52 protein-coding genes and 1 tRNA gene (2 of these 53 only partly in view) are annotated in these 55,933 nt (G+C 65.9%); 19 read left to right on the top strand and 34 right to left on the bottom strand.

Features of this window, described 5'->3' with window-relative positions:
• The 3 genes from hrpA to AABM56_RS09120 form a co-directional block, all read right to left on the bottom strand.
• On the bottom strand, positions 1-1,855 hold the beginning of the coding sequence (hrpA, locus tag AABM56_RS09130) for an ATP-dependent RNA helicase HrpA (protein ID WP_347884021.1). Its footprint begins 2,171 nt before the window's first position; 1,855 of the gene's 4,026 nt are visible here — the first part of the coding sequence; it begins with the start codon at positions 1,853-1,855; the stop codon falls past the left edge of the window.
• 143 nt (positions 1,856-1,998) lie between these two features.
• Positions 1,999-2,778 carry an SGNH/GDSL hydrolase family protein gene (locus AABM56_RS09125; protein ID WP_133859368.1) on the bottom strand — a complete coding sequence of 260 codons (780 nt, stop codon included), beginning with the start codon at positions 2,776-2,778 and terminating at the stop codon, positions 1,999-2,001.
• Positions 2,779-2,930: 152 nt separating this feature from the next.
• Entirely contained in the window at positions 2,931-4,610 is a 1,680-nt protein-coding gene (locus AABM56_RS09120; protein ID WP_133859369.1) for a long-chain fatty acid--CoA ligase, read from the bottom strand.
• 259 nt (positions 4,611-4,869) lie between these two features.
• Between AABM56_RS09120 and AABM56_RS09115 the strand changes: the two genes are divergently transcribed.
• Positions 4,870-5,340, top strand: coding sequence for a MaoC family dehydratase (locus tag AABM56_RS09115; RefSeq protein WP_133859370.1), 471 nt, complete (start codon positions 4,870-4,872; stop codon positions 5,338-5,340).
• 16 nt (positions 5,341-5,356) lie between these two features.
• Here AABM56_RS09115 and AABM56_RS09110 read toward each other — a convergent pair whose 3' ends face one another.
• The 14 genes from AABM56_RS09110 to AABM56_RS09045 form a co-directional block, all read right to left on the bottom strand.
• Positions 5,357-5,932: a DUF1349 domain-containing protein gene (locus AABM56_RS09110; RefSeq protein WP_133859371.1), complete on the bottom strand. Its 576-nt coding sequence runs from the start codon at positions 5,930-5,932 to the stop codon at positions 5,357-5,359.
• 77 nt (positions 5,933-6,009) lie between these two features.
• Entirely contained in the window at positions 6,010-7,080 is a 1,071-nt protein-coding gene (locus AABM56_RS09105) for a chemotaxis response regulator protein-glutamate methylesterase (RefSeq protein ID WP_133859372.1), read from the bottom strand.
• Positions 7,077-7,586, bottom strand: coding sequence for a chemotaxis protein CheD (locus tag AABM56_RS09100; protein ID WP_133859373.1), 510 nt, complete (start codon positions 7,584-7,586; stop codon positions 7,077-7,079). The genes AABM56_RS09105 and AABM56_RS09100 overlap by 4 nt, the downstream gene beginning before the upstream one ends.
• A gap of 2 nt (positions 7,587-7,588) precedes the next feature.
• Positions 7,589-8,392, bottom strand: coding sequence for a protein-glutamate O-methyltransferase CheR (locus AABM56_RS09095; protein ID WP_133859374.1), 804 nt, complete (start codon positions 8,390-8,392; stop codon positions 7,589-7,591).
• 10 nt (positions 8,393-8,402) lie between these two features.
• Complete coding sequence (locus tag AABM56_RS09090) at positions 8,403-8,873, bottom strand: chemotaxis protein CheW (RefSeq protein WP_133859375.1); 471 nt, start codon at positions 8,871-8,873, stop codon at positions 8,403-8,405.
• A complete protein-coding gene (locus AABM56_RS09085) occupies positions 8,873-10,528 on the bottom strand; it encodes a methyl-accepting chemotaxis protein (RefSeq protein ID WP_263258690.1) in 1,656 nt (551 codons plus the stop codon). The genes AABM56_RS09090 and AABM56_RS09085 overlap by 1 nt, the downstream gene beginning before the upstream one ends.
• Before the next feature lie 83 nt (positions 10,529-10,611).
• Entirely contained in the window at positions 10,612-11,115 is a 504-nt protein-coding gene (locus AABM56_RS09080) for a chemotaxis protein CheW (protein WP_133859377.1), read from the bottom strand.
• A 7-nt stretch (positions 11,116-11,122) separates the two neighbouring features.
• Entirely contained in the window at positions 11,123-13,297 is a 2,175-nt protein-coding gene (locus tag AABM56_RS09075; RefSeq protein ID WP_347884020.1) for a methyl-accepting chemotaxis protein, read from the bottom strand.
• A gap of 47 nt (positions 13,298-13,344) precedes the next feature.
• Positions 13,345-15,780, bottom strand: coding sequence for a methyl-accepting chemotaxis protein (locus AABM56_RS09070; RefSeq protein WP_347884019.1), 2,436 nt, complete (start codon positions 15,778-15,780; stop codon positions 13,345-13,347).
• Positions 15,781-15,801: 21 nt separating this feature from the next.
• Positions 15,802-17,973: a chemotaxis protein CheA gene (locus tag AABM56_RS09065; RefSeq protein WP_133859380.1), complete on the bottom strand. Its 2,172-nt coding sequence runs from the start codon at positions 17,971-17,973 to the stop codon at positions 15,802-15,804.
• Positions 17,970-18,275, bottom strand: coding sequence for a lipid asymmetry maintenance protein MlaB (locus AABM56_RS09060; RefSeq protein ID WP_058792877.1), 306 nt, complete (start codon positions 18,273-18,275; stop codon positions 17,970-17,972). The genes AABM56_RS09065 and AABM56_RS09060 overlap by 4 nt, the downstream gene beginning before the upstream one ends.
• Before the next feature lie 20 nt (positions 18,276-18,295).
• Complete coding sequence (locus tag AABM56_RS09055) at positions 18,296-18,667, bottom strand: response regulator (protein ID WP_133859381.1); 372 nt, start codon at positions 18,665-18,667, stop codon at positions 18,296-18,298.
• A gap of 11 nt (positions 18,668-18,678) precedes the next feature.
• Positions 18,679-19,854 (bottom strand): methyl-accepting chemotaxis protein, encoded by a 1,176-nt coding sequence (locus AABM56_RS09050; protein WP_282283956.1) that lies wholly within the window; start codon positions 19,852-19,854, stop codon positions 18,679-18,681.
• Between the two features lie 139 nt (positions 19,855-19,993).
• Positions 19,994-20,761: an FCD domain-containing protein gene (locus AABM56_RS09045; protein WP_133859382.1), complete on the bottom strand. Its 768-nt coding sequence runs from the start codon at positions 20,759-20,761 to the stop codon at positions 19,994-19,996.
• A gap of 221 nt (positions 20,762-20,982) precedes the next feature.
• Here AABM56_RS09045 and AABM56_RS09040 point away from each other — a divergent pair, with 221 nt between their 5' ends.
• The 4 genes from AABM56_RS09040 to AABM56_RS09025 all read left to right on the top strand — a co-directional run bounded on the left by AABM56_RS09040 (position 20,983) and on the right by AABM56_RS09025 (position 25,849).
• Positions 20,983-22,677: a lactate permease LctP family transporter gene (locus AABM56_RS09040; RefSeq protein ID WP_133859383.1), complete on the top strand. Its 1,695-nt coding sequence runs from the start codon at positions 20,983-20,985 to the stop codon at positions 22,675-22,677.
• A 231-nt stretch (positions 22,678-22,908) separates the two neighbouring features.
• Positions 22,909-23,733: a (Fe-S)-binding protein gene (locus AABM56_RS09035; protein WP_133859384.1), complete on the top strand. Its 825-nt coding sequence runs from the start codon at positions 22,909-22,911 to the stop codon at positions 23,731-23,733.
• A 5-nt stretch (positions 23,734-23,738) separates the two neighbouring features.
• Positions 23,739-25,184 (top strand): LutB/LldF family L-lactate oxidation iron-sulfur protein, encoded by a 1,446-nt coding sequence (locus AABM56_RS09030; RefSeq protein ID WP_133859980.1) that lies wholly within the window; start codon positions 23,739-23,741, stop codon positions 25,182-25,184.
• Positions 25,181-25,849 carry a lactate utilization protein C gene (locus AABM56_RS09025; protein WP_133859385.1) on the top strand — a complete coding sequence of 223 codons (669 nt, stop codon included), beginning with the start codon at positions 25,181-25,183 and terminating at the stop codon, positions 25,847-25,849. Before AABM56_RS09030 ends, AABM56_RS09025 begins: the two co-directional genes overlap by 4 nt.
• Positions 25,850-25,960: 111 nt before the next feature.
• Here AABM56_RS09025 and AABM56_RS09020 read toward each other — a convergent pair whose 3' ends face one another.
• The 4 genes from AABM56_RS09020 to AABM56_RS09005 form a co-directional block, all read right to left on the bottom strand.
• Positions 25,961-26,929 carry an IS110 family transposase gene (locus AABM56_RS09020; protein ID WP_347883270.1) on the bottom strand — a complete coding sequence of 323 codons (969 nt, stop codon included), beginning with the start codon at positions 26,927-26,929 and terminating at the stop codon, positions 25,961-25,963.
• 299 nt (positions 26,930-27,228) lie between these two features.
• Positions 27,229-27,699: an MEKHLA domain-containing protein gene (locus tag AABM56_RS09015; protein WP_263258691.1), complete on the bottom strand. Its 471-nt coding sequence runs from the start codon at positions 27,697-27,699 to the stop codon at positions 27,229-27,231.
• Positions 27,700-27,807: 108 nt separating this feature from the next.
• The gene (locus AABM56_RS09010; RefSeq protein WP_133859387.1) at positions 27,808-28,929 is read right to left on the bottom strand and encodes a YncE family protein; all 1,122 of its coding nucleotides are present in this window, start codon (positions 28,927-28,929) and stop codon (positions 27,808-27,810) included.
• A gap of 102 nt (positions 28,930-29,031) precedes the next feature.
• The gene (locus AABM56_RS09005) at positions 29,032-30,036 is read right to left on the bottom strand and encodes a ribonuclease Z (protein ID WP_133859388.1); all 1,005 of its coding nucleotides are present in this window, start codon (positions 30,034-30,036) and stop codon (positions 29,032-29,034) included.
• Between the two features lie 186 nt (positions 30,037-30,222).
• Between AABM56_RS09005 and AABM56_RS09000 the strand changes: the two genes are divergently transcribed.
• On the top strand, positions 30,223-31,467 hold the full coding sequence (locus AABM56_RS09000; protein WP_347884018.1) for an acyl-CoA dehydrogenase family protein: 1,245 nt from the start codon (positions 30,223-30,225) through the stop codon (positions 31,465-31,467).
• Positions 31,468-31,524: 57 nt separating this feature from the next.
• On the opposite strand, the gene AABM56_RS08995 is transcribed toward AABM56_RS09000, so the two are convergent.
• Positions 31,525-32,841 (bottom strand): PAS domain-containing methyl-accepting chemotaxis protein, encoded by a 1,317-nt coding sequence (locus AABM56_RS08995; RefSeq protein WP_133859390.1) that lies wholly within the window; start codon positions 32,839-32,841, stop codon positions 31,525-31,527.
• A 211-nt stretch (positions 32,842-33,052) separates the two neighbouring features.
• Between AABM56_RS08995 and AABM56_RS08990 the strand changes: the two genes are divergently transcribed.
• The 4 genes from AABM56_RS08990 to AABM56_RS08975 all read left to right on the top strand — a co-directional run bounded on the left by AABM56_RS08990 (position 33,053) and on the right by AABM56_RS08975 (position 36,649).
• The gene (locus tag AABM56_RS08990; RefSeq protein ID WP_133859391.1) at positions 33,053-34,219 is read left to right on the top strand and encodes an acyl-CoA dehydrogenase family protein; all 1,167 of its coding nucleotides are present in this window, start codon (positions 33,053-33,055) and stop codon (positions 34,217-34,219) included.
• Between the two features lie 10 nt (positions 34,220-34,229).
• Complete coding sequence (locus tag AABM56_RS08985; RefSeq protein ID WP_133859392.1) at positions 34,230-35,315, top strand: sigma-54-dependent Fis family transcriptional regulator; 1,086 nt, start codon at positions 34,230-34,232, stop codon at positions 35,313-35,315.
• Positions 35,316-35,391: 76 nt separating this feature from the next.
• Complete coding sequence (locus tag AABM56_RS08980; RefSeq protein ID WP_208694781.1) at positions 35,392-36,252, top strand: pirin family protein; 861 nt, start codon at positions 35,392-35,394, stop codon at positions 36,250-36,252.
• A 55-nt stretch (positions 36,253-36,307) separates the two neighbouring features.
• Positions 36,308-36,649, top strand: a complete 342-nt coding sequence (locus tag AABM56_RS08975) for an FKBP-type peptidyl-prolyl cis-trans isomerase (protein ID WP_133859394.1) — start codon at positions 36,308-36,310, stop codon at positions 36,647-36,649.
• A 13-nt stretch (positions 36,650-36,662) separates the two neighbouring features.
• Here AABM56_RS08975 and AABM56_RS08970 read toward each other — a convergent pair whose 3' ends face one another.
• Positions 36,663-36,857 carry a hypothetical protein gene (locus AABM56_RS08970; protein WP_133859395.1) on the bottom strand — a complete coding sequence of 65 codons (195 nt, stop codon included), beginning with the start codon at positions 36,855-36,857 and terminating at the stop codon, positions 36,663-36,665.
• 224 nt (positions 36,858-37,081) lie between these two features.
• Positions 37,082-39,772 (bottom strand): cellulase family glycosylhydrolase, encoded by a 2,691-nt coding sequence (locus tag AABM56_RS08965; RefSeq protein ID WP_347884017.1) that lies wholly within the window; start codon positions 39,770-39,772, stop codon positions 37,082-37,084.
• Between the two features lie 442 nt (positions 39,773-40,214).
• Here AABM56_RS08965 and xth point away from each other — a divergent pair, with 442 nt between their 5' ends.
• Complete coding sequence (gene xth, locus AABM56_RS08960) at positions 40,215-41,003, top strand: exodeoxyribonuclease III (protein WP_347884016.1); 789 nt, start codon at positions 40,215-40,217, stop codon at positions 41,001-41,003.
• Between the two features lie 4 nt (positions 41,004-41,007).
• On the opposite strand, the gene AABM56_RS08955 is transcribed toward xth, so the two are convergent.
• Complete coding sequence (locus tag AABM56_RS08955; protein WP_133859398.1) at positions 41,008-41,400, bottom strand: hypothetical protein; 393 nt, start codon at positions 41,398-41,400, stop codon at positions 41,008-41,010.
• A 245-nt stretch (positions 41,401-41,645) separates the two neighbouring features.
• On the opposite strand from AABM56_RS08955, the gene AABM56_RS08950 reads away from it, so the two are divergent.
• The 4 genes from AABM56_RS08950 to AABM56_RS08935 all read left to right on the top strand — a co-directional run bounded on the left by AABM56_RS08950 (position 41,646) and on the right by AABM56_RS08935 (position 44,601).
• Entirely contained in the window at positions 41,646-42,470 is an 825-nt protein-coding gene (locus AABM56_RS08950; RefSeq protein ID WP_347884015.1) for a sigma 54-interacting transcriptional regulator, read from the top strand.
• 253 nt (positions 42,471-42,723) lie between these two features.
• Positions 42,724-43,608, top strand: coding sequence for a dTDP-4-dehydrorhamnose reductase (gene rfbD / locus AABM56_RS08945; RefSeq protein WP_347884014.1), 885 nt, complete (start codon positions 42,724-42,726; stop codon positions 43,606-43,608).
• Between the two features lie 437 nt (positions 43,609-44,045).
• Positions 44,046-44,282: a hypothetical protein gene (locus AABM56_RS08940; RefSeq protein WP_347884013.1), complete on the top strand. Its 237-nt coding sequence runs from the start codon at positions 44,046-44,048 to the stop codon at positions 44,280-44,282.
• Between the two features lie 112 nt (positions 44,283-44,394).
• The gene (locus AABM56_RS08935) at positions 44,395-44,601 is read left to right on the top strand and encodes a carbon storage regulator (RefSeq protein WP_178083868.1); all 207 of its coding nucleotides are present in this window, start codon (positions 44,395-44,397) and stop codon (positions 44,599-44,601) included.
• A 22-nt stretch (positions 44,602-44,623) separates the two neighbouring features.
• Here AABM56_RS08935 and AABM56_RS08930 read toward each other — a convergent pair whose 3' ends face one another.
• From AABM56_RS08930 to dapA, 6 genes are all read right to left on the bottom strand, one after another.
• A complete protein-coding gene (locus tag AABM56_RS08930) occupies positions 44,624-45,094 on the bottom strand; it encodes a hypothetical protein (RefSeq protein ID WP_208694772.1) in 471 nt (156 codons plus the stop codon).
• A gap of 356 nt (positions 45,095-45,450) precedes the next feature.
• Positions 45,451-45,540, bottom strand: a tRNA-Ser gene (locus AABM56_RS08925).
• A gap of 80 nt (positions 45,541-45,620) precedes the next feature.
• Complete coding sequence (purC, locus tag AABM56_RS08920; protein ID WP_288406772.1) at positions 45,621-46,331, bottom strand: phosphoribosylaminoimidazolesuccinocarboxamide synthase; 711 nt, start codon at positions 46,329-46,331, stop codon at positions 45,621-45,623.
• 158 nt (positions 46,332-46,489) lie between these two features.
• Positions 46,490-47,248: an MBL fold metallo-hydrolase gene (locus AABM56_RS08915; protein WP_347884012.1), complete on the bottom strand. Its 759-nt coding sequence runs from the start codon at positions 47,246-47,248 to the stop codon at positions 46,490-46,492.
• Complete coding sequence (bamC, locus tag AABM56_RS08910; protein WP_133859405.1) at positions 47,187-48,371, bottom strand: outer membrane protein assembly factor BamC; 1,185 nt, start codon at positions 48,369-48,371, stop codon at positions 47,187-47,189. Before bamC ends, AABM56_RS08915 begins: the two co-directional genes overlap by 62 nt.
• A 14-nt stretch (positions 48,372-48,385) precedes the next feature.
• Positions 48,386-49,264 carry a 4-hydroxy-tetrahydrodipicolinate synthase gene (dapA, locus tag AABM56_RS08905; protein WP_133859406.1) on the bottom strand — a complete coding sequence of 293 codons (879 nt, stop codon included), beginning with the start codon at positions 49,262-49,264 and terminating at the stop codon, positions 48,386-48,388.
• A gap of 152 nt (positions 49,265-49,416) precedes the next feature.
• Here dapA and AABM56_RS08900 point away from each other — a divergent pair, with 152 nt between their 5' ends.
• Positions 49,417-49,977 (top strand): glycine cleavage system protein R, encoded by a 561-nt coding sequence (locus AABM56_RS08900; protein ID WP_007162770.1) that lies wholly within the window; start codon positions 49,417-49,419, stop codon positions 49,975-49,977.
• 22 nt (positions 49,978-49,999) lie between these two features.
• Positions 50,000-50,473 (top strand): peroxiredoxin, encoded by a 474-nt coding sequence (locus AABM56_RS08895; protein ID WP_133859407.1) that lies wholly within the window; start codon positions 50,000-50,002, stop codon positions 50,471-50,473.
• Here the strand turns inward: AABM56_RS08895 and AABM56_RS08890 are convergent, their stop codons facing one another.
• Positions 50,474-50,728: a sulfurtransferase TusA family protein gene (locus AABM56_RS08890; protein ID WP_007162768.1), complete on the bottom strand. Its 255-nt coding sequence runs from the start codon at positions 50,726-50,728 to the stop codon at positions 50,474-50,476.
• Positions 50,729-50,824: 96 nt separating this feature from the next.
• On the opposite strand from AABM56_RS08890, the gene AABM56_RS08885 reads away from it, so the two are divergent.
• Entirely contained in the window at positions 50,825-52,264 is a 1,440-nt protein-coding gene (locus AABM56_RS08885) for a M48 family metalloprotease (RefSeq protein WP_133859408.1), read from the top strand.
• A 16-nt stretch (positions 52,265-52,280) separates the two neighbouring features.
• Here AABM56_RS08885 and nadA read toward each other — a convergent pair whose 3' ends face one another.
• A complete protein-coding gene (gene nadA, locus AABM56_RS08880; protein WP_007162766.1) occupies positions 52,281-53,339 on the bottom strand; it encodes a quinolinate synthase NadA in 1,059 nt (352 codons plus the stop codon).
• A gap of 212 nt (positions 53,340-53,551) precedes the next feature.
• Here nadA and AABM56_RS08875 point away from each other — a divergent pair, with 212 nt between their 5' ends.
• On the top strand, positions 53,552-55,405 hold the full coding sequence (locus tag AABM56_RS08875) for a pyruvate kinase (RefSeq protein WP_347884011.1): 1,854 nt from the start codon (positions 53,552-53,554) through the stop codon (positions 55,403-55,405).
• 15 nt (positions 55,406-55,420) lie between these two features.
• Here AABM56_RS08875 and AABM56_RS08870 read toward each other — a convergent pair whose 3' ends face one another.
• Positions 55,421-55,933 carry the 3' portion of an LD-carboxypeptidase gene (locus AABM56_RS08870; protein ID WP_133859410.1) on the bottom strand. It continues 384 nt past the right edge of the window, so 513 of the gene's 897 nt are visible here — the last part of the coding sequence; the start codon falls outside the window, past its right edge; the stop codon is at positions 55,421-55,423.

Raw genomic sequence — 55,933 nt, 5'->3', positions numbered from 1 at the left:
GACTGTCGGCCTTGCGTACCTGCAGGCCCAGTTCGCGGCACAACAGGGTCAGCTGGCGATGGGCATCGCGCCATTCGCGCAGCCGCAGGTAATTGAGGAAGTGCTTGCGGCACCAGCTGCGCAGGGCATTGGAACCCAGCGCCTGGCGCTGCTCTTCGAAGCCGTGCCAGAGATTGACCAGGGCGGCGAAGTCCGAATCCGGGTCCTTCCACTGGGCGTGGGCCTGATCGGCCTGGGTCTGGCGATCGGCCGGGCGCTCGCGCGGGTCCTGTACCGACAGCGCGCTGGTGACGATCAGCACCTCGGCGAGACTGCCCTGCTCGGTCGCCTCCAGCAGCATGCGCCCCAGCCGCGGATCGACGGGCAGGCGCGCCAGTTGCCGACCCAGGGGCAGCAGGCGGCCTTCGACATCGACCGCCGAGAGTTCCTGCAACAGGGTGAAGCCGTCCTTGATCGCCTTGCCATCCGGCGGCTCGATGAAGGGGAAATCTTCGATGCGACCGAGGCGCAGATGCAGCATCTGCAGGATCACCGCCGCCAGGTTGGTGCGCAGGATTTCCGGATCGGTGAAGGTCGGACGACCGAGGAAGTCCTCTTCGCTGAAGAGGCGGATGCAGATGCCCGGCTCGACCCGGCCGCAACGACCCTTGCGCTGGTTGGCGCTGGCCTGGGAGATGGCTTCGATGGGCAGTCGCTGGACCTTGGCGCGGTAGCTGTAGCGACTGATGCGCGCGGTACCGCTGTCGATCACGTAGCGGATGCCCGGCACGGTCAGCGAGGTCTCGGCGACGTTGGTGGCCAGCACGATCTTGCGCCCGGGGCGCGGCTGGAAGATCTTCTGCTGCTCGGCCGGGGTCAGCCGCGCATAGAGCGGCAGCACCTCGGTGAATTTCAGCTGGGCCTTGCGCAGGACCTCGGCGCAATCGCGGATCTCGCGCTCGCCGGGCAGGAACACCAGCACATCGCCGGGGCGCTGACCGACGCTGCGCTCATGCGCCTCGATCTCGTCCAGCGCCTGGAGGATGCCCTGGTCCACCGAGAGATCGTCCACCAGCCGTTCGCCGTCTTCATCCACCTCGGCGCTGAGCGGGCGGTACCACGTCTCGACGGGATAGGTCCGCCCGGACACCTCGACGATGGGCGCGCCGTCGAAATGCTGGGAGAAGCGCTCCAGATCGATGGTGGCCGAGGTGATGATCAACTTGAGATCGGGGCGACGCGGCAGCAGGGTCTTGAGAAAGCCCAGCAGGAAGTCGATGTTGAGACTGCGCTCGTGGGCCTCGTCGACGATGATCGTGTCGTAGCGCTCGAGAAAGCGGTCGTGCTGGGTTTCGGCCAGCAGGATGCCGTCGGTCATCAACTTGATCAGGGTGGCATCGGTGCTCTGATCCTCGAACCGCACCTGATAGCCCACAAGTTCGCCCAGCGGCGAACCCAGTTCCTCCGCCACCCGGGCGCCCACGCTACGCGCCGCCAGGCGGCGCGGCTGGGTGTGGCCGATCAGCCCCTGCACCCCCCTGCCCAGTTCCAGACAGATCTTGGGCAGCTGGGTGGTCTTCCCCGAACCGGTCTCGCCGGCGATCACCACCACCTGATGGCCGGCGATGGCACGCTTGATCTCCTCGCGCTTGGCGGCGATCGGCAGGGCGTCGTCGTAACGGATGCGCGGCACGCTGGCACGCCGTGCCTCGACCTTGGCACAGGACGCCTGGAAACGCTCCAGCCACTGGGCTTCGCGGACCGCATCGGGTTGTTTCTGCAGGGCCTGGAGCTGGCGCCGCAGGCGATGGCGATCGGCGTTGAAGGCCTGATCCAGGTTGGCGGTGAGACGGGCAACGGAGGGGGTATCGGTCATGAAACTCTTTCGACGGCGGTCGTTTGGACCGGTAAGTGTAAAAGAGTTGGGGGGTGCGGCGGGGCTTTACAAGAACGGCGGGTGGAAAACCGCCGGGTTGCCTGCCCTTGCGCGACGCCTGGTCGCGCAAGGGCGGTAGCGCATTAGCGCTTGGCCTGGACGCTGGCTACGTTCAGCTTGGCCGGCGGCGTGCGCAGGGCCATGTCCAGGGACTGCAGGGCCTTCCAGGCGTCCTGTTGCAGATCGGCGGGATCGGCGTGATCGAACTTGATCTTTTCGCCGGCGGCCGGCAGCGGCGGACGGGTGCCGTAGATCAGCGCATAGAAGACCGAGGCGGTCAGGTAGGTGCCGGTAAAGGACGGATGGCTGCCGTCGGGCAGGAACAGCCCGGGCTGCGGCTGATCGGCCAGGGCCTTCTGCCAGGCCTGGCCCACCGGGGCCAGCAGCGCGCCGGTCTCCTTGGCCAGGGGGGTGTAGACGCTGTCCAGCTGCGCCTGCATGGTCGGGTTGTTCTGCCGGGCCCAGGTCAGGTAGAGGATCGGCTGGGCGCCGTCCTTGCGCGCCAGATCGGCGATCAGGCGTACGTACTGACGGGTGAGGTCCGGATTCTTCACCGGCATCATGCTGTGATCCTGGATCACCACGTAGTCGTAGTTGGCCTTGGCCAGCTCGTCCTGCACGTCGTGGCGCTTCCAGTGTTCCTCGAGGCTGGCGCCGCTGAAGGTCACATGCTTGACGTCCAGCGGACGCGACTGACCGGCCTCGACGGACATTTGACGGACCATTGCCGGCAGATCGTTGACGAAGGTGTAGCTGTTGCCCACGAACAGGACGCGGATGGGTTCACCGGCCTGGACCTGACCGAGCACGCTGGAGCCCAGCAGGAAGAGGCCCAGCAAGGCCTGGCGTACGCTAATTCGCATGGTGTGTCCTCAAGGAAAGAGGTCGGAGAGATGACGGCAAAATGCCGCCTGCGGTTTATACCCGAACCTCTTGCGAAAACCATGCTTGGAAACCAGCGGCACCGCTACCAGTCGACGAGAGGTAGCGGCGCAGGGGACGTAGTGGCGTCCTGTTACGCCTTCTTGAGTTCGGCGTCACGCAGTTCGCGACGCAGGATCTTGCCGACGTTGGTGGTCGGCAGGCTGTCGCGGAATTCCACCAGCTTGGGTCGCTTGTAGCCGGTGACGTTGTCGTGCATGTGCTTGAGCACCTGCTCGGTGGTCAGGGACGCACCGGGTTTGGGCACCACGAACACCTTGATCTTCTCCCCCGCCACCTCGTCGGGAATGCCGATGGCCGCGCACTGCATCACCCCGGGCAGCTGGGAGAGCACCTCTTCCAGCTCGTTGGGATAGACGTTGAAACCGGACACCAGAATCATGTCCTTCTTGCGGTCGACAATGCGCAGGTAACCATCCGGCTCGATCACGGCGATGTCGCCGGTACGCAGCCAGCCCTCGGCATCCAGCACCTCGGCGGTGGCCTCGGGTCTCAGCCAGTAGCCTTTCATGACCTGGGGGCCCTTGACGCACAACTCGCCGGGGGTGTCGAAGCCCTGGGCCACGCCATCGGCATCCACCACCTTGCAGTCGGTGCCCGGCACCGGCATGCCGATGGTGCCCAGCCGGCGACGCTCCAGCGGATTGAAGCTCACCACCGGACTGGTCTCGGTCATGCCGTAGCCTTCGCAGATGCCGCAGCCGGTGACCTCTTCCCAACGCAGCGCCACGGATTGCTGCAGCGCCATGCCGCCGGAAAAGGTCACCTTGAGCTGGGAGAAATCCAGCTGGCGGAAATCCTCGCTGTTGCACAGGGCGGCGAACAGGGTGTTCAGACCGACGAAGCCGTTGAAGCGCCACTGCCTGAGTTCCTTGACCAGCGCCGGCAGGTCGCGCGGATTGGTGATCAGGACATTGTGGTTGCCCTGGATCAGCATGGCCATGCAGTGAATGGTGAAGGCATAGATGTGGTAGAGCGGCAGCGGCGCGATCATGACCTGGGCACCGCCGCCCAGATACTTGGTCATCAGCACCTGGCACTGCAGCATGTTGGCCACCAGATTGCGGTGGGTCAGCATGGCGCCCTTGGCGATGCCGGTGGTGCCGCCGGTGTACTGCAGCACGGCGACGTCTTCCGCCGCCGGGTCGGCGTCGACGAAATCGACGTGCTCGCCCTTGGTCATGGCATCGACGAAGCGGATGGAATGGGGAATGCGATAGGCCGGCACCATCTTCTTGACATGGCGGACCACGGCGTTGACCAGCAGGCGCTTGAAGGTCGGCAGCAGGTCACCGACCTCGGTGATGATGACGTGGCGGATATCGGTCTGCGGCAGCACCTGTTCGGCCAGGTGCGCCATGTTGGCCAGGCAGACCAGCGCCCGGGCGCCGGAATCCTTGAACTGGTGCTGCATCTCGCGGGCGGTATAGAGGGGGTTGGTGTTGACCACCACCAGGCCGGCGCGCATGGCGCCAAAGACCACCACCGGGTACTGCAGCACGTTGGGCATCTGCACGGCGATGCGATCGCCGGGTTGCAGGTCGGTGTGCTTTTGCAGATAGGCGGCGAACTGGCCGGACAATTCATAGAGTTCGCGGTAGCTCAGCGTCCGCCCCAGATTGCTGAACGCCGGGCGCTCGGCGTAGGTCTGGCAGGCCTCGCGAAATACCGCCAGGACGTTGCGATAACGGTCCAGGTCTATGTCTGTCTGGATGCCCTCGGGATATTTGTCACTCCAGAAATTCGGCATCATGCAGCCCGCTCCCGCTCTATGGTTATTGTTCGTTGGCGTGCCGTGATCAGCGCTGAACCGGCCCTGCGAGCCTAGCAGTTTTGCCTAGCCCGCAACAGCATCAATATCCGCCCTTAACGTCACCTAATGACCACATGGTCAATTACGGTCACGCTCTTTGCCGGCTTTTCCGGGAGGTGATTAGCCTCCGGCGGCGAGGCTGGGTAGAATGCCCGGCTTCGCGGCGTCCGCCGCCCAGTCACAGCTGCCGGAGCGCTTCATGAGCCTGACCGAAAACATCCCTTATGAAGCCCTCGAAATCGGCCAGAAGGTGACCGTGACCCGCACCATCGAGGAGCGCGACGTGCTGCTGTTCGCCGCCGTCTCCGGCGACTGCAACCCGCTGCACCTGGACGCCGAATTCGCCGCCAAGACGCTGTTTCGCGAGCCCATCGCCCACGGCATGCTCAGTGGCGCCCTGATCAGCGCCGCGGTGGCCTGCAACCTGCCGGGACCGGGTACCCTCTATGTCGACCAGACCATGACCTTCGAAAAGCCGGTCAAGCTGGGCGATACCCTGACGGTGGAAATCGAGGTGCTGGAAAAGCTGCCGAAGTTTCGCGTGAACCTGGCTACCCGGGTGTTCAACCAGCACGGTGACAAGGTCGTCGACGGCGTCGCCAAGGTGGTCGCGCCGCGCAAGCCGGTGCAGGTGCAACAGGTGGAACTGCCCCCCGTCACCGTCGGCTGAGCCATCCTTCCCCGCTTCAACTCAGATCGGCCAGGCCTCGTTGCAACGGGGCTTGCAGACTGAACTCGCTGAACGCCACCTCCATGCCGCCCCGCTCCGGGGTGCCGCACACCGGGCCGACCCGGTATTCCGCGGCCGCTGGCAGGCTGGCCAGGCGCAGCAACGGCCAGCGCTGACCGTCGAACGAAGCCTGGACCCGCAGGGTGCCCTGGGTCAGGGTGACCCTCAGCCACACCTCCTCGCGCTCCCCCAGGGGCGCGCCCACGGCCAGATCCGAGCGTCCCAGGGTCAGGACGCTGAGCAGCTGGGGGCTATCGTCGAAGTAGCCGATGCCGACGCGCAGCCACTGCTGCTCATCGATCCGCACCATCAGCCCGGCGTGGTCGCCCTGGTTCTTGCAGCGCGCCGCCACCCGCAGGTGGGCGGTGAAGCCACTGGTGACCCGGGCGCCGAAGAAGTGACCGCTGTGGCGCTCGGCGCCGTCGTGGGTCTGACGCCAGAAGTCGCTGTGGCGATCGGTGATGACCCGCAGCCGCTCGGGCTCGGCCAGCCAGGTCTCGGGTTCATTGATCCAATGGCAGATGTCGAACATGGGGCTCTCCTCGCGTGCTCGCGTGCTCGCGTGCTCGCGTGCTCGCGCTTGGAGTCCCGCCTGCCCCGCAAGTTCGTCTAGACCCCACCTTTGAGAATGGCGGCGGCGATCTGGCCGAGGCCGATTTCCTGCTCCACCGCGCCGAGCTTCATGGCTTCCTTGGGCATGCCGTAGACCACGCAGCTGTCTTCGTCCTGGCCGAGGGTACGGCCGCCGACGTCACGCAGCTCCTTGAGGCCGCGGGCGCCGTCGTCGCCCATGCCGGTCATGATGATACCCAGGGCATTGCTGCCGGCGGCCCGCGCCACCGAGCGGAACAGCACGTCCACCGAGGGGCGATGACGACTCACCGGCGGACCGTCGACCACGTCCACCTGATACTGGGCACCACTGCGCTTGAGCAGCATGTGGCGACCGCCCGGGGCGATCAGCACCCGCCCCGGCAGGACCCGATCGCCATGCCGGGCTTCGCGCACCTCCAGCTCGCAGAGGCGATCCAGGCGCTCGGCGAAGGCGGCGGTGAAGCGCTCGGGCATGTGCTGGACCACGACGATGCCCGGGCAGACCCGTGGCAGCGAGGTCAGTACCGCTTCCAGGGCCTGGGTCCCGCCGGTAGAGGTACCCAGGGCGACGATGCGCTCGGTGGTGCGCGCCATGGCCGGGCTGCCGCCGGCCGGCAGGATGGCGTCGGCGCTGAGCTTGGGCGTCGGCACCACCGGCACGCCACGGGGCGCCAGGCGCTTGAGATTGGCCCGGGCGGCGGCCTTGACCGCGCTGGTGAGGTCGTCCGAGGCGTCCTTGAGGAACTGCTTGAGATTGGCCTGGGGCTTGGTGACGATGCTGACCGCCCCGGCAGCCATGGCCTGCAGGGTGGTGGCGGCGCCTTTCTCGGTCAGGGTCGAGCAGATCACCACCGGGGTCGGGCGCTCGGCCATGATCTTCTTGAGAAAGGTGATGCCGTCCATGCGTGGCATCTCCACGTCCAGCACGATGACGTCGGGCCACTGCTTGCGCATCTTGTCCTGGGCGAACACCGGGTCGGCGGCGACCCCCAGCACCTCGATGGCCGGATCCTCCGCGAGACTCTGGGCGAGCACCTGCCGCACCACGGCGGAGTCGTCGACGATAAGGACCTTGATCTTATTCATGGAGTAAGTCTCGTAAGCGGCGGAACATAGGGTAGCTCCACCTGTTGCATGAGCACCCGGCCGTCGACGAGGTCCAGGGACAGTTTGCGATGGCCGGCGCCGCGGACATGGGTCCGCACCGAGTGGATACCGGCCTGGGCCAGCTGCGCCAGCGCCGCCTCGACGTTGACGTCGCCGATGCTGCGGACGCGATCGCGCAGGAGCTGGGGAAACATGTTGCCGCCGCCGTAGAGGTGCACCTGGTAACCAGGCAGATCACCGCCGTGGCGAGCGATAGCCCCCAGCAGCAACTGCAGGGATTCGTCGACATAGTGACCGTCGGCGGGCGCGCCAGGCGCGGCGCGCTGGCGCCTGGGCAACAGCGCATGGGTCATGCCGCCGAGGCGGCGCCGCGGATGCCAGAAGACGAAGGACACGCAGGAGCCCAGGATGGTCCGGATCCGCACCTCGCCCTGGCCGAAGTACCATTCGCCTGGACGCAGAAACAGCTCCGGCGCGGCTGCCATGGCTAGAGCGGACGTTGATAGATGGAAGGACTGACCATTTTCAGGGCGTCGGTTACCCCGTTGAGGCTCTCGGAATGGCTGACGAAGAAATAGCCCCCGGGTCGCAGGTGGCGGACCAGGCGGGCCACCACCTGGCGCTTGGTGGGCACGTCGAAGTAGATCATCACGTTGCGCAGGAAGATGATGTCGAAGGTGCCCAGCTCCGGCAGAGAATTGTTCAGATTGATCTGGCGAAAGGCGATCCGCGCGGTCAGGCGCGGATCCACCAGAAAGGTACCGTCGTTGTCGCCCACGCCCTTGAAGCAGTAACGCCGCAACAGCGCCGGCGGGATGTTCTCGGCTTCGGCGAGCGGATACTGGGCATTGCGCGCCTTGGCCAGCACCCGGGTGCTGAGGTCGGAGGCGACGATCTCCCAGGGGCGCTCGCCCAGTCCTTCGGCCAGGGTCATGGCCAGGGTATAGGGCTCCTCACCCGAGGAGCAGGCGCCGCTCCAAAGGCGCAACGGCTGGCGCCTTTCCCAGTTCGGCAGCACCTGCTCGCGCAGGAAGTCGAAGTGCTTGGGCTCGCGAAAGAAATAGGTTTCGTTGGTGGTCAGCAGATCGACCGCCATCTGGCATTCCGCCTGGTCACGCTGGATCAGCTGGAAATAGGCGTCGTAGCTGGGCGTGCCGCGCTGGCGCACGCGCTTGGCCAGGCGACCGCTCACCAGCGGGCGCTTGGCATCGGACATGCTGATGCCGGCGACCCGGAATATGAAGCTGCGAAACTGGCGGAATTCGCTGTCGGTCAGCGCGGGGAGTTCCATGGTTCGCGACTCAGGCAGCCGTCATGGCGGCGAGCTGGGCGAGATCGTCTGCGCCCAGCACCCGATCCATGTCGAGCAGGATGACGAAGCCGACACCCTGCTTGGCCATGCCGAGGATGAAATCGGTGCGGATCGAAGCGCCGAAGCGCGGCGCCGGCTCGATGCCGTCGGCGCCGATCTCCAGCACCTCGCAGACCGCGTCCACCACGATGCCGAACACCTGGGGGCCACCGTCGACCTGGATCTCCAGCACCACGATGCAGCTGCGGCGGGAGGTCTCGGTCACCTCGTTGCGAAAGCGCACGCCGAGGTCCATGACCGGCACAGCGGCGCCGCGCAGGTTTATGACGCCACGGATGGCCGGCGGCAGCATGGGCACCGTGGTGACCGCGCCGTACTCGATGATCTCCCGCACGCAGCCGGTGTTCACGCCGTAGAGATCACCGGCGAGCTGAAAGGTCAGAAACTGGCGCAATAGCATCAGGCGTGCTCCTCGAAACGGGCGAAACCGGCCGGCACGCTGCCACGGGGCGCGCGACGGGGCGAGTCGATCAGCGCCGAGGTGCGCTCGGCCAGGCTCGGGCCCGAGCGCTTGGCGCCGGGACGGGCAACCTGCTGCGCCACCGGCGAACCGCTCAGGGTGAAGTATTCCATCATCTGCTGGAGCTGCTCGGCCTGGCCGCTCATCTCTTCCGCGGTGGCGGCCAGCTCTTCGGACGCCGAGGCGTTCTGCTGGGTGATCTGGCTCAGTTGCAGCATGGCGCCATTGATCTGCTCGACCCCGGCGCTCTGCTCTTCGGAAGCCGCGGTGATTTCCTGCACCAGGTCGGAGGTCTTGTTGATGGAGGGCACCATCTCGCCCAGCAGCGATCCGGCGCGCTCGGCCAGGGCCACGCTGCTCTTGGCCACGGTGCCGATTTCCTGGGCGGCGACCTGGCTGCGCTCAGCCAGCTTGCGCACCTCGGCGGCCACTACGGCGAAGCCCTTGCCGTGCTCGCCGGCGCGGGCGGCTTCGATGGCGGCGTTGAGCGCCAGCAGGTTGGTCTGGTAGGCGATGTCGTCGACGATGCCGATCTTCTCGGCGATGGTCTTCATGGCCACCAGGGTCTCGCGCACGGCCTGGCCGCCCTCGTCCGCTTCCCGCGCGGCCTTGCCGGCCATGCCATCGGTGACCTTGGCGTTCTCGGTGTTCTGGGCGATGGAGGCCGACATCTGTTCGATGCTGGCGCTGGTCTCCTCGACCGAGGCCGCCTGCTCGGTGCTGGCCTGGCTCATGCTCTGGGCGGTGGCCGAGACCTCTTCCGAGGCGCTGGCCAGGCCATCGGCCGAGCTGCGCACGTCGCTGATGATCTGCGCCAGGGTGGTGGTCATGGTGCGCACGGAGGCCAGCATGCTGGTGGTGTCGCCTTCGCGGGTCGCCACCTCGACGCTCAGGTCGCCACGGGCGACGCGCTGCACCACCTCGGCGGCATAGGCCGGTTCGCCACCCAGCTGCCGGATCAGGCTGCGGGTGATCAGGTAGCCGAGCAGGACCGCGATCAGGGTCGCCACCGCGCCGATTGCCAGCATCAGGTTGCGGGCATCGACGTAGGCGTCGGTCGCCGCTTCACCGGCTTCCTGCATGCGCTGGGCCTGCAGGTCGTTCAGGGCGCCGAGGGCGGCGACCAGCTCGTTGTTGTTGGGCGCGAAGACATTCAGCAGATAGTCCCGGGCCTGGCCACGGTCGGTGTCCAGCAGGCGAAAGAATTCGCCGTACTTGTCCTGCAGGCGCTGACGCGCGTCCGTGGCAGCCGCCAGCTTCTGCTTGCCTTCCTCACTGACGATCTTCTTTTGCAGATCGGCGAGGATCTCTGCGTTGCCGGAGCGGACCTTGGCAATGTCTTCCTTGGTCTTGGCCAGGGCGCGCTCATCGTCCAGCAGCAGCAGGTTGCGCATCAGGCGCCCGCTGTCCAGGGTGTTGCGCACCAGGGTGTTGGCCTGGACGGTCATGGGGAAACGGAATTTCGACATGTTGTCGGCCGAGTCCTTCATGGTGCCCATGTTCAGCAGGGCGACGCCCATGACCAGCAGCAGCATGAGGATGGCAGCCCCGAAGCCGAGCGCCAGCTTGGTCGAGACGCGAAGTGAGTTCAGCATGGTGGAAGCGCCTCCGGCGCCGGTTAGAACTGCTTCGTTTAAGAGGCGCCGGTTACCGTCGCCCATGGCAATGCGGGGGTCTTTCAGCTGGCGGCCTGGGCCAGGTTCGCCAGTTCCTGTACGTCGAGGACCTGGGCCACGTCGAGCAGGGTCAGGAAGCCGTCTTCGGACTTGACCATGCCGGCGATGAAGTGCGGCGCCAGGCGACTGCCAAAGGCCGGCGCCGGACGGATGTCCGCCGCGGCGATTTCCAGCACCTCGCTCACCGCATCCACCACCACCCCCAGCACCTGGGTGTCTTCGTCGGCGCACACTTCCAGGATCACGATGCAGGTCCGCGGGCCGACCCGGGTCGGTCGGCCGCCGAAGCGGGCCTCCAGATCGACCACCGGGACCACCGCGCCGCGCAGATTGATCACCCCGCGAATGCAGGCCGGCATCAGCGGGACCTGGGTCAGCTGGCCGAACTCGATGATCTCGCGCACCGCGAGGGTATCCACGGCGTAGGTCTCACCGTCGACCACGAAGGTCAGGTGCTGATGGCCGAGGTGTTCATGGGCGATGTCGCCAAGGGTCAGGGCAGTCATGAAGCCATTACTCCGGGAAGCGGACGTAACCGTCCGGCAGGCCGCCCGCGGCCATCTGGGGACGCCGCAGGGTCGGCTGGGCCGTACGGCTCACGGCCGGGCGCGTCTGCTCGATGGCACGCTCCAGGTCCTGGACCGCACGACCATCGCCGGTGTGGAAGAAGCCCATCAGGCGCTGCAGCTGCTCGGCCTGACCGCTCATTTCTTCGGCGGTCGCGGCCAGCTCTTCCGAGGCCGAGGCGTTCTGTTGGGTGATCTGGTTGAGTTGCAGCATGGCGCTATTGATCTGAGTGACTCCGCTACTCTGTTCTTCGGACGCAGCGGCGATTTCCTGTACCAGATCGGAGGTCTTGCTGATGGACGGTACCATTTCGTCGAGCAGTGACCCGGCGCGCTCGGCCAGGGCCACGCTGCTCTTGGCCACGGTGCCGATTTCCTGGGCGGCGACCTGGCTGCGTTCGGCCAGCTTGCGCACCTCGGCGGCCACCACGGCGAAACCTTTCCCATGCTCGCCGGCGCGGGCCGCTTCGATGGCAGCGTTGAGCGCCAGCAGGTTGGTCTGGTAGGCGATGTCGTCGACGATGCCGATCTTCTCGGCGATGGTCTTCATGGCCACCAGGGTCTCACCCACCGCTTCGCCGCCTTCGTTGGCCTCGCGCGCGGCCTTGCCGGCCATGCCGTCGGTGACCTTGGCGTTCTCGGTGTTCTGGGCGATGGAGGCCGACATCTGCTCGACGCTGGCGCTGGTCTCCTCGACCGAGGCGGCCTGTTCGGTGCTGGCCTGGCTCATGCTCTGGGCGGTGGCGGAGATCTCTTCCGAGGCGCTGGCCAGGGCATCGGCCGACAGGCGCACGTCGCCGATGATCTGGTTCAGCTTGCCGACGGTGCCGTTGATCGATTCCTTGAGCTCCAGCAGCTGACCCTGGTAGTCACCGCGCACGGTGCGGCTCAGGTCGCCCTGGGAGAGCCCGGCCATCACGCCCATGGCTTCGTTGACCGGCGCGACGATGGCATCGAGGGTGCCGTTGATCCCGGCGACGATGCGGCGGAAGTCACCCTGGTGGGCACTGGCATCGGCGCGCGTGTCCAGGCGACCGGCCATGGCCGCCTGGCTCAGCTGGTTGGCGTCTTCGACCAGGCGCTGGATGTTGCCGCGGACCTGTTCGAGGTTGTCGTTGATCACCGCCTTCTGCCCGGGGAAGCGCTCCAGCTGCACCGACAGATCGCCTTCGCCGAAGCTCTTGACGCAGGCCATGGCCTTGGCGGAATCGCTCAGGTGCCCGGCGACCATGCCATTGACCCCTTCGGCCATGTTGCGATAGGCGCCCTGGAAGCGCTCGGCCGGAATGCGCACCACGGTTTCGCCGCGGTCATGGGCAGCCGACATGCTGCTCATTTCGCTGATCAGGCCGCGCAGGGTGGTGACCATGTTCTGCATGGCCGCCATCAGGCTGGTCTTGTCGTCACCGCGCAGCTTGATGTCGTCGGGCAGATCGCCGGCGACCACGCGGCCGGCCAGGGTTGCCACGGCCGCGGGCTCACCGCCCAGCTGACGCAGCAGATTGCGGGTGATGAAGAAGCCCAGCAGGGCCACCGCCAGCAGGGTTGCCAGGGCAATGCCCAGGGCCAGCCAGGTGGCCTCGACCTTGGTCTTCTGGGCGACCTGAACGCCTTGCAGCGCCAGGGTCTGGTTGTAGCTGACGTGTTCGTCGAGGGCCTTGTTGATCGCCAGCATCACGTCGGTGCGGCTGCGCATCAGGGCCTGGGCATCTTCGTTGCGATTCTGCCGCGACAGGGCAATGACCTGGTCGCCGAGGCTGAACAGCGCCGTGAAGGCGGCGCGATCGGCGGCCAGCAGCCCACGGTCGCGGTCGTCCGAGACCAGCGTCTCGTACTTGCCGAGATTCTGGCCGATACGCTCCTTGGCCGCGGCCAGGTCCTGCTCGACGGTGGTCATGGTTTCAGCGCTGGTCGACAGCACGTGGCGATAGATGCCCACCACGTAGTCGGAGCGACTGTCGTTGACCTCGCCGAGCGCCTTGAGGCTGGGAACGGTGTTGTCGTTGCCGTAGTTGGCCGCCTGGAACACCTGGTCGATTTCGTATTGCCCGGTGCCGGCCAGCACCAGGATGCCCAATAGCGCGGACAGCACCAGGAGCAGCATTTTCTTGATGACGGTCATGTCGATGGTCTCAAAAAGGCCACCCGCAGGTGGCCGTTGGATAGGGATCAGGATTCGAAGGGGACGTAGCCGTCAGGCACACCCGAGGTACCCGTACGCAGGGCCTTGCCCGGGACCCGCGTGGCGCGGGGCCGCGAAGCCTCCAGCGCCCGCTCCAGGTCCTGTACCACCCGGCCTTCGCCGGTATTGAAGAAGCCCATCAGGCGTTGCAGCTGCTCGGCCTGAGTACTCATTTCCTCGGCGGTGGCAGCCAGTTCTTCGGACGCCGAGGCGTTCTGCTGGGTGATCTGGCTCAGTTGCAGCATCGCGCCGTTGATCTGGCTCACCCCGCTGCTCTGCTCTTCGCTGGCGGCGGCGATTTCCTGCACCAGGTCGGAGGTCTTGCTGATGGACGGCACCATCTGGTCCAGCAGGGTGCCGGCGCGCTCGGCGAGGGCCACGCTGCTCTTGGCCACGGTGCCGATCTCCTGGGCGGCGACCTGGCTGCGTTCGGCCAGCTTGCGCACCTCGGCGGCCACCACGGCGAAACCTTTCCCATGCTCGCCGGCGCGGGCCGCTTCGATGGCAGCGTTGAGCGCCAGCAGGTTGGTCTGGTAGGCGATGTCGTCGACGATGCCGATCTTCTCGGCGATGGTCTTCATGGCCACCAGGGTCTCACCCACCGCTTCGCCGCCTTCGTTGGCCTCGCGCGCGGCCTTGCCGGCCATGCCGTCGGTGACCTTGGCGTTCTCGGTGTTCTGGGCGATGGAGGCCGACATCTGCTCGACGCTGGCGCTGGTCTCCTCGACCGAGGCGGCCTGTTCGGTGCTGGCCTGGCTCATGCTCTGGGCGGTGGCGGAGATCTCTTCCGAGGCGCTGGCCAGGGCATCGGCCGACAGGCGCACGTCGCCGATGATCTGGTTCAGCTTGCCGACGGTGCCGTTGATCGATTCCTTGAGCTCCAGCAGCTGACCCTGGTAGTCACCGCGCACGGTGCGGCTCAGGTCGCCCTGGGAGAGCCCGGCCATCACGACCAGGGCTTCGTTGACCGGCGCGACGATGGCATCGAGGGTGCCGTTGATCCCGGCGACGATGCGGCGGAAGTCACCCTGGTGGGCACTGGCATCGGCGCGCGTGTCCAGGCGACCGGCCATGGCCGCCTGGCTCAACTGGTTGGCGTCTTCGACCAGGCGCTGGATGTTGCCGCGGACCTGTTCGAGGTTGTCGTTGATCACCGCCTTCTGCCCGGGGAAGCGCTCCAGCGCCACCGACAGATCGCCTTCGCCGAAGCGCTTGACGCAGGCCATGGCCTTGGCGGAATCGCTCAGGTGACCGGCGACCATGGCGTTGACGCCTTCGGCCATGCCGCGGAAGGTGCCCTGGAAGCGCTCGACGGGGATGCGGGCATCGGTGTCGCCGCGATCATGGGCGGCGGACAGCTGCACCATCTCCGCGACCAGCAGCTGGATGTTGTCGCGGACCTGTTCGAGGTTGTCGTTGATCACCGCCTTCTTGCCGGGGAAACGCTCCAGCGGCGCGGCCAGATCGCCTTCGCCGAAGCGCTTGACGCAGGCCATGGCCTTGGCGGAATCGCTCAGGTGACCGGCGACCATGGCGTTGACGCCTTCGGCGACGTTGCGGAAGGTGCCCTGGAAGCGCTCCAGCGGAATGCGTGCCTCGGTCTCGCCGCGATCGTGCTCGCTGGCCATGGTGCTCATTTCTTGCACCAGACCGCGCAGGGTCACCACCATGCGCTGCATGGCGGCCATCAGGCTGGAATCATCGCCGGCGCGCAGCTGCAGATCGTCGGGCAGGTCGCCCGCGGCGGTGCGGTTGGCGACCTTGGCCACGTCGGCCGGCTCGCCGCCGAGCTGACGCAACAGGTTGCGGGTGATGAAGAAGCCGAGCAGGCCGACCACCAGCAGGGTCGCCAGGGCGATGCCGATGGACAGGACGGTTGCCTGGCTCATGGTATGGCCGGCGATCTGCGCCTGTTCGCTGCCCAGTTTCTTGTTGTAGGCGCGATGCGCATCGAGGGTATCGCCGACATGGTCGATGACCTTGCGCTTCTCGCCGAGAATGCGCTTGACGTCTTCGTCCTGACTGGCGCGAGACAGTGGCAGCACGATGGCCACGAGATCGTTCAGCTGCGCGATCGCCTGGCGATCGTCTTGCAGCATGCGCCGATCGGTGTCATCGGAAATGAGCGGCTCATAGTCCTTGAGCGCCTTCTCGGTCAGTTGCTGGGCATCGGTCAGCTCCTTCTCGGCCTCACGGGTGGCGACGTCACCGTCCGCGGCCAGATGGCGGTAGATGCCGGTGATGATGTCGGCGGAATGGGCGTCGATGGCGTCGATACCCAGAATCGAAGGGACGGTGTTGTCGTTGCCATAATTGGCGCGTTCATACACCTGGCTGAGTTGCTGGTAGGCGATACCCGCGAGGAGGATGATCCCCAACAGCGCGGAGAGGACCAGCAGGGACATGCGTTTGGTAACGGTCATGGACGTCTAATTCCTTGTCGGTCAGATCAGCGCGGAAGCGAGGACTGGGGCAGCGGTGCCGGTGGACGCCGCCTCGCCAATCAGGCCGGGCACGTTGAGGATCAGCGCCACGGCACCGGTACCCAGGATGGTGAAACCGCCGAGGCTGCGGTTGTGGCCGAACAGCGGACCGAGCGGCTTGATCACGGTCTGGAATTCGCCGAGCAGCTGATCGACCACCAGGCCGGCGCGCTGGCCGGCATAGCGCACCACCACCACGTTCTGCCGCCGCGGCGGGGCTTCCTCGATGGTGAACAGCTGACGCAGGCGCAGCACCGGCAGCACCTCGCCGCGCAGGTCGAGGTAGTCGTTGCCGTTGGCCTGGACACTGGCCGCCTCTGTCAACTCGATGCATTCCTCCACCGCTTCCAGGGGCACCACATAGGTGGCCTTGCCGACGCCGATGAGGAAGCCATCGATGATCGCTAGGGTCAGCGGCAGGCGGATGGTCACGGTGGTGCCGCGGCCCTCCTCACTGGTGAGGTCGACGCTGCCGCGCAGGGCGGTGATGTTCTTTTTCACCACGTCCATGCCGACGCCGCGACCGGACAGGTTGCTGATCTGCTCGGCGGTGGAGAAACCCGGTTCGAAGATCAGGTTGAACACATCCTTGTCGGCCAGCACCTGGCCTTCGGCGATCAGGCCGCGCTCGGTCGCCTTGCGCAGGATGCGCTCGCGCGACAGACCGCCACCGTCGTCGGTGACCTGGATGACGATGCTGCTGGCCTCGTGATAGGCGTTCAGCCCCACGGTGCCCTGGGCCGGCTTGCCGCGCGCCAGGCGCAGCTCGGCGGATTCGATGCCGTGGTCCATGGCGTTGCGGATCAGGTGGGTCAGCGGATCGCCGATCTTTTCCACCACGGTCTTGTCCAGTTCGGTCTCGCCGCCGCTGATGCGCAGGGCGATGTCCTTGCCGATCTCCTTGGAGACGTCGCGGACCACCCGCTGGAAGCGGTTGAAGGTGGTACCGATCTGCACCATGCGCAGGGTCAGGGCGGTGTCCCGCACCTCTTCCACCAGGCGCGACAGCACCCCGGTGGATTCCACCAGGGCCGCCAGGCCGCTCTGCTGGGCGATCAGCTGGGTCCCGGCACCGGCGATGATCAACTCGCCGATGAGGTCGATCAGCTGGTCGAGCTTGGTCGCGTCGATGCGGATCAGCTGGCCTTCGCCCGCCGGCGCGCGCTGCTCCTTGATCTTGCGCTGCTTGTTCAGGGCCGCATCCACCACCGGCGGATTGACCAGCTGAGCTTCCACCAGGGCTTCGCCGATAGGCTGGCGTGGGGTGGCCGGATCGGCCTGGCGGCGCAGCACCTCGTCCAGCTCGGTGGCAGTCAGGGTACCGCAGCGCACCAGGATCTCGCCCAGGCGCAGGTCTTCCTCGGCCAGATCGTCGATCAGCTGGCAGTAGTCGCTGCTGCGGCTGTGCGGCGGCAGGATGCGGATCTGGCTGTCTTCGCGGACGAATTCGAAGGCCGCCTCAATGGTCGCCTTGTCGGCGTCGCTGTCGAAGGCAACCTCGAAGCCCAGGTAGCAGGTCTCGGGATCCATGTCCGCCGCGGCCGGGATGGCATCGGTCAGGGTGACGATGTTGACGATGCGGCCAAAGCTGTTGAGGTAGCGCACGAAGGCCAGCGGATCCATGCCGTTGCGCAGCATGTCCGGACCGAAGCGCAGCGACAGGTGCCAGTGGCCAGCGGCGACGCCATCGACCGGTGCCGCCAGGGTACGGGCGGCCGCGACCGGCTGGGCCGCCTTGGCGCTCGGCTGCAGATAGTGCTCCAGGCGCTGCACCAGCACGGCGCCGGCGGCCTGGAAGTCGGCCTCGGGCTCGCTGCCGGACGACACCCGGGCGATCAGGCCGTTGAGGTGGTCGCAGACCTCCAGGAACAGCGCCGACAGGGTCTCGTCGAAGGCCAGCTCGTTGCTGCGGATCCGGTCGAGCACGCTTTCGGCGACATGGGTGAAGGCCACCACATGGTCCAGACCGAACAGACCGGCCGAACCCTTGATGGTGTGGGCGGCGCGGAAGATGGCATTGATCAGCTCGACGTCATCCGGCGCCTGCTCGATCTGCAGCAGCGCGGCTTCCATCTGCTGCAGCAATTCTTCGCTCTCGGCGATGAAGGTCTTGAGGATCTCGTCCATGTTCATGCGGCAACACCTTCCGCGGCGGCCGCGGTAAAGAAGTCGGCAAGACCTGCCAGCTCCAGCAGTTCGGTGACGGCGGGGCTGGGGTCGACCAGTTCCAGGCTGCCGCCCAGACGCTGCGCCTCCCGGTGGGCCAGCAGCAGCAACTGCAGACCGGCGGAGTCGAATTCATCGACCTCGGCCAGTTCCAGCGCCACGGTGACCCCGGCGGTCAGGGGCTCCATCAGCAGCGGCTTGCTGTCAGCCGCGGTGTAGATGGTCAGCGGCCCGGTGAGGGGCAAGCGGGTACGAACGACATCGTTCATGGGGGCAGCCTCCAGGGCCATCAGGGCATGATCAGCTTGGAAACCGCCGCCAGCATCTGCGCGGGCTGGAACGGCTTGACCATCCAGGCCTTGGCACCGGCGGCCTGGCCGGCGGCTTTCTTGGCGGCATCGGATTCGGTGGTGAGCATGATCACCGGGGTGAACCGGTAGGCCGGCAGCTTCTTGGCCGCGGTGACGAAGGTGATGCCGTCCATGTTGGGCATGTTCACGTCGCTGATGATCAGGTGCACCTTGCGACCGTCCAGCTTGGTCAGGGCGTCGCGCCCATCGCAGCCTTCGATGACGTCATAGCCCGCGCTTTTCAGCGTCATGGACACCACCTGGCGGATGGAGATGGAGTCGTCGACGATCAGAATGGTCTTGTTGCTCATGACAGCTTTCCTTAAAAGAACGTGATATCGGATTCGGCAGCGGCGGCGGCCGGTCGCTTGCCGTGGTGCACGGCGACCTGCTCGGCCATGGTGTAGGTGCGGGCCAGCTCGGCGAGCCAGCCGCGGGTGTCGAGGGTCGGCAGCGGCTGACCGCTGGCGGCCAGGGCGCGACGGTCGATCACCAGGCGTTCGAGACGCGCCTGGTCGTCACGGATGTGGCCGAGCATCTGGCTGACGCGATCCTGGAATTGCAGGGCGACCAGCACCTCGGCAATGGCGCCGCCCACGGCCGCGGCATTGTTCGCCAGGGCATCGCTGCGCTCGACCACGTCACGGGTGGTGCCGCCAAAGGTGCCGATGACCTGCTCGATGGTCTCGCCGGACTGGTTCAGGGTGCCGGTGTCGCGTTCGGCGTGGAGCTGCGACAGCTCCAGGGTGCGGGCAATGGCGCCGTTCACCGTTTCCACGGTTTCGCCGATCTTCTGCCCGGTATCGCCGGACAGGGTGGAGAGCTTGCGCACCTCGTCGGCGACCACCGCGAAACCGCGCCCGGCTTCGCCGGCACGGGCGGCTTCGATGGCGGCATTGAGGGCCAGCAGGTTGGTCTGGCGCGCCACGTCGCCGACGTCCTTGGCCATGCTCTTGAGTTGTTCGGTCAGACCGGCCAGGCCGTTGACCTCGTCCAGCAGCGCGCCCTTGCTCGACAGCGCTTCGCGCAGCGCGTGCAGGATGCCATCGAGCTGGTTCTGGCTGCTGGCCATGAGATTGACCAGGCGATCGCCACTGCCGTGATCGGCGCCGGCGACGCTGTGGATGCGGTCGGCCAGTTCGGCGAAGCGACTGGTCAGGCTGACGATTTCCTGCTCGGTGTGGGCGCGCGCCGCTTCGATCTGCTCGGACCACACCGGCAGCACCGCCACGCAGAGGGCTTCGAGGGCTTCGTCCCGACCGCTGGCCGGACTCTGGCTCACGGCCTGCTCGGCCGCGCGCTCGGCCTGGCGCGCCTGGGCGCGACGCAGCTGCCAGAAGCCCAGACCGGCGGCGAGCACCACCTGGGTGGCACTCAGCGCCAGGGTGGTCGACGTCACGCCGCCCACGAACAGGATCGCGCCGGTACCGCAGGCACCGAGCAATGCAGGGGTGAAGGTAAGATCGATGAACGAGGGCGAAGAAGAGGCGTGTTCCACAGGAGGGTACCGGTCTAGACGCCAGCGAAGGCGGGAAGGTGTGACCGGGTTATCAGCTCTGGAACGCTAAACTTTAGCCGCGGACGGATAACTTATTGCAATAGCATAATGACATCATGATGTTTTTCGCCAGATCCTTTTAGCGCTCATCGCGCCGTTTGGCCCGTGCTAGACGGCCTGCCATGGCACCGGCCTCCTCCAGAACCTCCCGCACATAGCCCAGGTGACGGCTCGCCGCCTCGCGTGCCGTTTCCGCTTCACCCGCGACAATCGCCTGGTAGAGCGATCGGTGCTGTTCCAGCAGGTGCTCGCGGGTTTCGCCCCGTTGCGCCTGCATGCCGCCGATGTTGGTCACCATGTGGTGGCGCAGCAATTCGAACAGGCTGCGGATGCTATGCAGGTAGACGGCGTTGTGACTGGCCTCGGCGATGGCCAGGTGAAAGGCCGCGTCGGCCTCGCCCTCCTCTTCCCGGGTCAGGGTGTCGCGCCGCCGGTAGCAGTCCTCCAGGCGCTCCCAGGCCAGGGTCAGCCGCGCCAGGTCCGGCTCGGTGGCGCGCTGGGCGGCGTAGTAGGCGCAGGCGCTTTCCAGGGTGTGGCGAAACTCCAGCAGGTCACGGCGGGTTTCCTCGCGGCTTTCCAGCAGCGGCAGCAGGGGATCGGTGAAGGCACTGTTCAGCGCCTCGGTGACATAGGTGCCACCGCCCTGCCGACTGAGCAGCAGGCCGCGTGCGATCAGCTTCTGGATGGCTTCGCGCAGCGAGGGTCGCGATACCCCGAAGCGCTCGGCCAGCACCCGCTCGGCCGGCAGGCGTTCGCCAGGGCGCAGCGAGCCTTCGGCGATCAGCGCCTCCAGGTGCTTGACGATGTCGTCCGACAGACGACGTTGCTTGACCGGTTCGAACCCCATGAAAAACCTCGAAAAAAGCCGCGGACAGTGGCGAGGGTCCGTCAGCCAGGCAGTGCTGGCCGACGAAAGTCGCAGATCAAGACGTTTGACAGGGGCAAAGACCCCGCTTAACGTGCGTGAAGTCGCCCTTGTAAATTGGTCTTACCAATTTTTGCCACAGGTCGCGATCTTGTGCAACCCCGTCCTGCCGCCTCCCTACAAAAACAATCAAGGAGCACCCGATGGATACCTGGCAACAGATCTATCTCCCCCTGGGCAGCCTGGGCCTTTCGGCCTTCGTCGCCGCCCTGCCCATTCTGTTCTTCTTCGTCGCGCTCGCCGGTCTGAGGCTCAAGGGCCATGTGGCGGGTGCCATCACCCTGGCGATCGCCCTGCTCATCGCGCTGTTCGTCTATCGCATGCCGGTGGACAAGGCGCTGGCCTCGGCCGGCTACGGTTTCCTCTATGGCCTCTGGCCGATCGCCTGGATCATCGTCACGGCGGTGTTCCTTTACAAGCTGACGGTCAAGTGCGGACAGTTCGACATCATCCGCAGCTCGGTGCTGTCCATCACCGACGACCAGCGCCTGCAGGTGCTGCTGATCGGCTTCTGCTTTGGCGCCTTCCTCGAGGGTGCGGCCGGCTTCGGCGCACCGGTGGCCATCACCGCCGCGCTGCTGGTGGGCCTCGGCCACAATCCGCTGAAGGCGGCCGGGCTCTGCCTGATCGCCAACACCGCGCCGGTGGCCTTCGGCGCCCTGGGTATCCCGACCATCGTCGCCGGCCAGGTGACCGGTATCGACGCCTTCAAGATCGGCGCCATGACCGGTCGCCAGCTGCCACTGCTGTCGCTGCTGGTGCCGCTGTGGCTGATGTTCATGATGGACGGCATGCGCGGCCTGCGGGAAACCTGGAAGCCGGCGCTGATCTGCGGCGGCACCTTCGCCGTGTTCCAGTACCTGACTTCCAACTTCATCGGTCCGGAACTGCCCGACATCACCTCGTCGCTGGCCGCCATGATCGCCCTCACCAGCTACCTCAAGCTGCGCCAGCCGCAGCAGGCCACCGCGGGCGCCACCGCCGTGGTCAGTGGCGGCGGCGCCGCCATGCTGGGTGGCGGGGCCGGCTTCGGCGGCGGCGGCCGGCTGCCTCCTGAGCATTCCCTGGGTACCGTGATCAAGGCCTGGTCGCCGTTCCTGATCCTGACCGTGGTCGTCACGATCTGGACCACCAAGGCCTTCAAGGCGCTGTTCACCACCGGCGGTGCCCTCTATGCCCTGGTAATCAACGTGCCGGTGCCCTACCTGGACAAGCTGGTGCTCAAGACACTGCCGATCGTGGCCACGCCGACGCCGATGCCGGCGGTCTACAAGCTCGACCTGCTGTCGGCCTCCGGCACCGCCATCCTGATCTCCGCGCTGATCTCCATGGCCATCTTCCGCATCAAGCCCTCGACCGCCCTCGGCGTGTTCAAGGAAACCCTGGTGGAGCTGCGCAAGCCGATCCTGTCGATCGGACTGGTGCTGGCCTTCGCCTTCGTCGTCAACTACTCGGGAATGTCCACCACCCTGGCGCTGCTGCTGGCCGGTACCGGCGCGCTGTTCCCCTTCTTCTCGCCGCTGCTGGGCTGGCTGGGGGTGTTCCTGACCGGTTCGGACACCTCGTCCAATGCCCTGTTCGGCTCGCTGCAGGCGACCACCGCGCACCAGATCGGCGTTTCCGACACCCTGCTGGTGGCGGCCAACAGCTCCGGCGGCGTGACCGGCAAGATGATCTCGCCGCAATCCATCGCCGTGGCCTGCGCCGCCACCGGCATGGTGGGCAAGGAGTCCGACCTGTTCCGTTTCACCGTACGGCACAGCATCGGCTTCGCCGTGCTGGTCGGCTTTATCACCCTGGCGCAGGCCTATGTGTTCACCGGCATGCTGGTGCACTGATCGTGGGTTTCCCGGCGGCGACCCCGGTCGCCGCCGGTCTTCTGGAGCCTTTTGCTGATCTCGCGAGCTAGAGACAAACAAGACGGAAATGCCTGAGGAAGCGGAGTTTACGAGTGGTAAATGAGCATTCCGACCGGGCTGGCGACCCAGGGCATTTTCAACGCGGTTTGGCTGACGCGCAGCAGATCATGAGCAGGCTCTCTTTTAACCGGGCCAACCCGGAGTATCCTGATGACCGACCTCTTCCACAACGCCGCCCCCAACGCCACCCGCACCGCCCCGCCCCTGGCGCCGCCGCGGACCTATCCGCCGCAGAAGCCGACCCAGGTCTATCTGTTCGGCACCTGCGTGGTGGACCTCTTCTATCCCGAAGCCGGCATGGACAGCATCCGCCTGCTGGAGCGCGAAGGCATCCGCGTGAATTTCCCCCAGGCGCAGAGCTGCTGCGGCCAGCCCGCCTACACCTCGGGCTACACCGAGGAAGCCCGCGCCGTGGCGCGCACCCAGCTGGCGCTGTTCGCCGAGCCCTGGCCGGTGGTGGTGCCCTCCGGCTCCTGCGCCGGGATGCTGCGCCATCACTATGCCGAGCTGTTCGCCGACGAACCCGAGACCCTGCGGCAGGTACGGGATCTGGCCGAGCGCACCTACGAACTGGCGGAATTCCTGCTGCACGTCTGCCAGGTCGACTACCAGGATCGCGGCGCCCCGACCAAGGTGGCGCTGCACACCTCCTGCAGCGCCCGCCGCGAGATGCAGACCCACCTGCACGGCCGCGCCCTGCTCGGCCAGCTGCAGGCCGTGGAGCGCGTCGACCATGACCACGAGAGCGAATGCTGCGGTTTTGGCGGCACCTTCTCGGTACGCATGCCGGACATCTCCGGCGCCATGGTGGCGGACAAGACCCGCGCCCTGCAGGACAGCGGCGCGGCCCAGGTGCTCACCGCCGACTGCGGTTGCCTGATGAACATCAATGGCGCCCTGGAAAAGCAGCGCGCCGCCCTGCGTGGCGAACACCTGGCGAGCTTTCTCTGGCGCCGTATCGGAGGTGCAGCGTGAACGAGATGCTCAAGATCCCCCTCACCGACATCAGCGCGGCGCCCCCCTTCAAGACGCGCGCCCGCCAGGCCCTGGGCGACGACCAGCTCAGACGCAACTTCCGCACGGCCATGGATTCGCTGATGACCAAGCGCCTGGCCAGCATGAGCGATGCCGACGAGCGCGAGCGGCTGCGCGAACTGGGCAATCGCACCCGCGCCCGGGCGCTGTCCAAGCTGCCGGAGCTGCTGGAACGCCTGGAAGCCAACCTCAAGCGCAATGGCGTCCAGGTGCACTGGGCCGAGACCACGGCCGAAGCCAATGCCATCGTCCAGCAGATCGCCGAGCGCCATGCGGCCAAGCTGTTGATCAAGGGCAAGTCCATGGTCAGCGAAGAGATGGACATGAACCACGTCCTCGGCGCCCAGGGCATCGACTGCCTGGAATCGGACATGGGCGAGTACATCATCCAGCTCGCCGGCGAGAAGCCCTCGCACATCATCATGCCGGCCATCCACCTCAACCGGCAGCAGGTGGGTACCCTCTTCCACGAGCACCTCGCCGAGCCCTACACCACCGACGTCGACGAACTCATCCAGACCGGTCGGCGGGTGCTGCGGCAGAAATTCTTCGAGGCCGACATCGGCATCTCCGGCGTCAACTTCGCCGTGGCCGAGACCGGTACCCTGCTGCTGGTGGAAAACGAGGGCAACGGGCGGATGTCCACCACGGTACCGCCGGTGCACATCGCCGTAACCGGTATCGAAAAGGTGGTGGAGAACCTGCGCGACGTGGTGCCGCTGCTGTCGCTGCTGACCCGTTCGGCCCTGGGCCAGCCGATCACCACCTACGTCAACATGATCTCCGGGCCGCGCAAGGCCGAGGAACTGGACGGCCCGCGCGAGGTGCACCTGGTGCTGCTGGACAACGGCCGCAGCCAGGCCTTCGCCGACAGCGAATTGCGCCAGACCCTCAACTGCATCCGCTGCGGCGCCTGCATGAACCACTGCCCGGTCTATACCCGCATCGGCGGCCATGCCTATGGCGAGGTCTATCCCGGCCCCATCGGCGCCATCATCACCCCGCACCTGGTCGGCCTGGAGCAGGCGCCCGACCACCCCAGCGCCTCCTCGCTGTGTGGCGCCTGCGGAGAGGTCTGTCCGGTCAAGATCCCGATTCCGGCGCTCTTGCGGCGCCTGCGCGAAGAGAACGTCAAGGCGCCCAATGCCGAGCCGCACCTGTTGCGCGGCCAGGGCAGCAAGTTCTCCGCCCGGGAGCGCTGGACCTGGCATGCCTGGCAGAATCTCTACACCTCGCCGCTGCTCTATCGCGGCTTCAGCTACCTGGCCACCCGCTTCGGCCGCTTCACCCCCGGCCAGCTCGGCCCCTGGACGGAGCACCACAGCGCGCCCAGGCCGGCATCGCGCTCGCTGCACGAACTGGCCCGCGACCACCTGGAGAAACGCCCATGAGCGCCCGCGACAACATCCTCGCCAAGCTGCGCGGCAGTCTGCAGGGCACCCAGCCGCTGGCGGACACCTTCGATGAAGCCCTGGTGACCGAACCCTGGCGCTATCCACCTGCGGAGCGCGTCGCCCGCCTGCGCACCCTGATGGAGACGGTGCATACCGAAACCCACCTGACCACCGCGGCGGACTGGCCGGCGCTGGTCGAGCGCGTCCTCGCCGAACGGGGTCTGGATCAGCTATTGATCGCTCCCGGCACGCCCCACGGTGCGCGCCTGGTGGAGCGCTGGCAGGGCGACGGCTCACCGCGCTGGAAGGCCTACGATCGCCCCGTGGAAGAGTGGAAGGCCGAACTGTTCAACGACACCCCGGCCAGCCTCACCGGCACCCTTGGCGCCCTGGCCTCCACTGGCAGTCTGGTGCTCTGGCCGGATCGCCAGGAACCGCGCCTGATGAGCCTGGTGCCCCCGCTGCACATCGCCCTGCTCAGGGCCAGCACCGTGGTGGACAACTTCTACGAGTTGCAGCAACAGCACCGCTGGCAGGACGGTATGCCGACCAATGCCCTGCTGATCTCCGGACCGTCCAAGACCGCCGACATCGAGCAGGTACTGGCCTATGGCGCCCACGGGCCCAAGGATCTGGTGGTGCTGATCGTCGAGGACGAGTGAAGCATCCGACCGGGGTGAGTCGGGATAGCCTGGCATTACCCTCGCGTGGAAAACGCTGCGCGGTTTTCCACCCTACGACGTCAGGCTAGGCGTAGATACCGTCTTCGCCCCTCAGTGTGCAATCGCTAAAGCAGGATCGAAAGGCTTGCCCGATTTGAGCACGCCATAGGCGATGGTCAGCAGCTTGCGCATGGCGGCACAGACGGTTTGTTTACCTTTCTTCCCCCTGGTTTTCAGACGCTCGGCTTGCGCCTTGATAGCCGGGTTGTAGGTCAGCGCCACGACGGCGGGTAGGTATAGCGCACTTCGTAAGCGGACCGATCCCATGCGCGAGATGCCGGTATGGCCGCGGTAAAGACCTGATTCCTGTAGGCGTGGGTTCAAACCGGCAAAGGCGGTCACGGCGCGGGCATCGGCGAAGCGACCGATATCGCCGAGCTCCGCCAGGATCAGGGCGGCGGTCTTGTCGGCGATGCCGTCTATGCTCACCAGCAGATCACGTTTGCCGCGCAGGTCCGGGTCATCGTCGATATGCCGTTTGATCTGTTCGAGCGTCCAGGCGATCTGCTCATCGAGCCGCTGCACGACCGCCTGGATCGAGTTTTGGACTTTTTCCGGGCTGACCTCGAGCCGATTGAGCTCCATCTGCCGTAGCGATTGGAGATCCTCCAGGCGCCGGGTCAGCGCGCGAAGCGTGCGGATGGACACAGGCTCCGGGTGCCAGGCCCGCAGGCTGTCTTCATGCCGCTGGCCATAGGTGGCGATCAGCTTGGCGTCGAGTTTGTCCGTCTTGCTGCGCTGCAATTGGCTTTGCGCATAGCGAGCGATCTGTGCCGGATTGAGCACGGCGATTCGGTAGCCCAGCGCATGGAAATGCTCGGCGAGCGCTTCGTGATAGGTGCCTGTGGCCTCCATCACGATCCAAGCGCCTGGCTCGGCATGCTGTTGCAGCCAGTCGGCAAAGACCGCGAAGCCTGACGGATCGTTGCTCAGCCTGCCCTTGGTCCGGTGCTTGCCATTGGATTGCAGGATCGCCAGATCGAAGCTGCGCTTGGCGATATCAACACCGATTACGGCCATGATGTCTCCTCCTTCAGATGCGACACGATCACGTCATCCCGTCCAACCTTGTGCAATACGAGCTCTGGAGGCTCTAGATACCGTTCGGACTCGGGGATGGGTGTGGAGGAGGCGGCCTATCTACGTTGCAAGCTCAAAGGCTTAAGGGTGGACACGGCCTGCCATCCTCCCCCGATGATCAGTCGGGGACTATGCCCCCCTAAGGAGGCTGTCGTCGAGATACAAGGGTGGACAACGGCGCAGCCTTGTCCACGAATTCGCCGATCTTCCGAGCGCAGCGAAGCCCAACGATCTCTGCCTCACTCCAGCTGCCCAATCCGCTGCGGGTCCGGCCAGAACAACGCGGCCTGCCCCAACCGCTGCCCGTCGACATCAAGCAGATTCCACACCACGCCGGCATGGATCTGGAAGGCCTCACCGTCTCGATCGACCCGCCAGCCCTCATAGCCACAGGCATAACCCTGGCGCCCCACCGCTTCCATCAGGCGCTGACGCTCGTCCCGGTCCCTGGGTGAGGCGCTGAACCTGGAGGGCATGCCGATGAATTCGGCGCGCGGATAGCCGAAGCAGCTCAGCGCCTGACCGTTGGCGTAGCAGAACAGCGGATCACCTTCGGTACCGTGCGCCAGCAGGGCATAGGGTGCCCGCTCATGCAGCCAGGCAGGGACGTCGGCCGCAAGTAATCCCGCGGGACGCGGCAGCGGCTGGCCGAGCCAGTGACGGTAGGAGGCTTCCAGCAGCGGAAGCAGGCTGAGATCGGTCGCGGACAAGGTGGCGGCTCCTGGATGGTGGGACCCACGCATTCAAGAGCAAGCCGGCGGGCGTGGGAAGCCCGGGGCCACCGCAGCAGGACGCTGCGGCAGCCAGGGCGGCGCGGTTTACTTCACCGCGGAGAGGTCGATGCGCACCACGCTTTCCGGCGCGGTGTTCATGTATTCCTTGTCGAAGGGCGTCTTCACCGTCGCATACAGCGTCTGGCCATCCGGGCTGACCAGCAGGCTGTTGGGATTGGGCTTGAGGTCGTAGGCCTTCTTCTCGGCGTAGGTGGTGGCGTCGAGGATCAGCAGCCGACCGGTTTCGCGCTGGGTGATGTACAGCTCATTGCGTTTGGTATTGAGCTTGATGGCCAGGGCGTCACCAACCGGCAGGCGCTTGATCACCTTGCCGCTGCGGATATCGAAGACCAGCACAGTCTTGGCTTCGGAATTGTCGGTGACGAACAGCTGGTGGTTCGCACGATCCTCGGCCAGGTTCAGCAGCAGGTACTTGCCGCCATCGCCCGGGGTCCAGCGGTGCTCGATCTTGCGCGTGCGTGGATTGATCACCAGCACCTCGCCGCTGCCGTTGGCCGCATAGAGGCGCCCGGTGTCCTCGGAATACAGCAGGCCGGTCACCCACTTGCCGGCATTGGGAATGCGCGCCTTGAGGGTCAGGGTCTTGGCATCCACTACCCAGATCACCCCCGGATCGCCGACACCGCCGACATACAGCATGCCGTCATGCAGGATGACCTGGCGCGGATTGACCGGATGGCCGTCGCGGCCCATCTCGTTGAATTTCAGCCGCTTCTCCACCTTGCCGGTACGCAGGTCGATACGGCTGAGACCGCCGTCCAGGGAGTTGGTGACGAACAGCGTCTCGCCGCTGGCATCGGTGGTCAGGGCGAAGTTCTTCAGATCGGTATGGATCTGGCCGGTGATGGCCAGGGTGGCCGGATCCAGCTGGTAGATCACCCCGCCGGTAACGCCCTTGGTCAGCTGGGCGGTCGCCGCGTAGACCGACTGCTTGGCCGGGCTGTAGGCCAGCTCGTAGACGCCGTAGCCCAGCTCGATGCGCTTGAGTTCGGCCGGCGCCTGGGGCGCGGCCGGCTGCGCGGCGACAGGCGCCGGCGCGGGTGGCGGTGGCATCGGTGCCTCCGGGCGATTGGAACAGGCCCCCACTGCCAGGGACAGTAGCGCCATGGCGCCCAGCGTCGAGACCTTGTTGAAAGACACCGCCATTTGCTTCTCCTAGGGACGAGGTGCGAGGGATCGAAAGGATCCTGAAATGATAAACGTTCGCACTATGCCCAAGGAGAACAGGTCAGACAAGACCGAAGCGTTTCAGCCTCTTTCCTGCTGCGGGTCGCCATCCCCTGCCCCGCCGCTCTGGTCCAGGGCTTTCAGCTGGCCCTGACGATCCAGGCGAAAGCGCGCGAAATCCTCGGCCAGCTGCAGGTGACCGCTGTAGCAGGCCGCGGCCTCCCGGCGCAGCTCGTCGATGCACGGCGAACGCCCCGCCTCAGCCTGATAGCGCGGACTGAAATGGGTGAGCAACAGCGCCGGCAGCGCCTGCGCCTCGGCGAAACGAGCGACGCCGGCCGCGCTGCTGTGGCCCCAGCTCTGCCCGGTCTTGTCGATCTGCGCCTGGGCGTAGGTGGCTTCATGGACCAGCAGCTGAGCACCCCGGCAGGCCTCCGTCAGCAAGGCGGGATCGTCGTTATCTCCTGCCACCACCAACCGCCGCTCGCCATGGGCCGCCTGCAGGAAGTCGGCGCTGCGCAGCAGGCGGCCCTCGTGTAGCACGTCCTCACCGCCATGCAGCCGCCCCCACAGCGGCCCGCGCGGCACCTGGGCCGCCGCCAGGGCCGCGGGATCGAGGCGCTGCGGCCGACGGGTCTCGCGGAAGCGAAAGGCGTGACTGGGCACCCGATGGGAAAGCGCGAAGGCGTCGATATCCCAGGCGCCCACGGCAACGCCGGTAAAACCCTCCAGGGCATGGACGCGCAGCTCGAAAGGCAGGTGCAGCGCGGTCAGCAGCTGGGTGGCGGCGAGCCAGTCATGGACCGCCTGGGGCGCGATCAGCAGCAGCGGCTGGCGGCGTCCGGTCATGGCGGCGCTGGCCAGCAGCCCTGGCAGGCCATAGCAGTGGTCGCCATGGACATGGGTGATGCAGATGGCGCGCAGATCCGCCGCTGACAGCGGGGTACGCAGCAGCTGGTGCTGGGTGGCCTCGCCGCAGTCGACGAGAAACCAGCCCTTGCCCTGGTCCTCGATCAGGGCAAGGGCCGAGACGTTGCGCCGCCGGGTCGGCACCCCGGCCGAGGTGCCGAGAAACAAGAGATCCATGGGGGCTCCAGACAAAAGGCCAGTCTAGCGTGGCCGACCCGCTGTCGCCCGGGCAACAGCGGCCAGGCACTCCTGCTGCCGGCCAGGCAGTCCAGGCCCGGCAAACCCCGGAAAAGCGGCCTTTCAGGTCCTGGCAACGCTCTTGCAAAGCCTCTGGCGTCGACCTTCCAACCGCCGAGGATCACCATGAATCTGCCCGCTCGCCACCTGCCGCCCACCCCTGCGCCCAGCCCCGACTACGAACAGCTGGCCGCGCGCTTTCGGCCGCTCTTTGCCCGAATCGCCGAAGGCGCCCTGGAACGCGAGCGCCAGCGCACCCTGCCCTATGCGCCCGTCGCCTGGCTCAAGGACGCCGGCTTCGGCGCCGTGCGGGTGCCCGTGGAGTTCGGCGGCAGCGGTGCCAGCCTGCCGCAACTGGTACGGCTGCTGATCGAACTGGCAGCCGCCGACAGCAATCTGCCCCAGGCGCTGCGCGGCCACTTCGCCTTTGTCGAGGACCGCCTCAATGCCCATGCCAGCGCTTCCCAACAGGTCTGGTTCGAGCGCTTCGTCGCCGGTGACCTGGTGGGCAACGCCTGGACCGAGATCGGCACCGTCAAGCTCGGCAAGGTCATCACCCGGGTCAGCCAGCAGGACGGTGAGTGGCGTCTCAACGGCACCAAGTACTACAGCACCGGCAGCCTGTTCGCCGACTGGATCGACGTCTACGCCCAGCGCGACGACACCGGGGGCGACGTCATCGCCGCCATCCGCACCGACCAGCCCGGCGTGCGCCAGTCCGACGACTGGGACGGCTTCGGCCAGCGCACCACCGCCAGCGGCACCTCGGTGTTCGAAGACGTGCGCGTGGCGCCCGAGAATCTCATCGACTTCGCCACCCGCTTCAAATACCAGACCGCCTTCTACCAGCTGGTGCTGCTGGCCGTGATCACCGGCAGCGGCCAGGCGGCCGTGCGCGAATTCGCTGCCGAAGTACGGGGGCGCACCCGGGTCTACAGCCATGGCAACGCCAGCGCGGCCAGTGCCGCTCCCCAGGTGCAGCAGGTGGTGGGCAAGGCCTCGGCCTTCGTCTATGCCGCCGAAGCCGCGACCCTGGCAGCCGCCGCCGCGGCCCAGACCGCCTTCGAAGCCCGCTATGCCGGGGATGCCGCCGCCGAGCACGCCGCCAACGTGGCGGCGGAACTGGAATCGGCCCAGGCGCAATCGGCGGTCGCCGAGCTAGTCCTGCGGGCCACCAGCGACCTTTTCAATGCATTGGGCGCGTCGGCCACTAGCAGCCGCAAGGGCCTGGATCGCCACTGGCGCAATGCCCGCACCGCGGCCTCGCACAATCCGCTGATCTACAAGGAACGCATCGTCGGCGCCTGGGAGATCGACGGCAGCGAACCTCCCTTCGCCTGGCAGATAGGTGGCGGCAGCAAGCAGGGCTGACCGCCTGAATGCACAACGGCAACCCTGGGGTTGCCGTTGTGCATTCAGCGTGCGGGATCAGTTCGACAGCTGGCGGGCGAAGCGCCCCACGGCGCCGACCACTCGCTGGGCGCCATCCTGGATCTCCACGATCACCTGCCCGGCCTGCCCCGCCAGCTCCAGGCCCTGCTCGGCCTGACGCCGGCCGTTCTCGATCACCGTCACGGCTTCGCCGGCCAGTTGCTGGTTCTGCTGTACCACCCCGACGATCTCCTCGGTCGCCTTGCTGGTGCGCGAGGCCAGTTGCCTGACCTCGTCGGCCACCACGGCGAAGCCGCGGCCCTGCTCGCCGGCCCGGGCCGCCTCGATGGCGGCATTGAGCGCCAGCAGGTTGGTCTGTTCGGCGATGCCGCTGATGGTCTTGATGATGGTGCCGATCACCTGGGACTGGTTGTCCAGCGCCTCGATGCCCTTCACCGCCTCCTGCATCTGGGTCGCCAGGGCGCGCATGACGTCCACCGTCTGCTGCGCCACCGCCGCACCCTTGCGGGCGGTGTCGTCGGTGTGCCGGGAGGTCTCGAAGGCTACGCTGGCGGCCTCGGACACCGCCTGTTCCTGCTGGACCTGATCGGTAATCACGGTGGCGAACTTGACCACCTTGTACAGGCGCTCATGGGCGTCGATCACCGGGTTGTAGGAGGCTTCCAGCCAGACATCGCGGCCATGGGCATCCAGGCGCTTGAAGCGATCCACGACGAATTCGCCGCGACGCAGGCGCGCCCAGAATTGCTGATAGGCCTCGGAGTTTGCCTCGGCCGCCTCGCAGAACAGCCGGTGGTGCTTGCCCTTGATCTGCGCCAGGGAATAACCCATGGCCTGCAGGAATCTGTCGTTGGCGTCGAGCACCTCGCCGTCGAGGTTGAATTCGATGACCGCCGTGGAACGGCGCAGCGCCTTGAGCAGGCTTTCGTGCTCGCGCGAGGTCTCGATGGTTCTCGTCAGGTTATTGCAGAACAGTCGGAAGCGCGTCACCTGGCCCTGGCCATCATGGAACGGGTGCAGGATGCCCCTCAACCAGGCTTCCTTACCGTCGCCGCGCAAGAGATGCAGGGCCCCGCTATAGGGCTCGCCACGACTCAGGCACTGCTGCAGGCGACGGTTGTATTCCTGGTTTCTGACATGCCCCGGGACCAGATCCAGGAGCGGACGGCCCAGCAGATCCGCGGCGCGCAGGCCCATTTCCTTTTCGAAATTGGCGTTCACCGCGGTCACCCGGCCCTGGCCGTCCAGCTCCAGGCCAATCATCTCGACGTCGAGCTCGGCCTTTAGTCGCTTGAAGGAATCCACCTGCTCGCGGAGACGCTGCAGTTCTTGTTTTAATCCTTTGTTGAACATGACACGCCCCTGGTCGGGAGATTGAGTTAATTCAGTGTCGGCAGCCAATAGTCAGGGCTTAAATGAGATAGCGAAAAAAGATGACCAGGCGGTCGGAATGCAAGATGGGTGGCGCCACGCCATTAACTAATAACAAAAAAATATTTCAACTAAGGGTTTGGCTCGCATTACGTTCTAACACCTGCAACCCCCTCCACCGCACGAGTCCCTCATGTCCGATGCCCTGCTGGATCCCCTCACGCCTCTGCTGGAACGCTTCGCCATCACCGCGGCCGAGCGCGATCGCCAGGGCGGTACGCCCAAGAGCGAGCGTGACGCCTTGCGCCAGAGCGGTCTCCTGGCCCTGAGCATTCCCGAGGAGCTGGGCGGCCTCGGCGCCGCCTGGGACCAGACGCTGGAGGCCGTGCGGCGGCTGGCCCGGGTCGACAGCTCCCTGGCCCACGTGTTCGGCTTCCATCATCTGCTGCTGGCCACCGCCCAGTTGTTCGGCCAGCCTGCGCAATGGCGACCCTGGCTGGAGAGCACCGCGCGCGATGCCCTGTTCTGGGGGAACGCGCTCAATCCCCTGGATCGCCGCACCCTTGCCCGCCGCAGCGGCGATGCCTGGCAGGTGGATGGGCAGAAGAGCTTTTGCAGCGGTGCCCTGGACTCGGATCTGTTGCTGCTCTCGGCGCTGGAGAACGATGACAGCGGACGCCTGCTGATAGCCGTGGTGCCTACCGGGCGCGCCGGCATCCAGTTGTTCGACGACTGGGACAACAACGGCCAGCGCCAGACCGACAGTGGCAGCGCGCGCTTCGACGGCGTACGCGTCGAACAGCAGGAATGGCTGCTCGACCCCGGCCCGCTGAGCACGCCCTTCGCCTGCCTGCGGCCGCTGCTGGCCCAGCTGATCTTCGCCAACATCTTTCTCGGCCTGGCCGAAGGCGCCTTCGCCGAGGCGCGCCGCTACACCACCACCCAGGCGCGCCCCTGGTTCAAGTCAACGGCCGCCAGCGCCAGCGAAGACCCCTACATCCTGCGCCACTACGGCGAGTTCTGGGTCGCCCTGGAGAGCAGCCGGCTGCTGGTCGAGCGCGCCAACGGCGCCTTCGCCCAGGCGTGGCAACAGGGTACGGCCCTTACCCCAGCGGCACGGGGCGAACTGGCCATCGCCATCGCCACGGCCAAGGTCGCCGCCAGCCGGCACGGCCTCGATCTCGCCAGCCGCCTGTTCGAGGTCGGCGGCGCCCGGGCCACCGCCGGTGCGCTGCGCCTGGATCGCTACTGGCGCAACCTGCGCACCCAGACCCTGCACGATCCGGTCGACTACAAGTTGCACGAGCTAGGCGAGTGGGCCCTCAACGACACCCTTCCCACCCCCAGCTTCTACTCCTGAGGAATCCGCGATGACCCTGCTGACCCTGACGCGCACGCCCGAGGTGCCCCGCTACCGCGCGACCGCCCAGGTGTTCGCCGATCCCAAATCGCGCGACCTGCTCGCCCACCTGGAAAAGATCGCACCGAGCGACGCCAGTGTGCTGGTGATCGGCGAGACCGGTACCGGCAAGGAACTGATCGCGCGGCATATCCATGCGCTGAGTCAGCGCCATGCCGGCCCCTTCGTCGCCGTCAATTGCGGCGCCTTTGCCGAGAGTCTGGTCGAGGCCGAGTTGTTCGGCCATGAGAAAGGTGCCTTCACCGGCGCCCTCGCCGCGCGCGCCGGCTGGTTCGAGGAAGCCAACGGCGGCACTCTGTTTCTCGACGAGATTGGCGACCTGCCACTGTCGGTGCAGGTCAAGCTGCTGCGCGTCCTGCAGGAGCGCGAGGTGGTACGGCTAGGCTCTCGCCGCAGCCTGCCGCTGAACGTAAGGATCATCGCCGCCACCAACGTCCCGCTGGAGCGGGCGGTGGCCGAAGGCTCCTTTCGCGAAGACCTCTGGTACCGCCTCAATGTGGTCAGCCTGCCGCTATTGCCGCTGCGCCAGCGCCAGGGCGATATCCTGCCGCTGGCGCGGCACTTCCTCCACGCCTATGCCCAGGCGCCTGTTTCTCTGAGTGCGGCAGCCGAGCGGCGTCTGCTGGAACACCCCTGGCCGGGCAATATTCGCGAACTGGAAAACACCCTGCAGCACGCCCTGCTGCTCAAGCCCCAGGGTGTACTGGAAGCCAGCGACCTGACCTTTGTCCAGCGGCCCAGCCTGGTCCTGCCGGCGCCACGGCCGGTTGAAACGGCGCCGGTGGACAGCCTGTTGACCGAGGCCTTCGCCCAGTTGTTCGAAGAGCAACCGGAGGCCCTGCACGAGCGCGTCGAAGAGGCCCTGGTGCGCGCGGCCTATCGCTTCTGCCATCGCAACCAGGTCCATACCGCGCGCCTGCTGGGGCTGAGTCGCAACGTAACCCGCGCCCATCTGATCCGCATCGGCGAACTGGTGGTCAATCACCGTCGCCCGCTCGTGGCCCGGCCGGAACGCGAGCTGCGCTTCTCCATCTGAAGGGCACTCTTCACGCTTGGGTACCCGCCTGCCGAGGTGCCCCTTACACTGGGGTTTTGCCCCCGCGAGGCCCCCCATGAACGCCCGTACCCTGCTGCACCGCCATCCCGCCCGGCGTGACGACATCGGTGACCTCCAGACCCGCCGCCCGCTGCCGGGCCCCGGCCTGCCGCATCTGGACCCCTTCCTGTTCCTCAACCACCACGGCCCCCAGGTCTATCCGCCGCACAATGCCGGCCTGCCCTTTGGTCCTCATCCCCATCGCGGTTTCGAGACGGTGACTTTCATCCTCGCCGGTTCGCTGGCCCACCGCGACAGCGGCGGCCACGAAAGCGTCATCGAAGCCGGGGGCATCCAGTGGATGACCGCGGGCAGCGGCCTGGTGCATGCCGAACTCTCTCCCGCGGCCTTCAAGCGCGATGGCGGCGACCTGGAGATCCTGCAGCTGTGGGTCAATCTCCCGGCCCGCCTCAAGTTCACGCCACCGGCCTACCAGGGCGTCACTGTCGACGCCATGCCGCTGATCGAAGAGGATGAAGGCCGGGTGCGCATCCGACTCACCTCCGGCACTCACCAGGGTGTCCAGGGCGCCGTGCAGACGCCGACGCCCATCACCCTGATGACCGTCGAGATCGCCCCCGGCGGCCGCGCCACCCTACCCGCTCCCGCGGGTGCCACGGTGTTCTGCTACGGCGTCCGCGGCACCCTGCAGATCGCTGGTCAGGACGAAGCCCCCTGGCAGCTGTTCGAATTCGCCGATGACGGCGACCACCTCGAAGTCGCCAGTCGCGACGGCGCCGTGCTGCTCTATGGCCATGCGGCGCCCTTTGCCGAACCCATCGTCGCCCACGGCCCCTTCGTCATGAACAGCGCCGAGGAGATCCGCCAGGCAATCCGCGACTATCAGGCGGGCCTGTTCGGCGACGTGCCGGAGTGAGCCCGCCATAGGGTCGCGCTCAGGCTAGAATCCGGCTTTTGCCGGGAGCACAGCGATGAGTGACGAATTGCGGATCGAGGACCAGGTGGTGGGCGACGGCAAGGCGGTGGTCAAGGGTGCCCTGATCACCACCCACTACGAAGGCTGGCTGGACGACGGCACCCTGTTCGATTCCTCCCGGGCCAAGGGCCGGCCCTTCCAGTGCGTCATTGGCACCGGCCGGGTGATCAAGGGCTGGGATCAGGGACTGATGGGCATGCGGGTGGGCGGCAAGCGGCGCCTGGAGGTGCCGGCGGCCCTCGCCTATGGCGAGCGCCAGGTCGGCGCGTTGATCAAGCCACATGCCAACCTGACCTTTGAAATCGAATTGCTTGAAGTCCTGACGCGAGACGAATGAAGCCTGATCGACTTCAGTTCGGTACCTTGGTCTTGGTATTGCGGCGCACCAGTTCGAGCTGGGCTTCGAGCACGCTCAGCCGGGCGAACTGCCGCGTGTAGATGACGAATTGCTCCTGGAAGCTCTGTCGGCTCCGGGCCAGATCCTGTCGATGACTGAGGATCTGCTCTTCGAGATTCTGCAACCGTTGCTGGGTGGTTTGCGTCATGGCACCTACTCCTTGTGCTTGGGATGTCAATCGGACTCTAACCGTCCCCTGACAAGTCGAGCTATAGCCGTTCGTCGTCCCCTAAACCACCGATGCAGAGCCGTTTCGTCTCGCAGAGGCGGGTTCGTGACCCCTGAAAAGTTCCCTTTTCCTTACCGATCGATCAAGAAAAAAGGCGACGAGCCTTGGCAGGGTCGTCGCCTTCGGAACGGGCGCAGCGAAAGCTAGCGCGGTCCTACCGCCGTGCAGCTGTTGCTGGCATCGACATATTTCTTCAGGGTCGGCCACTGCGGCCGCTCCACGCCATTGATCGGCTCCACCGCCAGGGCGGCAGCTCCCCAGCCCGGGCCGGCCGCCCAGTAGGTCAGCGGCATGCAGTTCTGCTGCAGATAGGCCAGCAGATTGTCGGTGGCAGCCAGCCAGCGACTGTCGCCTGCCGGTACGCCGAACTCGGCGATCATGCCCCGCTTGCCGTTGCGCTTGAGCCATTCGACGAAGGGCTTGACGCGATTGACCCCCACCTGCGGATCGAAGTTGTTCATGTTCTGCGCGGTGTAGCTGCCACTGCCATCCTCATCGAGGTAGACGTTGGCCGCGTAGATGATGTTGTTGGCCGGATCCTTCAGATTGAGCAGGGCATTGCTCGCGCCCGGCCAGTTGGCCGCGCTACCCCAGGCATTGCCCTGGACGATCACCGGGTGGGTGCGGTCCATGGTGCGCACCCCGTCGATGCCGGACTGCGCCGTCACCGGCCAGCTGCTGTCGGCCCCATTGGGCTTGCCCATGATGTCATAGCCATAGAGCGCGGCATGGTTGCCCCACTGGTAGGCCAGGCGGTACATGAGATCCCAGTAGTTGAAGTTGGTAACGGCACCGGTGCCGATCAGGGTGCCCTTGTAGCGCCCGCCGTTGTCCAGCGCCAGGATCACCTTCATGTTGTACTTCTTGGCCAGCTCCAGCACCTGGTTGACCTGCTGGGTGTACGCCCCTTCCAGGCTCCCGAAGAAGCGCGTCTGCAGACGTTCCCAGATCACCGGGAAGCGGATCAGCCGTACGCCCTTGGCGCTCCACTGCTGGAAGTTGGCCTCGCCCGGCATGATGTAGTTGACGTTGAGTACTCCGGGCAGCGTCTGAGGTGCAAAGGCGGCACCCGAGAAGTTCAGCCCCACCAGATTGAGCTTGGCACTGTTGGCGGGCGTACCGCTCGATCCCGTCGGCGTGGTCGTGGAACCAGCTGCCGGCGTGGTGGAGCCCGTGGAGCCCGAGCTGCCGGCACCCGTCGCAGGCTTCACCTCGACCACCGGCGCCGTCACGGCCGGAGCCGCGCTGCCCGTGTTGGTGCCCGCGTTGCTGCCCGAACTGGAGCTGCCCGCACTGCCGGTACTGCCCGTCGTGGTCCCGGGTACCGTCGCCGGCGTGCCGGAGGTGGTGGTGGTGCCGGTCTTCAGGGTCTTGGGATAGCCATAGGCATTGCCATCGAGCTGCGGGCTCTCGATGAAGACGCTCATGTTGCTGCCGACGACCTGGGCATAGGTCACCTTGTAGCTCTTGCCATCGGCTGGCGTGAGCTGCGCGCCCACCTTGAAGGCGCCCACGTTCGCGGCCGACGCCGGAATGGAGAAGCCCGCCGACTTGCGATAGACGCCGTGCAGCCAGTCTTCGTTGGTGAAATCGTTGATCGAGGTAGTCACCCCGGTCGTGGTCGAGCCACCGCTATTGCCGCTGCCCGCGGGGGTACCAGTGCTCGGGCTGCTACCACTGTTCGAACCGCTATTGCCGCTGCTGGAGCCACCGCTGCTGCCCGTGGAGCCGCTGGAGCCGCCCGTGGCACCGGTGCCACTGGCCGGGGTGCTGCCCGTGCCGCTGGCAAGCGGGCCGATGGCGGTGCAGCTGCTGTCATCGATGTATTTCTTCAGGGTCGGCCACTGCGGCCTGTCGGCGCCGTTGACGGGTTCCACCGACAGGAAGTAGTTGCCCCAGCCCGGACCTGCCGCCCAGTAGGTCGAAGGAATGCAGTTCTGCTTGAGATAGGCCAGCATCCGGTCCATCAGCGGCAGCCAGCGGGGATCGTTATCCGGCACGCCGAATTCGCCGATCATGCCCCTCTTCTTGTTCTTCTTCAGCCACTCGACGAAGGGGCGCACACGCTCCACGCCGTAGTCCGGGCCCAGCTTGCCGACATCGATGCCGGTGTAGTTGCCGCCCGCGCTCTCGTCGAAATAGGAATGCGCCTGGAAGATCAGGTTATCGGACGGATCCTTGAGTGCCAGCAGGGAGTCGTTCCACCACGGCCAGCGGGTCGCCTCCGACCAGCCGTTACCTTCGATCATGATGGGCTTAGTCTTGTCCACCGCGCGGACCCCATTGATGCCGTACTGGGCGGCGATCGGCCACTGGGCCATGGAGTCGTGGGGCTCGTTCATGATGTCGTAGGCATACAGCGACGGCTGACTGCTCCAGCGCTGGGCGATCCGGGTCATGATCTCCTGGTAGCGGTCATAGGGCACCGCCGCGCTGCCGATCACCGACCCGCGATAGAAGGTGTAGTTGTGCAGGTCGAGGATGATGCGCATGCCGTACTTCTGCGCATTGGCGAAGGTCTGGTCCACCAGCGCAGCATAGGTCGGGTCCAGCGGACCACCCAGCACCGGTTGCAGGCGCTCCCAGATGACCGGGAAGCGGATCAGCTTGATGCCCTTACCACTCCACTGCTTGAAGTAGGCCTCTACGGGAAAGATGTAGTGGGTGCCATTGACGCCCGGCAGTACCTGGCCAGCGAAACCGGCACCGGACAGATTGAGGCCGACCAGATTGACCTGCTCGGCCTTGGCACCAGTGGCCAGGGTCAGGGCGGCGACGAAGGGCAGCAGCTGGGCGGCCCTGCGGGAAAACTTCAGGAAGGATGGATTCATCATCACCAACTGCGCTAAATCGACAGCGCGCTCCCTGAACACTGGCCGATATGAAGTGAGAGAAGAGTCGCGCAGTCATGGCTGACGCAACGTTGCCTCCAGGCACCTTGACCTATACAAGCCACATGCCAACTTCATGAGTCATAACTATGGCCACTATTTGGACATTACTCGCTAAAATTACAAGTCACTGATTTATAACAATTTTATTTAATTACCGTTCATCGTTGCCGACAGATGAATCCTTTCAGCTGAAGTTGCCAGGCCTTCAACTCGGATCCGCCGTCAAATTTATTTCTTCAATTGTCGAACAACCGCCCAAAAGTTCCTGAAGGTGCCAAAAAAAGTAAGTCACAAAATAACGTGATGCCTGTCACAAAGTGCTAGAACAGGAACTGCCCACCTATAGCTCGGGTCATGGCTATAACCGTTCCCGGAGCGCCCCATGACCTCCCTTACCCTTGCGACCTATAACGTCAACGGCATTCGTGCGCGGCTGCCCATCCTCCTGCAGTGGCTGGAGCGCGAGCAGCCCGACATCGTCTGCCTGCAGGAACTGAAGGCGAAGTCCGCCGACTTTCCCCAGGCGGAACTGGAAGGCGCGGGATACGGTGCGCTATGGGACGGTCAGCCCTCTTGGAACGGGGTCGCCATCCTGGCGCGCGACGACCATCCACTGGAGATTCGCCGGGGCCTGCCGGGAATGGCCGACGACCCGCAACGCCGCTACCTGGAGGCAGCGGTGAAAGGCGTGGTGGTGGCCAGCCTCTATCTACCCAACGGCAATCCCTGGCCGGGTCCCAAGTTCGACTACAAGCTGACCTGGTTCGAGCGCTTCATCGAGCATGCCCAGGGTCTGCGCGAGAGTGGCCATCCCGTGGTGCTGGCAGGTGACTACAACGTGGTGCCGACCGATAGGGACATCTACGATCCCACGTCCTGGCGCAAGGACGCCCTGCTGCAACCCGAGAGTCGAGCCTGTTTCGAACGCCTGCTGGGTCAGGGATGGCTGGACGCCATGCGGGCCTGCCATCCGGATGAGGCGATCTACACCTACTGGGACTACTTCCGCCAACGCTGGCAGCGTAATTCGGGTCTGCGCATCGACCATCTCTTGTTGAGTCCGACGCTGCAGGACGCCTTGCAGGAAGCCGGGGTGCATCGCTGGGTACGCGATCTGCAAAAGACCAGCGATCACGCCCCCACCTGGATCCGCTTCAAGGCATCTCGCTGAGCGCTCAGGCGTCGCGCAGCAGGTCGTTGGCGTTGAGCAGTGCGAAGAGCACTTCCGGACGCTGGTTGAGGCCGCGGCGCACGGCCGCCGGTATCGACTGATGGAGTTTGCGGCACAGGCCCGGTCGTGGCTGCAGCGCGATGAGCATGCCACGTGCGCTGCGCACCTCTCCGGGTCCCGGCTCGATGTCCAGGCGGATACCGAGCTGCTCCTGCAAGCGCTGCTGCAGGCGCTGCAGGTCGGCAGCGCTGGCGACGTTTTCCAGACGCTCCAGCAGCCGCTGCTCTTCCTGGCGATTGAGCAGTAGCGCCCGCGCATCAGCGGTGGGATCCGCCAGCACGGCTTCACGCTCGCAGTTGCAGACGCCAGCGGGACAGGGCGCACGCAGGGAAGGCATTTGAATTCGATTCCTCTTCTTCGGGGCGAAAGCGACCTTTTGGCCGCTCCACACCGGCGATAGTGGCAGCTGTACCCAGCCTTTGGGCAGACCCGCTGACCAACGCGCGGATTCCTGAGCTTATCGCCGACGGACAAAACCACCCTCCAGCGATAACCAAACGCGCTAAATGCATAGCGAAAGCTTATTTTTTGGCATAACCATTCAAAGGCTAGGATGGTGCTTTGACTGCCTGCGACTTAGCCATGCCCACGCTCTCGCCCGACCTCCTTATCGTTCCTGCGGATCAGCAAAACACTCTGACCATCCGCGCCAAGGCGCTGGCCTTCGCCGATCCGCGCTCCCGGCAGCTGCTCGACCACCTGGATGAGCGGGCGCCGCAGCCCGATCCCATGGTGCTCCTGGGCGAATGGGGCACCGGACGTGAGCTACTGGCTCGCCGACTACACGAGGGCAGCGGCAGGACCGGGCTGTTCAGCAGTCTGAATTGCGCCTCGCTCAGTCGCCGCCATGGTGCTGCCGAACTGTTCGGCTATGTTCCCCGGGCCTATGCCGGCACTTCTGGCAGCCGCGTGGGCTGGTTCGGCACCGCCCACGGAGGCAGCCTCTATCTCGACGAGATCGCCGACCTGCCTGGTGAGTTGCAGGAGGAGCTGGTGCAGGTGCTGCTGGATGGCAGCATCCTGCGCCTGGGGAGCAGCTTGCGCACGCCCGTGGATGTCCGCCTGATTGCCGGCTCCAGCGTGGACCTGGCCCGGGCGGTCGGGGCTGGCAATTTCTCTGCTCACCTCTGGGCGCTCCTCGCGCCAGGTCTGGTGCCGGTGCCGCCGCTGCGCGAGCGCCCGGCCGACCTGCTGCCCCTGGCCCGGCATTTCATCCAGCAACATGCCGACCGCCTTGATCGCAGGGCGCCTGAGCTGACCACCGAGGACGAAACGGCGCTACTTGCCTATCCCTGGCCAGGAAACGTCCGCGAACTTGAACAGGTTCTCCATACCGCCCTGCTGACTGCCTCGACGTCAGGGCTCCAGCTTGGCAAGCTGCTGCCCTGGTCTTCCAAGACGCGCTGAACTCCGCCGACAGACGGCAGTCCTAGCCGCGTATACCACTTTGCTCGAGTCCCACCATGATCTGCCTGTCCAACCAGTCGATGCCCACTCCGCCATAGCCAGCGGCTGCCACCTTTTTTCGGAAAGGTGACCAGAAACCTCGATTTGTCGCCTCGTGCGGCAGGTTCTGTTTCGTGCAGGAAAAGCCCGCGGCTTTTCAGCGATCGACTACTTAGGATTACGCCTGCAGCTGTAGGCGTTCAGGCATGGTTTCATGAATATTGTGATCACTGGCCGCTCCGGCCAGGTTTCGCGCGCCTTGCAGCGCGAGTTCGGCAGCACCTATCAATTGACCGTGCTCGGTCAGGCGGATCTGGACCTCGCCCAGACCGGGCAACTGCGGGCGGCATTCGATCGACTCGAACCCGACCTCATCCTCAATGCCGCCGCCTATACCGCTGTGGACCAGGCTGAAGAGGACAGCGAGCGCGCCGCGGCCATCAACGCCCGGGCGCCGCAGATCCTGGCCGAGCTGGCGCGCGAACGGGATATCCCCTTCGTGCACTACTCATCCGATTACGTCTTCGACGGTAGCCGTCGCCAACCCTACACCGAGACCTGCAGCCCGGCGCCCCTGAGTGCCTATGGCCGCTCCAAGCTGGCCGGTGAAGAGGCGGTGCTGGCAGCCGGAGGTCGTTCGCTGGTGCTGCGCACCTCCTGGGTCTACTCCCATGACGGCCAGTGCTTCTTCAATACCATGCGCCAGTTGCTGGCCGAGCGCGACGAACTGCATGTAGTCGAGGATCAGCTCGGCGCCCCCACCTGGGCTCCAACGATCGCCACGGCCACGCGCCAGTTGGTCGAACGGCTGCTCGAGCAGGGTGACGTCGGCGGCCTCTATCACCTGACCAATGCGGGTCAGACCTCGTGGTACGGCTTCGCCGCCGCCATCGCCGAGCGCTTGCAGCAACGCGGCGAGCTGCGCGCCCGACTCTACCCCACCACCACCGAACACTACCCTACTCCGGCGACGCGACCGCTCTATTCCTGCCTGGACTGCCGCAAGGTCGAGGCGGTACTGCCGACCGCCTTGCCGCACTGGCAGGCCGACTTCGACCGCTGCTGGGCGTTGTTCGAGCGCGACAGAAAGCTGAACTGAGCGGACAGGACCCCGGCGGATGCGGTCCGCCGGGTCGCCCCAGGTCGAAGGTCAGGAGGGATCGCGTACTTTCACCGGCGCTCCCGCTCTTCGCGCTGGCGGGCGGGCTCGGCTACGCCGTCAATTGTCCCGTCCCGGATGACCCTGGCGGATCCTGAGAGTGATCCTGTCGTCTTCGTGATGATCCCCCGGCGATCACCTCGAATACCAGGGCGACCGAGTCCGGCTGCGGCCGTTGTCGACCGCCAGGCGAGCCATCCCGAGACGAAACGGCGCTACTACCTCTTCCCCCGACCGCTCAGGGCTCCAGCCATGCCTCTTGTCCCTTCAGCGGAAAAAATCGCTGATCGCGCTATCAATCCCATCAAGACCCTTCATCATCAGTCGATAAGCTTCATGGCGATACTCTCCAACAAGAACAGCAGCCGGAGCCTCCCATGCCAGGAGAATACGAAAGCGATTCCCGTCCCTCTTCGCAAGCGGCGCGGACATCTGATTTCAATGAAATGGCCGCCGCCATCGCCGCCGCCATCTCCGTCTGGGCCCTGGCCACCCTGATCGCCATCATCGCGGGCTATCACGGCAGTGGGGCGACCAATACCATCAACCTGCTGGTGATGGTCTCGGGGGGTCTGGGATTCGTGGGACGCCGCTGGCAACTGGGACGTCGATAGCGGCCCGGGGCCTCACCAGTCCCCAGGCGCAGCACCAACAATCTGCCTACTGATTCTCACACGAAGCGGAACTGGTTATCATCGGAGCCCTGAAATCATGGCAGGGATGCTCATGTCCTATCTGGTCTTGACCCGTCGTACCGACGAAATCATCAATCTGTCCCTCAAGCCGGGAGCCGATGAAGAACAGCTGCTGGATCTGCTGTTCAATGGCGGCATCAATATCCGCATCCTCAAGGTGCAGGGCGATCGGGTGCAGGTAGGCGTCCAGGCGCCTGCCGACATCAGCATCATGCGTCAGGAGTTGCTGCCCTTCTAGATCGACCGGTAGCCGCCAGGCGCTAGCTGGACCAGGGCGAATGGCGATTGCGCACGTACTCGAAGCGCCCTTCCAGCCCCGTCCATTCCACGCCCTGCCAGAGCTCGGGCGCCAGCGTCCCTTCGGCCTGCAGATCCGCACGATAGTGGGGGAAGAACGGCTGGCCATTGCGCAGCACGATCACGTTATGGCGCTCCTCGATCTGGGCGATGAGGTCCAGAACGGCTTCGGCCGAGCGTCCGCCGCTCAGGCAATAGCAGCTGCCATATTGGTGCAGCATGCTTTCGAAGCGGTAACGATAGAGGGTGCAGCGATCGGTTTCGAGGTGAACGTTCTGCCCCTTGGCATCCTGCAAGGCGTGATGAACGCAGTGGTCGCAATCCTCGAATTCCTGACGCGACTCCACCCACTCACCGAGAAACTGCTTCTTCCACCGCCACACCAGCAGCCCACGATCTTCAGGCCGTGAATACACGCTGACCTTGTAGAACATCGCTCGACTCCTCTTATTGTTATGCGCCGAAGCCATCGTCCAACGGCTGCCGCCTGCTGCTCGGCCATCGGAGATCGCACGCTCTGTGGCGTACCTTTCCAGCATCGCTCCATTTGCCCGAGGCGTCCAGCCATTCCCGGCCGCCGATCACTACCGCTCGACGGCATGCAGCGACCATGGACATCGCTGCGCTGGCTGCCGAACCGGCCGCGGCTTCGTACAGCTTCGATACCAGATGCCGGCGGTCCTGCTTCGCAAACAATCCGCGTCAGACCGGGGCAAACCACCTATCCAGAGCCAAAATCCGGCCAATAAAAAACCCCGAGGTGCCTGGCACGCTCGGGGTTTTTCAGATTTGGCGGAGAGATAGGGATTTGAACCCTAGGAGCCATTGCTGACTCAACGGATTTCGAATCCGTCCCGTTCGACCACTCCGGCATCTCTCCAACGCGGCGCATGATACCAGCCATGCGGACAAAAGCGAACAAGCAATTGCAAAAAAAGCTCTGGTATCAGCGGCTTGCGTTTAGAGCGGGACGCCCAGGCGCTGGGCGACCTCTTCGTAGGCCTCGATCACACCACCCAGACCCTGGCGGAAGCGATCCTTGTCCATCTTCTTGCGGGTTTCCTTGTCCCACAGGCGGCTGCCGTCCGGGCTGAATTCGTCGCCCAGCACGACCTTGCCGTGGAACAGACCAAATTCCAGCTTGAAGTCCACCAGCAGCAGGCCGGCGTCATCGAACAGCTGCTTGAGGATGTCGTTGATGCGGAAGGTCAGCACCTTCATCTCGGCCAACTGGTCGAGGGTGGCCCAGCCAAAGGCCTGGACGTGGCTTTCGTTGACCATGGGGTCGTGCAGCGCATCGTTCTTCAGGAAGAGTTCGAAGGTCGGCGGCGTCAGCTCCAGCCCCTCTTCCACGCCCAGGCGGCGCACCAGGCTGCCGGCGGCGAAGTTGCGCACCACGCATTCCACCGGAATCATCTCGAGCTTCTTGACCAGGCATTCGTTGTCGCCCAGCAGCTGCTCGAACTGGGTGGGGATTCCGGCGGCTTCCAGCTTCTGCATGACGAAGGCATTGAACTTGTTGTTCACCATGCCCTTGCGCTCGAGTTGCTCGATGCGCTCGCCATCGAAGGCAGAGGTGTCGTTGCGGAACAACAGGACCAGGCGATCAGGATCGTCGGTGGTGAATACCGACTTGGCCTTGCCACGGTAGAGTTCTGCGCGTTTTTCCATCTTGGACTCCGGTTCGAATGGCTTGCAGGCTGTGGACGAACGCAGGTGAGACGACCGGTTCGGAACGAGTACAGCCGGGAAGCGCAGTTTACATAGGATCGTGGATCTTTTGGCCGTGCAGCAGCGCCCGGCCGCCAAAGAAAAACCTGGTCAGCACCTCAGGCGATGGCCTGCCATTCCAGACCCTGCTGCTGATCGGCGATCTGCAGCCAGTCAGCGTCGCAGCCCAGCATGTTGGTGAAGCAGGCGCGGGCGAGCCAGGGGTTGTTGTTCTTCTCGCTCAGGTGGGCGAGCACCAGATGCTGCAGGCCCGGACAGGCCAGCTCCATAACCAGGTCGGCCGATTGCCGGTTGTTGAGATGCCCGCGCACCCCGCCGACCCGTGCCTTGAGGTGATAGGGATAGGGCCCCGCGGCGAGCATGTTGCTGTCGTGGTTGGCTTCGATCACCAGGGCATCCAGGCCGCGGTAATGCGCCAGCACGCCTGGGGTCGCCTCGCCGAGATCGGTGAGCACGCCCAGGCGCTTGCGGCCGTCGTCGAAGACGAACTGGGTCGGCTCCAGGGCGTCGTGGGACACCTGCACCACGGTCACTTCTAGCGCATCCAGCACCAGCCGTTCGCCGTCCACCAGCAGTCCCTGGGCCGCCACCGGCTTGCGCAGGCCACGCCCGGTACCAGCGCTGTAATAGACCGGCACCCCGTGCTTGCGCGCCAGCAGCTCGACGCCCTGCACGTGATCGGAGTGTTCGTGGGTGACCAGGACGGCGTCCAGCTGGGCAGGTACCACACCCAGCCGGGCCAGGCGACGTTCGGCTTCCCGCAAGGAGAAGCCGCAGTCGATCAGCACATAGCTGTTATGGCTGTGCACCAGGGTCGAGTTGCCCCGACTGCCGCTGCCCAGGATTGCGAAGCGCATATTGCATGCTCGTCTGAAGCTTTTTCAGCACGCCTTCGGCGATGTCCTGGGGTGCTGCGGTGTTGATGGTCTTGTCCAGGGTGACCTGGACGGTGTTGCCCACCGAGGTGAGGCGCACCTGGAAGCGCCGGGCGCGGGCGTCCTCCTCTTCCTTGGTCTCGCCCTTGCCGAACAGGCGGCCGAAGAAGCCCGGCTTGCGCTCTTCCGGCTTCTGCGCGCCTTCGGCGATGTTCACGTAGTAGACGCCCAGGCTGCGATCCATGTCGTCGACGCGGATGTCGGCGCCTTCGATGGCGCGACCCACGCTGGACCAGGCGCGATTCAGATCGCTTTCCAGCACCAGCATGGGCACGCCGCTGCCGTCGACCTCGTAGGTCACGCGCTCCGGGGTGTCGTAGCCACCAGCGGCCAGCAGCGAGACCGAGCCACTGCCCTGCTCGCTGCGGTCCAGGCCGGCCAGCACCTGATTCAACAGGGCGTCATCGAGCGCCGAGCTGTTCTGGCTGCTGGACCAGGACGGCTCGCTGGAGCTGCCCTGGCTGCGGGTCTGGGTCTGGAGGAAGATCTCGCTGCTGCCCGACTGTACGCCCGGCTCGATGCGCAGGCGGGTCCGCAGCTCGTTGCCCGGTTGCAGCCGGCCGTTGGTGCTCAGGCTGCGCGCCAGCGGCGTCGATAGCTCGGTGGGCGCCTGCCAGGCGGTGATGATCTCACCGGTCTGCGGACGCTCTTCGGCAATGCGGAAGCCGTTGTCGGTCAGGTACTGACGAGCCACCGGCCAGACGTTGGCCGGGACCTTCTGGGCGGCCAGCCAGCGGGCATTGCCGCTGCGCTGCACGCTGAACTGTTCGTTGCCACTGCCTTGGACGGCCAGCGCCTGGGGTTTCGGCACTTCGAAGCCATAGGAGCGATTCTGGGTATCGGCCACATTGGCCGGGATCGGCAACAGCGGATCCATTGGCTTGGCCTGGACATCCGTCGGCACCTGCATGGGGCCGGTCTCGCGGGATTCGAGATAGTCATTGCCGCGATCGCGGAAATAGCCATGCTCGCCCCACACCCAGCTGCAGCCACTGGCGGTGGCCACGGCCAGACCCAGCGTCGTCAAACCCAGAACACGTTTCATCGACTGCTTCCTAATCACGCCAGCACTCCCGCCTGACGCAGGGCCTGACGTACCACTTCGTGGCAGCGCGAGCTGAGCCAGGTCAGCGGCAGACGGATACCGGCGTCGATCATGCCCATTTCATGCAGGGCCCACTTCACCGGGATCGGATTCGATTCGATGAACAGATTCTTGTGCAACGGCATCAGCTTTTCGTTGAGCGCGCGTGCGGTGTCGGCATCGCCGCGCATGGCGGCGGCGCAGAGTTCGCTCATGGCGCGCGGCGCGACATTGGCGGTCACCGAGATGTTGCCCTTGCCGCCCAGCAGCATGAGCTCCGCAGCGGTGGCGTCATCGCCCGAGTAGACCAGGAAGTCCTTGCTGACCCGGGAGAGAATGTCGCGTGCGCGCGCCAGGTCGCCGGTGGCTTCCTTGATGCCGATGATGTTCGGCACCTTGGCCAGCCGCTCGACGGTCTCGGCCAGCATGTCGCAGGCGGCGCGGCCGGGCACGTTGTAGAGGATCTGCGGAATGGCGACGGTTTCGGCGATCATGCGGAAGTGCTGATACAGCCCTTCCTGGGTCGGCTTGTTGTAATAGGGCACGACCAGCAGACAGGCGTCGGCGCCCGCGTCCTTGGCGGCGCGGGTCAGGTCGATGGCCTCCCGGGTGGAATTGCCACCGGTGCCGGCGATCACCGGGATGCGGCCCTTGACCTGCTCGACCACATGACGGATCACGGCTACGTGCTCGTCGACGTCGACCGTGGCGGATTCGCCCGAGGTGCCCACCGCGACGATGGCGTCGGTGCCTTCGGCGAGATGGAAGTCCACCAGCTTGGTCAGGTTGTCCCAGTCGATACGCCCCTGGGCGTCCATAGGGGTGACCAGCGCCACCATGCTCCCCGCAATCATGCAACCGCTCCTGCCGGAAAAAGAGAGCGGTAATGGTACTGACGCCTCTGCGCCAGCACAAGCAACGTGCCCCCAACGGGCATTCCCCCCGCGAGCGCTTTTCGCTACCCTTCCGCCTTTGCAGTCTGTATCTCCCCCTGCCAGGAACCCTAATGTCCGCTACCCCCCCGATTCGCGAACAATTTCTCGTCATCAGTGCGCTGGGCGCCAATCCCATGGAGCTGACCAACGTGCTCTACCGCAGCTGCATGGACAACCGCTGCGCGGTAGTCAGCAGTCGGCTGAGCCGGCACGGGGAATACAGCGCGCTGATCCTGCAGGTCTCCGGCAACTGGGACGGCCTGGCGCGCCTCGAAGGCGGCCTCGCCGGCCTTGGCAAGCGCCACGGCTTCACCGTCGGCGTCACCCGCAGCGCCGCCCTGGAGAATCGCCCCCAGGCGCTGCCGTACGTCGTCTATGTCAGCGCCGCCTATCGCCCGGACATCCTCAACGAACTCTGCCAGTTCTTCGCCGACCACAAGATCGAAGTGGAGAATCTGGTCTGCGACTCCTACCAGGCGCCCCAGACCGGCGGCACCATGCTCAACGCCACCATCACCGTGACCCTGCCCGCCGGCACCCAGATCAGCTGGCTGCGCGATCAGTTCCTGGATTTCGCCGACGCCCTCAATCTGGATGCCCTGATCGAGCCCTGGCGGCCGCAGAGCAACTGACCGAACCCGCAAGGAGCTGCCCATGAGCGTGACCCTCGACCAACCGCTTCCGGATTTCCAGGCCCAGGCCACCAGCGGCCTCGAGGTCTCGCCCGCCAGCCTGCGCGGTCGCCAGGCGGTGCTGTACTTCTATCCCAAGGACAACACCCCCGGCTGCACCACTCAGGGCCAGGGCTTTCGCGATCTGCACGAGCAGTTCCAGGCGGCCGATACCCTGATCCTGGGCGTCAGCCGTGACAGCCTGCGCACCCACGAGAATTTCCGCACCAAGCAGGGCTTTCCCTTCGAGCTGATCAGCGACAAGGACGAGACCCTCTGTCAGCTGTTCGACGTGATGCGGCAGAAGAAGCTCTATGGCAAGGACTACATCGGTGTGGATCGCAGTACCTTCCTCATCGACCGGGAAGGCGTGGTACGCCAGATCTGGCGCGGCGTGAAGGTCCCCGGGCATGTCGCCGAGGTGCTGGCCGCCGCCCAGGCGCTCAACCAGGCCTGATCAGGCCTTGCGCAGCCAGTAGCGAAAGGTCTCCCCCGCCACCTCTTCGCCCACCAGGGCGTGCCCCGAGAGCTTGGCGAAGGTGCGGAAGTCGCGCTGCGACCCGGCATCGGTCGCCACCACGGCCAGCACCTCGCCGGAAGACAGGCGATTGAGTTCCAGCTTGGCCTTGAGCAGCGGCATGGGGCAGCTCAGGCCGCTGGCGTCCAGCTGGGCGGTCACGGCGCCGGTGTAGGGTTGGCTCAGATCGGCCATGGGATTCTCCATTGGGGGCTGCGTCAGTGCCCGGGGTTGCTAGGCACCCAGACGACGGGCCGCTAAAGTAGCGCTTTTGCGGCCACGAGTCTTGCCATGAACGTCCTGCGCCCCGCCCTGCTGTCCCTGGCGCTGCTCGCCGCGCCCTTGCTGGCGCAGGGGGCGAACGATCTGCCGTCGCTGGGCGATGCCAGCTCTTCGATCGTCTCGCCCGAGCAGGAGTTTCAGATGGGCCGCGCCTGGCTGAGCATGCTTCGCGGCCAGGTCCCGACCATCAACGATCCGCAGCTCAAGCAATTCGTCGAACAGACCGTCTACAAGCTGGCCGAGACCAGCGACCTGCAGGACCACCGCCTGGTCTTCATCCTGATCAAGGACCCCGAGATCAACGCCTTCGCCGCGCCCGGTGGGGTGATCGGGGTGAATGGTGGGCTGTTCCTCAAATCGGAAACCGAAGCCGAGTACGCGGCGGTCATGGCCCATGAGCTGGGTCACCTGATCCAGCGCCACTTCGCCCGCGGGGTGGAGAACCAGCAACGCATGCAGCTGCCGCTGATGGCGGCCCTGCTCGCCGGAATCGTTGCGGCCGCGGCCGGCGGTGGCGACGTGGGAATCGCCGCCATCGCCTCGACCCAGGCGGCGGCGATCCAGAGCCAGTTGCGCTTTTCCCGCCTCAACGAGCAGGAGGCCGACCGCGTCGGCATCGTCAATCTTGAGCGCGCCGGCTACGATCCGCGCGCCATGCCGGAGATGTTCGGTCGGCTCGCCCGCCAGTATCGCTATGACCGTACCCCACCGGAGTTTCTGCTGACCCACCCGGTCACCGACAGCCGGATCGCCGATACCCAGGCGCGCGCCGAGCGTTTTCCCAAGGGCGGCGTCGAGGACAGTAAGCGCTTCCAGCTGATGAAGGTGCGCACCCAGATGTACTTCGAGGAGACCGCCGGCCTGCTGGTGAAGCGCTATCGCGCCCAGCTGCAGGAGGCGCCGGACAACGATCCGGTGCGCTATGGCCTGGCCATGGGACTGACCAAGCAGGGCCAGCTCAACGAGGCGCGCGACACCCTCGCGCCGCTGCTGCGCAAGGCCCCGGACGACATCAGCTACAACCTCGCCCAGGTCGATCTGGACATTACCGCCAATCGCCTGCCTGACGCCCAGAAACGCGTGCAGCGGCTGATGGACCTCTATCCGGACGATCTGTCCGTGAGTCTGGCCCAGGTGGACATGCTCGGCCGCACCAAGCAGGCCAAGGCCGCCAGCCAGTTGCTCGACAAACTGATCAAGCAGCGGCCGATCGATCCGGACCTGTGGAACCAGGCGGCGGATGTTCGCGGCCAGGCCGGGGATCTGGTCGGGGTGCACCAGGCACGCGCCGAGTACTTCGCCCTGACCGGTGACTACAACCAAGCGATCCAGCAACTGGGCTTCGCCAAGCAGCGCGCCGCCAGCAACTATCAGCTGGCCGCGCGGATCGACGCCCGCCAGCAGGAAATGATCGCCCAGCGCAAGCTGAGCGAAGAGATCCTGAGGTAGAGCCCGGGCAGCGCCCTCAGGCGTTGCCCTTGACCTTCAGCTGCAGCGCCTGGGTGAAGTCGAGCATGCGCTTGAGCGGCTTGACCGCCCGGGGGATGAGCGCCGGATCGACCAGCACCTCGCCGGAGCCATCGAGCAGGCAGTTGAGGGTGCGCTCCAGGGTGTTCATCGCCATCCAGGGACAGTGGGCGCAGCTGCGACAGGCGGCGCCGTTGCCGGCGGTGGGCGCCTCGATGAAGGTCTTGTCCGGGCAGGCCTGCTGCATCTTGTAGAAGATGCCGCGATCGGTGGCGACGATGAACTGTCGATTGGGCAGCGTCTGGGCCGCCTTGATCATCTGGCTGGTGGAGCCGACATGGTCGGCCAGCTCGATCACCGCCTCGGGCGACTCCGGATGCACCAGGATGGCCGCCTCCGGATAGAGCCGCTTGAGGTCTTCCAGCTGGCTGGCCTTGAACTCCTCGTGGACGATGCAGGAGCCTTCCCACAGCAGCATGTCGGCACCGGTCTCGCGCTGGATATAGCGACCCAGGTGGCGATCGGGGGCCCAGAGGATGGTCTCGTCGTTATCCATCAGGTGCTCGACGATGTCCAGCGCGCAGCCGGACGTCACCACCCAGTCCGCGCGGGCCTTAACCGCAGCCGAGGTGTTGGCGTAGACCACCACGGTGCGCTCGGGATGCTGGTCGCAGAAGGCGGAGAATTCCTCCACCGGGCAACCCAGGTCCAGGGAGCAGGTAGCCTCCAGGGTCGGCATCAGCACGCGCTTTTCCGGGTTGAGGATCTTGGCCGTCTCGCCCATGAACTTGACCCCGGCCACCACCACGGTGGACGCCGGGTGGCGATTGCCGAAGCGGGCCATCTCCAGGGAATCGGCGACGCAACCGCCGGTCTCCTCGGCCAGCGCCTGGATCAGCGGATCGGTGTAGTAGTGGGCGAGCAGCACCGCGTTCTGCGCCTTGAGCTCGCGGGCGATGGCGGTCTTGTAGGCCGCGATCTCGTCCGGCCCGAGCGCCTTGGGCTGCTTGGCGGCCAGATGGGCCTGGACCAGGAGACGTTCGGAAATCTGCACCATGGCGGGTACCTGAAAACGGGGGTCGTCAAGGCCGCGCATCATAGCAGCATCCTTGCCGACTCCCTATGGGCGCCAGCGGCAGCCTCCGCGAGCAGTGGCCATCTGCCGCTAATGTCTGGCAACACTTGGCTTTTCACTTCTGCGGCGGCCATGGGTCCGAGACAGGAACGCCCGGTGAGCGTCTCGCCTGGGCCCTTTGCTGGAGATCTAGCGTGCCGTCCCGTTCGACCTCGCGTTCCCGAACCCCCGATCAGGCTCTCGCCAGCCTGCTGGATCAGCTACGCGCCCTGCAGGGTGCCCTGGAGCAGGCGGCCGCCGAGCCGCGGCTGGATCGACAGGCGCTCAATCCCGCCTATCGCGCCAGTGCCCAGAATCTGCTCGCCTATCTGGCGCTGCGCGACGGCGATCTGCATGACCTGCAGCTGCAACTCTCCGCCCTGGGCCTGTCGTCCCTGGGACGCTCCGAAGCCGCCGTGCTGCCGACCGTGGCGACTCTCGTCAACACCCTGGAACGCCTGCTCGGTAGCCGCCCGGCAACGCGGCCGACGACCAGGGCCGCCAACCCCCTGGCAGAGCATGCGCGGGCATTGTTCGGCACGCCCGCCGCCGCGCGGGAGGTACGCATCATGGTCACCTTGCCCAGCGAGGCCGCAGAGGATTATGCGCTGGTACGCGACCTACTGGCGGGCCATATGGATTGCGCGCGCATCAACTGCGCCCACGACGAACCGGCCAGCTGGACGCGCATGATCGAACACGTGCGGCGGGCCAGCGCGGAGCTGGACCAGCCCTGCAAGGTATTCATGGACCTGCCGGGCCCCAAGCTGCGCACCGGGCCCATCGCCACGGGCGCGGCGATAAGGAAGGTGAAGCCCGAGCGCGACGCCCAGGGCCGCGTCCGCCAGCCGGCGCGGATCTGGCTGACCGGCCGCCGCCGGCCGCGACCGGCGCCCTCCCCGGCGGCTGCCAGCCTCCAGGTGGGCGAACGCTGGCTGAAGAATCTGCAGGCGGGCGACTGCATCCGCCTGGTGGACACCCGGCAGGCACAGCGGCGCTGGACGGTGGTCGAAGTCGGCGATCGTGGCTGCTGGGCGGAGGCGACCAAGACCACCTACCTCACGCCCGGCCTGCGCGTGAGCGTCGCGCGCGAGGGGCGCAAGAGACACAGCAGCATCGGCGACTTCGCCCCGCAGCCGGGCGCCCTGCGGCTGGCCGAGGACGATCTGCTGATCCTGACCGCCGACCAGACGCCCGGTAGGCCCGCCAGCCAGGACAGCGGCGGGCGCCTGCTGACACCCGCTACCCTGGGCTGCACCCTGCCCCAGGTGTTCGCCGACGTCCGTAGCGGCGAGCCGGTCTGGTTCGACGATGGCAAGATCGGCGGGCTGATCGAAGGCGCCGATCAGGACGCGCTGCAGATCCGCATCACCCAGGCACCGGGCGGCGCCAAGCTCAAAGGCGACAAGGGCATCAACTTTCCCCAGAGTACCCTGCGGCTGGCAGCGCTGGGCGAACAGGATCTCGCGGCCCTGGCCTTTGCCGCCGAGCATGCGGACGGCATCGAGATGTCCTTCGTCAACAGCGCGGACGACGTCCGCGCGCTGCTCGCGGAACTGGAGCGCCTGCAGGCCGAGCACCTGGGTGTGGTGCTGAAGATCGAAACCCGTCGGGGCTTCGACAACCTTCCCGCACTGTTGCTGGCGGGCATGCAGCGCGGCGGCTTCGGCGTAATGATCGCCCGCGGCGACCTGGCGGTGGAAGGCGGCTTCGAGCGCCTGGCGGCGCTGCAGGAGGACATTCTCTGCCTGTGCGAAGCGGCCCACGTGCCGGTGATCTGGGCGACCCAGGTGCTGGAAAACCTGGCCAAGAAGGGTTCGCCTTCGCGTGCCGAGATCACCGATGCCGCCACCGGGGTCCGCGCTGAATGCGTGATGCTCAACAAGGGCCCGCACATCCTCAAGGCGGTCGCCACCCTGGATGAATTGCTGGTGCGGATGCAGGGCTACAACAGCAAGAAGCGCCAGCTGCTGGGCAAGCTGGAACTGGCTTCGCCCTGGGCGGACTGATCCGCCCAGGGCTGGTCAGGCCTGGAGCACCTGCAGGCGACCCGCTTCCAGACGCACGCGGGCGCCATAGGGCCAGGCCTGGTTGTCCGGCCCATGGCCGCTGGGCAGGCCGCGATAGAGGGCGATGCCGCGCGGCGCCAGCCATTCGGCGAAGATCTCTTCCAGCGACTGCTCGACGTTACGCGGCGGGCAGTCGGTGAAGGTACCCAGGCAGACCGCGCCGATGCGGTGCTCGGTGAGGTTGCCGAGCAACTGGCAGAGGCTGCGCTCCAGTCGATAGTAGGGCTCGCCGACGTCTTCCAGCATGAGGATGGCGCCGTCGTGGGGGCGCAGGGCGGCGGCGGTCCCGACCACGCTGGCCAGGGTGGTCAGGTTGCCGCCGATCAGTTCGCCGGCAGGCACATGGGCCGGACCGGCCAGGCGCTCCAGCTGCCAGGCCGGACGGCTGCCCGCGCACAGTTCCAGGACCGATTCCAGCGAGCGGGTACGGGCAGCCTGGGTAGCCGGATCCTCGTCACGACGCCCCCA

The sequence above is a fragment of the Pseudomonas aestiva genome, from assembly GCF_039908605.1.
GTDB classification, from domain to species: domain Bacteria; phylum Pseudomonadota; class Gammaproteobacteria; order Pseudomonadales; family Pseudomonadaceae; genus Chryseomonas; species Chryseomonas aestiva.
Note: the sequence above shows the minus strand (reverse complement) of the source record. Positions and strands in the feature narration are given on the sequence as shown.

What these genes read in the sequence shown, in the direction of transcription:
- AABM56_RS09125 (WP_133859368.1), bottom strand. Translation starts at nt 2,778, where the DNA reads ATGCGAATTAGCGTACGCCAGGCCTTGCTGGGCCTCTTCCTGCTGGGC.
- AABM56_RS09120 (WP_133859369.1), bottom strand. Translation starts at nt 4,610, where the DNA reads ATGATGCCGAATTTCTGGAGTGACAAATATCCCGAGGGCATCCAGACA.
- AABM56_RS09115 (WP_133859370.1), top strand. Translation starts at nt 4,870, where the DNA reads ATGAGCCTGACCGAAAACATCCCTTATGAAGCCCTCGAAATCGGCCAG.
- AABM56_RS09110 (WP_133859371.1), bottom strand. Translation starts at nt 5,932, where the DNA reads ATGTTCGACATCTGCCATTGGATCAATGAACCCGAGACCTGGCTGGCC.
- AABM56_RS09105 (WP_133859372.1), bottom strand. Translation starts at nt 7,080, where the DNA reads ATGAATAAGATCAAGGTCCTTATCGTCGACGACTCCGCCGTGGTGCGG.
- AABM56_RS09100 (WP_133859373.1), bottom strand. Translation starts at nt 7,586, where the DNA reads ATGGCAGCCGCGCCGGAGCTGTTTCTGCGTCCAGGCGAATGGTACTTC.
- AABM56_RS09095 (WP_133859374.1), bottom strand. Translation starts at nt 8,392, where the DNA reads ATGGAACTCCCCGCGCTGACCGACAGCGAATTCCGCCAGTTTCGCAGC.
- AABM56_RS09090 (WP_133859375.1), bottom strand. Translation starts at nt 8,873, where the DNA reads ATGCTATTGCGCCAGTTTCTGACCTTTCAGCTCGCCGGTGATCTCTAC.
- AABM56_RS09085 (WP_263258690.1), bottom strand. Translation starts at nt 10,528, where the DNA reads ATGCTGAACTCACTTCGCGTCTCGACCAAGCTGGCGCTCGGCTTCGGG.
- AABM56_RS09080 (WP_133859377.1), bottom strand. Translation starts at nt 11,115, where the DNA reads ATGACTGCCCTGACCCTTGGCGACATCGCCCATGAACACCTCGGCCAT.
- AABM56_RS09075 (WP_347884020.1), bottom strand. Translation starts at nt 13,297, where the DNA reads ATGACCGTCATCAAGAAAATGCTGCTCCTGGTGCTGTCCGCGCTATTG.
- AABM56_RS09070 (WP_347884019.1), bottom strand. Translation starts at nt 15,780, where the DNA reads ATGACCGTTACCAAACGCATGTCCCTGCTGGTCCTCTCCGCGCTGTTG.
- AABM56_RS09065 (WP_133859380.1), bottom strand. Translation starts at nt 17,973, where the DNA reads ATGAACATGGACGAGATCCTCAAGACCTTCATCGCCGAGAGCGAAGAA.
- AABM56_RS09060 (WP_058792877.1), bottom strand. Translation starts at nt 18,275, where the DNA reads ATGAACGATGTCGTTCGTACCCGCTTGCCCCTCACCGGGCCGCTGACC.
- AABM56_RS09055 (WP_133859381.1), bottom strand. Translation starts at nt 18,667, where the DNA reads ATGAGCAACAAGACCATTCTGATCGTCGACGACTCCATCTCCATCCGC.
- AABM56_RS09045 (WP_133859382.1), bottom strand. Translation starts at nt 20,761, where the DNA reads ATGGGGTTCGAACCGGTCAAGCAACGTCGTCTGTCGGACGACATCGTC.
- AABM56_RS09040 (WP_133859383.1), top strand. Translation starts at nt 20,983, where the DNA reads ATGGATACCTGGCAACAGATCTATCTCCCCCTGGGCAGCCTGGGCCTT.
- AABM56_RS09035 (WP_133859384.1), top strand. Translation starts at nt 22,909, where the DNA reads ATGACCGACCTCTTCCACAACGCCGCCCCCAACGCCACCCGCACCGCC.
- AABM56_RS09030 (WP_133859980.1), top strand. Translation starts at nt 23,739, where the DNA reads ATGCTCAAGATCCCCCTCACCGACATCAGCGCGGCGCCCCCCTTCAAG.
- AABM56_RS09025 (WP_133859385.1), top strand. Translation starts at nt 25,181, where the DNA reads ATGAGCGCCCGCGACAACATCCTCGCCAAGCTGCGCGGCAGTCTGCAG.
- AABM56_RS09020 (WP_347883270.1), bottom strand. Translation starts at nt 26,929, where the DNA reads ATGGCCGTAATCGGTGTTGATATCGCCAAGCGCAGCTTCGATCTGGCG.
- AABM56_RS09010 (WP_133859387.1), bottom strand. Translation starts at nt 28,929, where the DNA reads ATGGCGGTGTCTTTCAACAAGGTCTCGACGCTGGGCGCCATGGCGCTA.
- AABM56_RS09005 (WP_133859388.1), bottom strand. Translation starts at nt 30,036, where the DNA reads ATGGATCTCTTGTTTCTCGGCACCTCGGCCGGGGTGCCGACCCGGCGG.
- AABM56_RS09000 (WP_347884018.1), top strand. Translation starts at nt 30,223, where the DNA reads ATGAATCTGCCCGCTCGCCACCTGCCGCCCACCCCTGCGCCCAGCCCC.
- AABM56_RS08995 (WP_133859390.1), bottom strand. Translation starts at nt 32,841, where the DNA reads ATGTTCAACAAAGGATTAAAACAAGAACTGCAGCGTCTCCGCGAGCAG.
- AABM56_RS08990 (WP_133859391.1), top strand. Translation starts at nt 33,053, where the DNA reads ATGTCCGATGCCCTGCTGGATCCCCTCACGCCTCTGCTGGAACGCTTC.
- AABM56_RS08985 (WP_133859392.1), top strand. Translation starts at nt 34,230, where the DNA reads ATGACCCTGCTGACCCTGACGCGCACGCCCGAGGTGCCCCGCTACCGC.
- AABM56_RS08980 (WP_208694781.1), top strand. Translation starts at nt 35,392, where the DNA reads ATGAACGCCCGTACCCTGCTGCACCGCCATCCCGCCCGGCGTGACGAC.
- AABM56_RS08975 (WP_133859394.1), top strand. Translation starts at nt 36,308, where the DNA reads ATGAGTGACGAATTGCGGATCGAGGACCAGGTGGTGGGCGACGGCAAG.
- AABM56_RS08970 (WP_133859395.1), bottom strand. Translation starts at nt 36,857, where the DNA reads ATGACGCAAACCACCCAGCAACGGTTGCAGAATCTCGAAGAGCAGATC.
- AABM56_RS08965 (WP_347884017.1), bottom strand. Translation starts at nt 39,772, where the DNA reads ATGATGAATCCATCCTTCCTGAAGTTTTCCCGCAGGGCCGCCCAGCTG.
- xth (WP_347884016.1), top strand. Translation starts at nt 40,215, where the DNA reads ATGACCTCCCTTACCCTTGCGACCTATAACGTCAACGGCATTCGTGCG.
- AABM56_RS08955 (WP_133859398.1), bottom strand. Translation starts at nt 41,400, where the DNA reads ATGCCTTCCCTGCGTGCGCCCTGTCCCGCTGGCGTCTGCAACTGCGAG.
- AABM56_RS08950 (WP_347884015.1), top strand. Translation starts at nt 41,646, where the DNA reads ATGCCCACGCTCTCGCCCGACCTCCTTATCGTTCCTGCGGATCAGCAA.
- rfbD (WP_347884014.1), top strand. Translation starts at nt 42,724, where the DNA reads ATGAATATTGTGATCACTGGCCGCTCCGGCCAGGTTTCGCGCGCCTTG.
- AABM56_RS08940 (WP_347884013.1), top strand. Translation starts at nt 44,046, where the DNA reads ATGCCAGGAGAATACGAAAGCGATTCCCGTCCCTCTTCGCAAGCGGCG.
- AABM56_RS08935 (WP_178083868.1), top strand. Translation starts at nt 44,395, where the DNA reads ATGTCCTATCTGGTCTTGACCCGTCGTACCGACGAAATCATCAATCTG.
- AABM56_RS08930 (WP_208694772.1), bottom strand. Translation starts at nt 45,094, where the DNA reads ATGTTCTACAAGGTCAGCGTGTATTCACGGCCTGAAGATCGTGGGCTG.
- purC (WP_288406772.1), bottom strand. Translation starts at nt 46,331, where the DNA reads ATGGAAAAACGCGCAGAACTCTACCGTGGCAAGGCCAAGTCGGTATTC.
- AABM56_RS08915 (WP_347884012.1), bottom strand. Translation starts at nt 47,248, where the DNA reads ATGCGCTTCGCAATCCTGGGCAGCGGCAGTCGGGGCAACTCGACCCTG.
- bamC (WP_133859405.1), bottom strand. Translation starts at nt 48,371, where the DNA reads ATGAAACGTGTTCTGGGTTTGACGACGCTGGGTCTGGCCGTGGCCACC.
- dapA (WP_133859406.1), bottom strand. Translation starts at nt 49,264, where the DNA reads ATGATTGCGGGGAGCATGGTGGCGCTGGTCACCCCTATGGACGCCCAG.
- AABM56_RS08900 (WP_007162770.1), top strand. Translation starts at nt 49,417, where the DNA reads ATGTCCGCTACCCCCCCGATTCGCGAACAATTTCTCGTCATCAGTGCG.
- AABM56_RS08895 (WP_133859407.1), top strand. Translation starts at nt 50,000, where the DNA reads ATGAGCGTGACCCTCGACCAACCGCTTCCGGATTTCCAGGCCCAGGCC.
- AABM56_RS08890 (WP_007162768.1), bottom strand. Translation starts at nt 50,728, where the DNA reads ATGGCCGATCTGAGCCAACCCTACACCGGCGCCGTGACCGCCCAGCTG.
- AABM56_RS08885 (WP_133859408.1), top strand. Translation starts at nt 50,825, where the DNA reads ATGAACGTCCTGCGCCCCGCCCTGCTGTCCCTGGCGCTGCTCGCCGCG.
- nadA (WP_007162766.1), bottom strand. Translation starts at nt 53,339, where the DNA reads ATGGTGCAGATTTCCGAACGTCTCCTGGTCCAGGCCCATCTGGCCGCC.